Consider the following 57,671-nt stretch of genomic DNA (forward strand, 5'->3'; position numbering starts at 1 on the left):
CCGAGCTTGGAGCCTCTGAAGAATCAGCGCTGTCCCCGGCATTGCCCGAAGCGTTGGAACCTGAAGTCTGGGTGGAATTCCCGGCGTTGCTTGCTTCCGGTTTGTTCCCGCAGGCGGTCAAGGCAAAAACGAATACCAGCATGAGAGCAAGTAAAGCTGGAGTAAACAAATTGCGGCGTTTCATGAAATGACATCCTCCTTGATTGACTTCATTTAAAATTTTGATAATACTATCATAACCGAGTTTGCTTCCAGAATAAACTTCGACAAATTTCGCGCTTTTTATGCTATGGTATAGCTATATTATTTGTAAAAGCAGGAATAGGAAGGAAGCTATGATTGAGAAACTGATTAACAACTTTACGCTGCTGACAAGTTTTCTGTTTTTCGGCAATATGATCCGCTCCAGATATGTTAAGGATGCCCGGACAAACTTGATAGGGATTCGTATGATCGAAGGTGGGATCCTGGGGATCTTTGGGGTAGTCCTTATTCATTTTTCTTTTCCTGTCACGGAATATGTAAGGGCGGATGCCCGTCAGCTGGCATTGCTGGTGTCTGTGTATCTGGGAGGCTGGCTGTCTGGAGTTTGTACACTGGTGGTCATGTCCGTTTACCGCCTGTTTTTTGTACATGGATTTAACGGAACTTCGGTGATTGCCGCCGTCAACATATTTATTACATTTGGAATCGCAATCAGTTTAATCAGCAAAGGGAAATTGAAATTCAAGCGGTGGGCGGCCGCTCTGCTGTCAACGGACGTTCTGACGCTTGTTTCTTTATTTGTGCCGCTTAAAGGCAAAGCGCCTGTAGAGCTTGTTTATTTCGTCATTTTTTATTTGATCAGCGGGTTGCTGCTTTATTTCATGATCCGTTATTTGAAGCTGACACATGTGATGATGCAGCGAATGAAAGAAGCCGCAGCGAGGGACCATCTCACTGGACTTTATAACACCCGGTCATTGGAAGCCTATTTTGAGCACCGGTTGGAAAGCAGTGAAAATGTAAATCTTCCTTACTCCATGCTGGTTATCGACATTGACCATTTCAAGGAAGTGAACGATACTTACGGTCATGCTGCGGGGGATGCTGTCCTTGTTCAGTTAGCGGAGGTGCTGAATGATTCGTTCCGTACGGGTGATTATATCGCAAGGAAGGGCGGAGAAGAGTTTGTAGTTATCGTAGAGCGGTGCGGGAAGGATAAAATCGGTCATGTCGCGGAAAATATGAGAAAAAATGTGCAAAACACGCCTTTTATTCTCCCTGATGGGACGAGGCTTGCCCTGACGGTCTCCGTCGGGGCTGCTTCTTATCCTCAGACGGCATGCGGAGAGCTGTTTGAGCAAGCAGACCGGATGTTATATAAAGCCAAGAACCAGGGCCGCAATCAGGTCTGCATCAGTTAAACCGGATTGCCGTTAGATGGGAGGAGGATCGCCTGGCTGTGCTGCTGCTGCCCAGTCTGTACATTGGTCTCAGCACGTATCGCTCGACAGGCAGCGAGCTGCAGAGCCAGCTTATGGACAGCGCAAATGAAAGCGTAAACACAGTTAATGATATCGTAACGGGCACCTTGACGGCCAAATACAGTGATTTGGCTTATTATGCCAATTCTATCAGCGGAGCAGACGCGGAACGTGGAACCTTGGGTTCCGGGCAGAACCTGCAGGATAGCTTAACTCAATACGTGAATACCCATTATGATGTGCTTGATATTTATATCGTCGGCGACAACGGAGTCAGCCGGCATGGAGCCCCGGAGGGGAAAACAGCCGATAACTTCCGCAAGGAGACGATTTATACGGATGCCATCAAGAATCCCGGCAAAACGATTGTATCGTCCGTATTCCAAACGGCCGCCGGCCAGAACTCGGTTTCCATCTCCCGCGGTTTGTCCGACGGTAAAGGAATTGTAGCGATGGATCTGAATCTGGAATCTCTGGCCGCGCTTACCGATTTGAAGGTGGGCAAAGAAGGATATGTCATTATGCTGGACGGCTCAAATCATTACATTGTCCATCCAGGTTATGATGACATAGGCCAAGAAGAAACCGCCGATTTTGTTCAGCTGATGAATACAGGAGACAGCGGACAATTTTCTTATCAGCTGGAGGGCTCGGACAGAAAGATGATCTTTGCGACCAACCAGCTGACAGGCTGGAAGATCGGCGGCGTAATCTTTGACAAAGAAATTACGGGAGTCAGCCGGAGCATCGGTTTAACTACGCTGTGGGTGATCGTTTCTGCGGTTGTTCTTGGCGGTCTGCTGATCTTCTGGGTGATTCGCTCGATCCTGAAGCCGCTGGTGCAGTTAAAGGAGTCGACTGCCCGCATCGGACAAGGTTATTTGAATGAACGGCTGGAGCTGGCCAGAAGAGATGAGATTGGCGAGTTGGCCGAGAATTTTCAGCGGATGGTCGATAATCTCAAAGACACAATTGTAATGGTTCGGGATACTTCCAGAAGTTTATCAGGGTCTGCATCGCAGCTGGCCGCTGGCGCCGATCAATCCCAATCGTCCATCACACAGGTTACAGAGGCTATTCAGCAGGTTGCAAGCGGCGGGGAGAAGCAGCTGGCCAGCATGGAAGCCGGAGCGGCCAACGTCAATAATCTGGTGAACGAAGTGGCGGAAGTCGCCAACGAAATTGGAGAAGTTCATCTTATGATGAACGTAACCTCCCAGCTGGCCCAGGAAGGCAATGAAGCTGTGGCGACTACAAACAGCAAAATGGATTCCATACATCTTCATGTAGAAGAACTGGATCGAGTGGTAAAAGGGTTAAGCAGCCGCACAGAAGAAATCGGCAGCATTGTAACGGTTATTGCCGGCATCGCTCAGCAGACTAATCTGCTGGCTCTAAACGCCTCAATTGAGGCGGCCAGAGCCGGGGAACAGGGGCGCGGGTTTGCTGTAGTTGCTACGGAGGTCCGGAAGCTCGCGGAGAACTCGGCGGGATTTGCCGATAAAATTCGTGAGCTGATTGAGAAGGTGACCGAAGAGATGACAGGCGCGCAGGCCTCGATGGAGCACGTGGCGGCTTCGGTGAGCCAAGGCATCGAGGCGGCCCAAACGTCCGAAACCGCGTTCAGCCATATTTTGATCACCGTTCAGGGGCTGGCGCAAAGTATCGAAGCTTCAGCCGACAAGCTGCAGCGAATGAAAGAAGAGGCGGGAAACGTCAATCAGGCGATCAGTCAGGTTCAGCAGCTTTCCAGAGAGAATGCCAGAAATACCGAAACGATTTCGGCTTCTGCGGAAGAACAGCTTGCCGTAGCCCAGGAAGTGGCGGGATCAACAGAAGAATTGAAGAAGAAAGCGGAGGAACTGAACGAATTAATCAGCCGATTTACCATTAATTAATGGTTGCAAGAGGAAATGGTTACAAGAGGACAAGCAAGCAAGCACCTCCGGCCCAGCCGGGGGTGCTTGTCTGGTCTAGATCACCGCTGCGGGCTTCCCTGCGGAGGAGCATCTTCTTCGTCTGCACCGGCGCCATTGATCAAATCAGTTCCATGCATGACATCAACGGGCTGAGCGGCTGCATCCACCGGACTTTCAGGCTGGATATCGTCCGCATCCGGAACATCGGGCAGTTCGCCTTGTTCAAGAAGTTCGCTATTCCGCTCGGTGTGTTCATCATAGGCACTGAGGCTTTGCGTGATTCGGGTATCATGGGGTAGAAGATCATCGCTTGGAATATCGTTCTCGGGATTATAATCCGCAAGCAGCTCGTATTGCTCATACATCCGGTCACCGTAAGTTTTGTCTACCGGGTCCTCCAGATTGCTTCTTGAAGGGTGTCCGTTGAATTCACTCATTTCATCGAACTTATCGTCGTAATTGTCCATTGGATAGTCCTCCCATCCGAAAATCATTTCCTTAATTGGAGTTTACCCAAACTACGCTCAAAACAACCGAACCTTCCCTTTAGAATCTAGGGAATACATATCTGACCAGGAAGTATAAAAATCCAAAAAACAGGATGATATAGGCAGCGTATTTAATAAAGGTTGAAGCAACTCTGCTGGAATCCGAACTTTTATGGATTTCCCTGTGTTCCACGTCTACGTCGCTGGTTTCACGGCGATCCCTTGGTTCGTACATGGGTTTCTCCTCCTTCAAATATAGTCCAAAATGAAACGGTTATTCCTTGAACATTTAATAAACGTCTGCCCCATTCCTGAACCAGGGAGGATTATCTATTTACCCCTCTGGTAAAATTTGATAATGTTAGTTTGTGTTTTATGAAGGAAAATAAGGAGAGACGGTGGACAACGCCTGATGAATATAACCAAGCTCAGGGGTGGCGAATGAAGTATTTGTTAAAAGCAGTGGTGTTTATTTTAGTTGCACTGATTATGGGTGCGGTTATTGTGCCGGCCGCAGATTGGAGCGACCAAGCCGGGGACAGCACCAAAATCAGCACCTGGCAAGTTTGGCAGGTCAACTCTTTAATACCGGATATGTCGGAACAGCAGCTTGAACAGGTCGGACAGTGGCTTCAGGCCGACGCTGCCCACCCGCTGCCTGCAGGAAGGCAAAGCAGCGGCCGTACGGAGTCGATGTGGATTCGGGTGACTTTGCCTGCGGCAACTGGGAATGCGGCCATCATTATCCGTAAACTTTATGGAGAACGGGTCAGAGTCCTGTATGATGACAAGGTGATTTACAGTGTGGATCACCCGAGCGGCCGTGATGCCAACAATCTGTTGCTGCCCGTTAAACCGGCTGATGCTCCCGGGCTTCAGACCATTTACATAGGTGTCTCTTCCAACAGCGGCAGAATCGGTCTGCATGAAGATGTGCGGACCGGAGCTTTTATACCTCTGCTTATTGATTTTGTTAAAAAGGATTTGTCCGATTTCGTGCTGGGAAGCGCCTTTATCTTTATTTCGGTCATTATGCTGCTATGCACATTGTTTCTGAATGAAGCTAATATCCGGGGCTGGCTGGCCTTGGCTGTGATCATTTTATGTATAGGCGTCCTCGTCATTACGTATTCGCCCTTTCTGTACACCTACTACGGACAATACGAAGCTTTCTATTATAACCTGTTTGATACAGCCCTCTTTGTGTTCCTGCCCGTGTTTATCTTTTATGTAGAGCAGATTTTTGATAAGGAAAAATATGTGGTAATTATCCGGATCAGCCGGATTTTCCAGACGGTATATTCCCTGATTTGTTTTGCGCTGCTCCTGCTCAACCGTTTGACGGTATTCGGCATTCAGTCTACATATGATGAAGTAACAGGTACCCTTCTTGGATATGTGATGATTGCCGAACTTGCTTTACTGGTGCTTTTTGCTGGCTGGAATGCTTTGAGAGGCAGCAAGGAGGGCATTATTTTCACCATCGGGTTTGCGATCCTTGCGTTAACGGGTATAGGCGAGCTGATTTTCTATTATGCCAGCGGCCAGCAGTACCGGCTGGTGCTGTGGAAATGGGGGGTGCTTTGTTTCGTCATTTCTCTCATCATTATTCTGGGCCGGAGATTCGCTCGAAATCATGAGCAGGTCGTGGAGTATTCCCGCAAACTGGAAATGTTCAATAATGAACTGCAGCGTTCGGAGAAAATGGAAATTATAAGCGTGCTCGCCGCTTCCGTTGCTCACGAGGTCCGCAATCCGCTTCAGGTCACGCGGGGCTTCATCCAGCTGCTAAGCGAGAAACAGCAGAAGGGGCAGGACCGGGTTTATTTGGATCTGGCTCTTGAAGAACTGGATCGCGCTTCGGGAATTATTACGGACTTTCTGACCTTCGCCAAGCCGGAAGGAAGCAAAATCCGCAAGCTGAATGTTAGCGAAGAGTTCAGGCATATCGAAGGGATTTTGCAGCCGATGGTCCATTTAACAGGCGGGAAAATTGCCGTAGATATTCCGTCTGATCTTAGCGTCATGGGGAGCTCCTCCAAATTTAAACAGGCCTGCATCAACATTATCAAGAACAGCATTGAATCCTTCCAGGGAGAAGGGGAGATTCTCGTTTGGGCTTACGAGGTTAACGCGCATGTATACATTCATATTAAGGATAATGGAGAGGGGATGACAGAAGAGGAAATGGGCCGACTGGGAGAGCCGTATTTCTCCAATAAAACAAAAGGAACCGGATTAGGACTGATGGTCACTTTCCGGATTATTGAGGCCATGGGGGGAACACTGAATTTCTCAAGCGAAAAAGGCAAAGGAACCGAAGCTGTGCTCCGGTTCCCGTCAGGCGGACCCTGAACGGGACCGGATAGACAGCTTATTTTCTGATAGTCAATTAAGGGTTCCACATGGCTTGCGGCTGGACATTAGCTTCAAGCACAGAAGAAGGGTTTGGAGGAAGCACCAGATAAAACTCGTCGGCGTTCTCCTCAACGGTGCGGACTTTAATGTGATCCGGAAGGGAAATACCTAAAAATTCCTGAATAGTTCCTTTCGGATCGGACAATAACTTGCTTTTGAAAGTAGGATCTTGCCAGGCCTTCTGAATAAGCTGAGATTGAAGAAGAGCACCAGTTGACATACGAATTCACCCTTTCAAAATTGGTTATATTTTCCTATTTAGTGTACCATTAATAGAGAAAGATAGCTAGAGAGAATTTATCATTTGACCTCGTTTTTTTTCTCCCATTTAGACAGAAAATAAGACAATCCTCCAGCTTCCAGCAGCTTTTTCTCCGCTTCGATTTGAGAGGCTCCCTGCTGCAGATTGTCCAGCAGAAAATAGTAGAAAGCATAGAGCTCCGGAACTAATGACCGGATCTGACTTACCGTGGGTTCCCATAAAGCTGCACGCTCTGCAAAACCGGACAAAACCCCATAGGTATACAGCGCTTCGCGGATGTTCTCCTTTGACAGCGTTTGAGAAGCAGGCAATCCCAGCTTGCTGCGGGATAAAGCAATCAGACTGTTATAAGAGCTTTCCTCCAGATCCTTCTCCCAATCCTCCCAGTCATCCAGCATTTGCAGCACTACCAGCGTTTGGTCGACCGCCTGTTCGGTTGCGGGGATGTGTTCCTTGCTGCCCGTGTTCAGAAGCAGGCCAGTTGCGGCCAGCTTGACCAGAGAAGCTTTGTGGCCCATTCTGACCGGATTCTGGTGGAACCAATCCTGCTCGTTCTCCCCGCTTACAGCTTCGGCCCATTGGAACAAATAACGTTTATAAAACCTCCAGAAATCCGTGGCTGCCGGGAAAATTTCCGCATAAAGCCCATGAAACTCCTCATGCAGCAGAGCAGACAGCGGTAGAACCGTATGGAGTTCGGTTCCAGGCTTGTCCATCGCCTCATCCTGCAGATGAAAGGCCATCATGCCGAAAATATTAGCCAGGCATAGATGCCTGCTGAGACGGCGGTCCTGCCCTGCGGCGGGTTCCATCCAGAAGGGCAGCAGAAAGCAGATATAGTTGGTAGGTACCTCCCGCCTGGTTATATCAAAGCCTTCCAAATACCGCAGAGCTTGTCCCTCAAAAGGGCTGTTCCACGAGCGGATCCGCCTGCCGGCCTCTCCGAACACCACTTTCAAATCCTGTTCATAACGTTTGTACCATTCCATCGATCAGAGCACCTCCCGATATGTTAATATATTATAAAATATGGGACTATCTGTTTACATCTATTTCTTTGGTCATCGTGCGCCAGCACTACTTACAGTCGCCCGCTGCAGGTTTCCGGGCCATTGCGGGCGGCTGTTTGTTGAACCTTACCGTTCCTGTCAGGGACTGATGCCGGGTTTACCACATTTGAGCGAGACCGATGAGAATAAGCAGCACGCCGGAGATAATCGTTGCCCGGCTTCCCAGCTTTTCGGCTGCATATTTTTTGCCGAACCAGGCGCTTAATGCAAACAATAAATAACTGAATATGCCTACAGAGAGGGAGGTCAGCCAGATGTTCAAATCCGTTACTCCGGCATTAAATCCTCCGGCCAAGGCATTCATTGCCAAAGCGATGCCTAATATCAGGGATTCGCTGAGGCTGATCGACTTTGAGCTGTCCTTATCCGCTTCTTCCGGATTGCGGAGGAGGCGCGAGAAATGACCTGTGCTTTGGGCTGCTACCGTTTCGGATTCGGGAATTTGTTGTTCTTTGGACGATTGCAGAAGTACCCAGATTCCGACCATAATAATTACGGCAGAGCCGATGATATGGGCAACCCAGGGGTGAATCCACAGCGCGAGCAGGCTGCCGAAAACGCCGGACACCAGCGTACCCAGAAAGGAAATGAAGGCAACAGCCAGATTGGAGTACCAGGGGATCCGGATCTTCCGGACGCCATAGGCGATGCCGACTCCGGCGTTGTCGAGATTTGAGGCCAGGCCAATGGCGAGAATAGCCAGCAAATGGTATGAAGACATGTTGTTCGCTCCTTTTGCCTTACTTTCACCACAGCATATGCCTAGAGCCCAGAATATGTTTCTTTTAATTCCGGCCCGCAGTGAAAAACGTTATCATTTACAGGCATTAGCGTGTATAATCGAGACAGAAATGATTGGAGGAGGGGTATCTGTGCTTGAAAATCTGCTTCGCCCATCCCACCTGCTTCTGCTGGCTATAGCGGCCCTGCTGCTGTTCGGGCCAAGTAAACTTCCTGAGCTTGGACGCGGCTTTGGCACGATGCTCCGGGAATTCAGACGGAGTATCCGCGGGGATGCAGCAGGAAATAAGCAGCCGGAAACAGGTGCGGTTATTGAGGATACGGTGCAAGAGAAGAAATGATCATGTGGTTTGGAACGGCGCATCAGCAATGTGCCTGCGGCTCACCGCTTACCCGCTTAGAAGATGGGGGAGGCGGTGTTTTTTTTGTCGATTGAAGCCAAGCTGGGACCGGGGAAAGTTAAAAACTTCTTTGGAATATGGTACATTGTTAACAGAACAATGATTGACGGAGGGACAAAACATGTCGGACAATTACAACCGCAAGCTGGAGGATCAGCAAAGTTTATTTAAGCAGCTTGGCATCAAGCTGGATGCGCTCACTATACATGAGAAGGATTTTGACGCTAAAATGCGGGGGTATGACAAGGAGCAGGTAGACAGCTTTCTCGATGATATTATCGTTGATTATGAGCGGTTTTACGACATCATTACTGATTTGCTCGACAAATATAAAGAAATTCAGCGCCGCCAGTCGAATTGGGAAGAGGAGCGGCGGGCATTTGCCGCGCAAAGAACCCGATTGGAGAATACCAATACGGTGGACCGCAGAGTTGTCGAGGACGGGATTCGGAGCCTGGAGCGGGCTCTCGAGCATTTGAAGCTGAATGTCAAAAACGACTTTTAAGGGCTTGGCGCGAATTTAAACCGGGAAGCTGGACGGACCCGACAAGAAGGTTTTGGCATAAAATTCGATGATTTGTACAGGATAAAAACGTTCTTGCCTAATGTGGAATTTACGCATTGTTTTTTTGAGACAAAGGTGTTATGATAATAACAAGATTTAGAATAAGTCTAAATTTAAAAAAACGTGAGTGAACGACAGTTCTTTTGTCGTATCCCTAATAAACCCTTAAACATGGAGGAATGAATCGTGAGTACATTACATTCGACTACCAACCCGGCTGTTGAACAAGAGCTGAACCGTCAAGTTGCCAACTGGACCCTGCTGTATACCAAGCTTCATAACTTCCATTGGTATGTGAAAGGCAACCATTTCTTCACCCTGCATGCCAAATTTGAAGAATTGTACGACGCGGCTGCCGGTTATTTGGACGAGATCGCTGAGCGTCTGCTCGCTATTGGCGGCAAACCGGTCGCAACGATGAAGGAAATGCTGGAGACGGCCACGCTCAAAGAAGCGGCGGGTTCGGAAACCGCTGATCAGATGGTCGCTGCAGTAATTGGCGATTTCGAGACGCTGACGTCTGAATTGAAACAAGCCATGGAGAAAGCCGAAGAAGCCGGGGATCAAGCTACCTCCGACCTGTTGCTCGGCATCCGCAGAGAACTGGATAAGCAAATCTGGATGCTGAACGCTTATTTGGGGAAATAACTGCCTAAATTAAGCAAGAGAAGCAGGGTTTGGCCGAGGGTGGCCAACCTGCCGCTGCTGCGAAACTCCTTTACCGGTGAAATCGGTAGGGGAGTTTTCTTTTTTCTATATGAGCGTTTTGCAGTAATCTGAGGCCTTGAGCCGTAAGGATTTTCGGACATAAAAAAGGGACTTCACCCCAACTTGGAGAAGTTTTCAAGTGACCAAACCCAAAAACCTCAAGGATGGAGGAAGTCACTTTGTATATTCTCCAAGAATGTCTGTTTTCCTTCGAAGAACTTTTAAAAATTCAACCCAAGGAGAGATTGCCGATCTTCTTCAGCTCTCTCGATCTGAGACCGTATGCCAAGGAACTGAGAAGCCGTTCACCCCGAGGCGCTGAGGGATACTGCAGACAAGGTATTCTACGAGCACTCTTGGCTGCGCCGCTTGAAGGAATAAGTACCTTTTCAGGGTTGCATAAGCGTTTGGATACGGATCTCCGGTTTCGTTATCAGTGTGGTCTTCCGCTGGATCGAGAAGCTCCTTCCATATCCACATTAAGCCGAGTTTTCTCAGAACTGACGAGAAAGGACTTGGCAAAACGGCTTTTTGAGGATTTGGTCACACGCTGTCAGCAGGAAGGTATCATAGAAGGCAGTAACGTCGCCATAGACAGCGCCGCTCTCCGCGCTTACGAGAAAAAGCAGCCCAAACGCAAAAGCGAGCAAACGGGTAATGCGAACTGGGGCGCAAAAATTGATTCCTTCGGCAATAAAATCACATGGTTTGGTTACAAAATTCATCTGGCGGTCGATACGAAAAGTGAATTGCCGATCGCCTTGGAAGTAACGCCGGCGCATGTCAATGATGGAGAAATGGCGCCGGGCCTGATCGAGAAAACAGCGTCCAGGACGAGCACACGATTTTTCATACTCGATGCGGGCTACGACCAAATGAAAGTTTATGAGGCCGCCCGCAACGTCAAGGCACAAGCCATCATTCCCCTTAATCTTCGGGGGGAGAAGGAACCGCCTGCTGGCATGACCTCGAACGGAACACCGTGCTGTTCCATGGGTTATGCGATGACATACTGGGGAGTTGACGGCGATATGCATAAATTTCGCTGCCCGCATGCCACGGGTAAAGTCGACTGTCCGCTTGGCATGGCTGCCTGCTCGTCTTCAAACTATGGAATGGTCGTCAAAGTAAATGCGAAGGATGATCTCCGGCGATACAGCATCCCTCATCGGGATACAAAGCGTTGGAAGGAACTTTACAATGAACGAACCAGCGTAGAACGCTGCAACTCCCGATTGAAAACCTATTTGACGGCAGACGCCGCACATGTCCGGGGCATTCAGAAAGTCACAACTCACCAGTATTTGAATGCCATTGTTCTGCTTGCATCTGCGCTCGCCGTTTCTCATCATTCAAAACGGGCTGCCGCTTAAAAAACGAGCTGTTCTAAAATTCTGCAAGTCTGCCCTTTTCTTCATCCATATAATACCATTTTCGAAAATTACCCCTTAACGACAGTGAATATGCTATCGCTTCTTCTCTGAAACGGAATTATGCAAAACACTCATATAAGAAAGATCAGCCTAAACAGCTGGCACTTGTTTCGTTTAATGCTTACTGGGTAAATCTATAACAAGCAAGCTCGCAGATTGCCGCATTGGGCGGTTTGGATATAGGACAGCTAACTAGATGGAGAAGGAGAGAAAGGGAAATGAATCAGCAGATGAACGGTTTTACGAAAATTACGGTAACGGTAAATGGCAAACGTGTCGGAAGCGGGTTTCTGATCGATAAGGAAACGTATCTGCCCGTAGCCCCGGAATATGTGCCTGGTGCTGTGCAGGAGTCCTCAGCTTTGCGCAGGGAAACGCAGGCCGTATAAACCCGATTTTACTCAACCCGGAGATTCCGGGTTTTTTCTTTTTTCTAAGAATCCTGCTAAAGGGCGTTTAATTGCCTGGGGGAAGTTTAATATACTACCGTACCCGTTGGTACAACAAACTTCAACTAGGAGTGATTCTAATGGCACAAAGAGATAATAATCGTCCAATGAGCCGTGAAGAAGCAGGCCGAATGGGAGGAGAAGCAACAGCCAAAAGCCATGATAAAGAGTTCTATCAGGAAATTGGCCGCAAAGGCGGGGAAGCCACTTCGGATTCCCATGACCGCGAATTCTATCAGGATATCGGGCGTAAAGGAGGCGAAGCCACATCCGATTCCCATGACAAGGAATTTTACCAGGAGATTGGCTCTAAAGGCGGAAAAGCTCCGCATGACGGAGGCGACGGCAAAATGAGCCGGGAAGAAGCGGGCCGCAAGGGCGGCGAAGCCAGAGCAAGGCAACGAAATGACTAATGGGTTCAAAATAGGACAAAAGTATGATATAATGACTAAATAACTAGCGGAAGGCTGATGCCGGGTTGGGTGGCATCAGTCTTCTTTCTTGTTGATTTTGTCGAAAGGTGTCATTTTTTATCGGGGGAGATTGTCTTTTTCAGCTCATGTTATTCAAACCTGCCGGTTTGGGTTACATAAAGGAGAGTGGGCTCAATTTAGACACCCAGCAAAGCGCTCTGAATCCTGTGTTAACGGGAGGTTTCGGGCGGAGCGCTAAAGTAGAGATGCCGAAACAAGGAGGAAATTATGGAAGTTTTGAAACAGAACCGCATTTTAATTTTATTAATCAGCACGATCTTTATTTGTATAGGAGCATTTATTTTATTATGGAGTCTTCAGCAGGGAGGGAAGATGGGAGCAAGGGCAGAGCTGTCAGAGCTTTCGTATACGTCATCCCGCTGGAATATGCCGCCTGGTTCGGCGGTTCAGAAGCTAAAACCGGCGGAGCAGAAATGGGCTAATTCCTTTCCGCAGAACCCTGATATCGTTAAATTTACGGCCTCCTATGGCACCAATGATCCCGGCAAACCCGCCGCAGCGGGCCAGACGGTTCTTTCCCGTGCCAACAAACAGCAGGCAGCAGCGTTAGTCTCTGCCTCCCAAGCTGCCTCATCCTCTAAAGCGTCGCCCGAACAGACGCTGCAAACCTCTCAACTACAACCTCCGGTTACCCTCTTCTTTACACGGACAGCACTGCTATCCAAGGATCAGAAAGATAAGGCGACACGCACGTATACCGTAACCAAAGAAGATATGCTTCTCCTGGAGAAAATTGTCATGGCAGAAGCGGAAGGCGAACCGTACGAGGGCAAGGTGGCCGTAGCCAACGTTGTCCTGAACCGGCTGCGCTCAGCCAATTATCCCGATACCATTCATGATGTCATTTATGAAAAACACCAATTCAGTCCGGTAGCCAACGGCCGCCTCAAACGTGTTAAGCCAAACGAAGATACGAAGCAGGCGGTAGCCGATGCTATGAAAGGACGTAAGGAAGTCAGCGATGATACGTATTATTTTCTGTCCTTGAAGCTCGCTACGGATTTAAGTGTTCATTATCATAAAACCAAAACCAAAACGATCGGCAATCATACCTTCTATAAATAAGAGATATATAAATATTTTTATAAAAAATGCTCCGCATCCTATTGAACTGTTCCCTAAAGAGTGGTAAAGTGTTGGATGTTGGTTGACCAACTGACCGAATTTGAAATTCGGTCAGTTTAGTTTATTTCAGAAAGAAGGGGGAGAGCGATGCCTGCCATAGACCGCCGCAAACAGGTGCTGGATGCGGCCGCCAAATCTTTTTCACTATTCGGATACAAGGCGACGACAATGGATCAGGTGGCCAAAATAGCGAACGTCGGAAAAGGGACGATTTACACCTTTTTTGCCAACAAGGAAGAGCTGTTTGATGAAATTCTGCGCTCGGTCCTGGCGGAGATGAAGGCCGTGGTGCTCCGAGAAATTCATGAGGATCAGACCTTCTTCGACAAGCTGTACAAAGGGCTCGATGTGCTGCTGGATTTCCGCAGTGAACACGGTTTGCTGGTCAAGCTGGCCCAAGAGGTCCGCGATTTCGGGACGGTCCAGGCACAGGAAGCAATGCAGCGTGTGGAGAATGTGATTCTCGATTATATCGAACGTCAGGTTGTCTATGCGGTTCAGCAGGGGGAAATGAGGGAGACTGATCCGAAGGTTGTTTCCTTTATTATGCTGAAGCTGTACATTGCGCTCAGTCTTGACTGGAGCAAGCAGCACGAACCTCTGGATAAAGAGGAGATCAAGCAGTATTTCCGCATTATTTTGGGCGAAGGTTTTGCCCTCCGGGCCTGAGGACCGGGAAAAAGACCGTACAAAGTATAAAAAATTGGAGCAAAGGAGAGGAGCCTGTCATGAAGGCGTTATCTGTCTTTCTGAAAGACTTGAAATTCGGCGCGAAGAAGCCGCTGAATATCATTTCGTTTATTGCCGTGATTTTTGTGCCTATTCTGTACAGCGGCATGTTGATTGCAGCCTTCTGGGATCCCTACGGCCATCTTGATAAACTGCCTGTAGCAGTAGTCAATATGGACAAAGGGGCCGAATATGAAGGCAACTCCTTGCATATCGGTTCCGACCTGGTCGATGAACTGAAGAAGAACAAGGAATTTGACTGGAAGTTTGTCAACGAGCAGGAAGCCGAACAAGGGATTGCCGACAACAAATATTATATGAAGATTACCATTCCGGAGAATTTCTCTTCCCAGGCGACAACCTTAATGGACGATAATCCTCAGCCGGCCGAGCTGATCTACGAGCCGAACGGGGATTACAACTTCATTGCCGGCCAGATCGGCAACAGTGCTGTTAAGGACATCAAATCCCAGGTCTCCGCGAAAGTGACGGAAGCCTACACGGAAAGCCTGCTGGGTAAAGTGACCGATCTTTCCAGCGGCCTGGCCGATGCCGGCAGCGGAGCAGGCGATATCCATGATGGAGCCAGCAAGCTGGAGGACGGTACAGCCAAGCTGAAAGAGAATTTAAATAAACTGGTGCAAGGAACAAACGAGCTCAGCAGCGGTTTAAGTCCGCTGGCGAAGGGCGTCAGCAAGCTTAACAGCGGAGCCAAAGACCTGGCCAGCGGCACTTCAACTTTGGCAGGCGGTCTGGATCAGCTGAGCGCAGCGCATAAGCAGCTTGAAAGCGGAACAGCCCAAGCGGTTGACGGTGTAAATCAGCTTTCAGACGGGCTGAAGCAAACCCAGGCCGCGGATGGTCAAATTAATCAGGGCATCCATTCTGCGCTGGAAGGCAGCCAGAAGCTGCAGCAGGGTCTGCAGAGCTCGGTAGACAGCACCGGTCAGCTGGTGCAGGGGGCTAGCGGTGTGGCAGCGGGGCTGGAGCAGCTGCTTAAAGCAAACCCTGAGCTGGCTCAGAATGCCGATGTGCAGAAGCTGCTGGCAACCAGCCAGGCTGTTGCCCAGGGGACTCAGAAGCTGCAGGAAGGGCAGAAGCAGCTGCTTGAAGGCAGCAACCAGCTGGTGTCCGGCAATCAGCAGCTTGCGACTGGCAGCGATCAGGTTGTAAGCGGACAGGAGCGGCTGGTGCAAGGCGCGGCTAAGCTGCAGGCCGCAGGTCCGCAGCTGGCGCAGGGCATGAGCGAGTTCGGCAAGAAGCTTGCCGAAGCAGCTTCCGGCGGCCATCAGGTGGCAGCCGGGGCCGGGCAGCTGGCAGCGGGGACAAATACGCTGCAGCAAGGCGTAGCGAAGCTCGGCGGCGGCGTCAATCAGCTCGCCAGCGGCTCCAAGCAGCTGGATGAAGGCGCCGGCACCTTGAAGAGCGGCATGGAGGATCTGGTCAGCGGCTCAGGCGAATTGGCCAGCAAGCTGAACGATGCCGCAGATCAGACCGCTCAAGTGAAAAGCGGCGATGATGTGGTCTCGATGTATGCCAAGCCTGTAGACGTGAACGAGAACGACAGCCGGAAGATCAGTAAATACGGTACCGGCATCGCGCCCTACTTCCTGTCTCTTGGTTTGTTCGTAGGGGCGCTGCTTTCTACAATTATCTTGTCGCTGAGAGGGACCTCTGTGGAGGGAGCCACGGCTTGGCAGCGTTTCGTCAGCCGGTTCCTGACCTTTGGAGCGATGAGCCTGTTCCAGTCGCTGGTTGCGGCGTTTATCGTACACAGCATTGTGGGACTCGAGGTAGCCAGCGTACCGCGCTTTTACCTGTTTACCTTCATCAGCAGCTTCACATTTATGATGATCATTCAAGCTATTGTGACATGGCTGGATCAGCCAGGACGGTTTGTAGCCATTCTGCTTCTGATCTTCCAATTGACTACAAGCGGCGGCACCTTCCCGGTAGAGCTGCTTCCGGACTGGATGCAGCCGATTCATCCATGGCTGCCCATGAGCCATTCGGTAGCAGGCTTCAAAGGGGTTATTGCCAGCGGCGATTTCAGCCTGATGTGGAGCCAGCTAGATCTGCTTCTGATCTATGCGGTTATTTTCGTAGCTCTGACTTTGCTTTATTTCGTTACACATACGCCTCGTGAGACGTCTGTATCGACCCAGAAAGAGCAGACCGCGGCGTCCGTTTAACCCAGCTGAAAAGCTGAGGCAACCACAAGCTGTTTCAAGTCCGATTCCGGATTTGGAGCAGCTTGTTTGCGTTTAGGAAGTTCTTCGGAAGGGCTGATAGCGCCTATTTTAGGAAGCGGAGCGAATTGTACATTGGCTGAATATATATAAAAAATACTTTTATATAGGCACTTCCCCACAAATAAAGCGCTGTCAATTTGTTAGGTTTGAGTCATGTAATATAACATAAACTTGTCTTTGATGGCTGGTCAATTGGATCTAAGAGCTATTTTACGTTAAATAAATGTTAGGTATTAAAGGTTTGAATGAATAAACGGTTGAAATAGCATAAATATACAGAAAAATTGTATAAATTATTCATTCAAAAATAAAATCACGTTATTATATATGACGTGGATGATGACCGGAAGAAATAACTTCCATCGCCGGTCATAAAAAAACTTTTTTAGATCATAAAAAGTTTGTATTATCCTCTTAAGCTTTGCAGTGCTAAAATATTAAAACTAATAGGATTCCACGCTGAATATTTATGCATGAACGTTTGGTTCCTGAATATCGTTAACCCTCTTTGATTCTAATAGATTTTGTCTCCTGATTTGGAAGAAATAACGTACAGAAAGGTTGCATGAGTATGAAACATACTGACATTCCCGCTAGACAGGGTCTGTACGATCCGACGTTTGAAAAAGACGCCTGCGGCATGGGTTTTGTGGCCCATATTAAAGGCCGCGCTTCCCATGACATTGTTACCCAGGCTTTAACGATGCTGGTCGCCATGGAGCACCGCGGCGGACAGGGCAGCGAACCAAACTCCGGAGACGGAGCGGGGGTTCTTCTGCAGATTCCGCATCGTTTTTTTTGCCGAAGAATGCGAAGCGCTGGGCTTCCATCTTCCTGAGCCGGGCCAATACGGTGTCGGCATGATTTTTCTGCCGCATGATGAGGAAGTCCGCGCGAGACAGGAAAATCGCCTTGCCGAAATTGCCCGGGAAGAAGGGCAGGAGGTGCTTGGCTTCCGTACGGTGCCGACTTACGATGAAATGCTCGGCCAAACCGCGAAGGCGGCCAAACCTTACGTCCGGCAAATTTTTATCAAACGCAGCAAAGGGCTCAAGGCGGATATCGACTTTGAACGCAAGCTGTATGTAATCCGGCGCAGAGCCGAGCTGGACATTCGTTATGGAGGAGCAGAACTCGGCGATCAGTTCTACATGCCAAGTTTGTCCTGCCGCAAGATCGTTTATAAAGGCATGCTGACAACGGAGCAGGTTGGCCAGTTCTATCTGGACCTGCAGGATTCCAGGCTGGAATCGGCGATTGCGCTTATTCACTCCCGCTTCAGCACGAACACCTTCCCAAGCTGGGAAAGAGCGCATCCGTACCGCTTCATGATCCACAACGGCGAAATCAATACACTGCGCGGAAACGTAAACTGGATGCGTGCCCGCCAATCCCTGTTCGAAAGCGACGTGTTCGGGGATGATCTGGAGAAGGTCAAACCGGTCATCAATCCGGATGGTTCGGATACGGGCATGTTTGACAATACGTTTGAATTTTTGTACTTGGCCGGGCGCTCTTTGCCGCATGTCGCGATGATGATGGTGCCGGAGCCATGGAACAACCACAGCAGTATGCCTGAAGAGAGAAAAGCTTTCTACGAATACCACAGCACCCTGATGGAGCCATGGGACGGCCCTGCGGCAATGGGCTTCACCGACGGCATTCAGATCGGCGCGATTCTGGACCGGAACGGTCTGCGTCCATCCCGTTATTACGTAACGAAAGATGATCTGATCGTGTTGTCCTCGGAAGCAGGAGTGCTTGACATTCCGCCGGAAAATATCCGCCTGAAGGACCGCCTGCGTCCCGGCCGGATGCTGCTGGTGGATACCAAAGAAGGCCGGATCATCTCCGACGAGGAAGTGAAGCAGCAAATTGCCGCGGAGCATCCGTACCGCGACTGGCTGGATGAGCACCTCATTACGCTGGAAGAGCTGCCTGAAGCGCCTGCAATGCCGGAGCCGGATCATCATAACGTGACCCAGCAGCAGCTTGCTTTCGGCTACACGTTCGAAGAGCTGCGCAAGGTGCTTGAACCGATGGCCCTTACAGGCCAGGAGGCTATTGCCTCCATGGGCTATGACGCTCCAATCGCGGTATTATCCGACCGCCCGCAGCGGTTGTTCAATTATTTTAAACAAATGTTTGCCCAGGTTACCAACCCGCCGATTGATGCCATACGCGAGGAGCTGGTGACCTCGACCTGGACGACGGTAGGTCCGGAACGCAACCTGCTGAATCCGGAGCCGGAAAGCTGCAGACAGATCCGGCTGGAGACGCCGATTCTTTCCAACGAGGAATTCGCGAAGCTGCGCCACGTGCATCGTCCGGGCTTCCGTTCGATGACGATCCCGATCCTGTTCCCGGCGTCCGAAGGCGCGGAAGGTCTTCGTCAAGCGGTTGCTACGCTGTGCGAAGCGGCTGACCGGGTCATCGACAAAGGTCATAATGTGCTGATTCTGTCCGACCGCGGCGTGGATGGGGAGAACGCGGCTATTCCTTCGCTGCTGGCTGTGTCCAGCCTGCACCATCACCTGATCAAACGGGAGACCCGCACGAAGGTTACGATTCTGCTGGAGTCCGGCGAACCGCGCGAAGTGCACCATTTTGCGCTGCTGCTCGGCTACGGCGTCAGTGCGGTCAATCCGTATCTGGCGTTTGAGACGATCCGCGATATGATCGCGCAGGGAATGATCACCGGGCTTTCGGTGGAGAAAGCGATTCGGAACTACATTAAGGCGGCGACCAAAGGGGTCGTCAAGACGCTTTCCAAAATGGGGATTTCGACCATTCAATCCTACCGCGGCGCGCAGATTTTTGAAGCTGTCGGCCTGAAAGAGGAATTTGTGGACAGCTACTTCACCTGGACGCCGTCACGGATCGGCGGCATCGGCATCGAAGAGGTGGCGATGGAGAATCTGGCCATGCACTACCGGGCTTTTACCGACCAAAGCGGACGCGACGATGTGCTGGATACCGGAGGCGAATACCAGTGGAGAGCGGATGGCGAAGAACACCTGTTCAACCCGCAGACCGTTCATTTGCTGCAGCAGGCCGTGCGGACCGGAGATTATAACCTGTACAAGAGATTCGCGAAGCTGGTGGAAGGGGAGAACGAACGTCATTTGACGCTGCGTTCCCTGCTCAAGCTGAAGCCGGTCGGACCTAAGGTGCCGATCGAAGAAGTGGAGTCCGCCGCTTCCATTATGAAACGCTTCAAGACAGGGGCAATGTCCTTCGGCTCGATCAGCAAGGAAGCGCACGAAACCATTGCCATCGGCATGAACCGGATCGGCGGCAAGAGCAACACCGGCGAAGGCGGCGAGGACCCTGCCCGCTATATTCCGGATGCGAACGGCGATTCCCGGCGCAGCGCAATCAAACAGATTGCATCCGGCCGTTTCGGTGTAACGTCGCATTATCTGGTCAATGCGGATGAAATTCAGATTAAGATGGCTCAGGGCGCTAAACCGGGCGAAGGCGGTCAGCTGCCTGGACGCAAGGTTTACCCTTGGGTAGCCGAGGTACGCGGCTCTACGCCGGGCGTAGGCCTCATCTCTCCGCCGCCTCACCACGATATTTATTCGATTGAGGATTTGGCGCAGCTCATTTACGATATGAAAAATGCCAACCCGCGAGCACGCATCAACGTGAAACTAGTATCCGAAGCGGGTGTAGGCACGATTGCGGCCGGCGTGGCCAAAGGCCGTGCGGACGTGATCCTGGTCAGCGGTTATGACGGCGGCACAGGCGCTTCCCCGCAAAGCTCGATCCGCCATGCGGGTCTGCCTTGGGAGCTGGGCCTTGCTGAAACGCATCAGACACTGATGCTCAATAAGCTCCGCGACCGCGTCGTACTGGAGACGGACGGCAAAATGCTGAACGGACGCGATTTGGCGGTTGCTGCGCTGCTCGGCGCCGAAGAATACGGCTTCTCCACAGCGCCGCTGGTTGCGGTTGGCTGTATTATGATGCGGGTGTGCCAGCTGGATACCTGTCCGGTCGGCGTAGCCACCCAAAATCCGGAGCTGCGCAAGAACTTTACGGGCGATCCGCAGCACATTGTGAACTTTATGACCTTCGTTGCCGAAGATCTTCGTGAATGGATGGCGGAGCTTGGCTTCCGCAGCCTGAATGAAATGATCGGACGCACCGACTGCCTGGATACCAATGAAGCGATTGATCATTGGAAGAAAAAAGGCGTCGACCTGTCCGGCTTGCTGCATATGCCGGAGGTTCCGGAAGGCTCCGCGCGCTACTGCACGCGCCAGCAGAATCATGGCATCGAAGAGACGCTGGATTACAAGCAGCTGATTAAAGCTGCTGCGCCTGCCCTGGAGCGGGGCGAAGCGGTAAGCGCCAGCTTCCCGATTACCAACGTTGACCGGGCAACCGGCACGCTGCTCGGCAGTGAAGTGACGCGCAGATACGGCGCCAAAGGGCTGCCTGAGGATACGATCAGCTTCCACTTTGAAGGTTCGGCAGGACAGAGCTTCGGAGCGTTTGTGCCCCGCGGTATGACGTTGTCCGTTGAAGGCGATGCGAATGACTATACCGGTAAAGGATTGTCCGGCGGCAAGCTGATCGTGAAGCCGTCGCCGAAAGCAACCTTTGCTCCGGAAGAGAACATCATCGCCGGCAACACCTCTTTCTACGGGGCAACTGGCGGCGAAGGCTATATCAACGGCATCGCCGGAGAACGGTTTGCGGTCCGCAATTCCGGAGCCAACATCGTAGTAGAAGGTGTGGGCGACCACGGCTGCGAATATATGACAGGAGGCCGTGTAGTCGTGCTGGGCGGCACCGGCCGCAACTTCGCGGCGGGCATGTCTGGCGGCATCGCTTATGTATACGATCCGGAAGGAACGTTCCTTGACCGCTGCAACCTGGAAATGGTGCTGCTGGAGCGGGTAGAGGAAGCAGCGGAGCAGGAGGAGCTGCGCAAGCTGATCAGCCGTCACGTTCTGTATACGGACAGCAAGATCGGCCGCAAAGTGCTGGACAGCTGGTCCGAGTCGCTGCCGCAATTTGTACGTGTCATTCCGAAAGACTACAAACGGATGCTCGAGCAGATTCGCAAAGTCCATGACGACGGACTGCAGGGCGAAGAAGCGCTGCTGGCTGCCTTTGAAGCGAATATGCGCGAGATGGCCAGAGCGGGCAACTGATGATCTGATATTGAGCTGATGATCGCACTAACCGAATTGAATGGAGTACAGATGAAAGGCCGGGCAAAAGGATGGTTTCCTTGAACCCGGCCTTTATTTTTTACAATTCCAGGGGAAGATTGGACAACGTTCGACTGTTCGGCAGCCAAATGGAAAGTGTAAATTTGCTGGATGTGATACAATTAAGGAAAATACTGCCTGAATGAGGGTTGTATAAGTAAAAGATGAGGAGTGAGCCCCACAATGAGCCAACAACCGGTAGTCCGGATTAAAGGCGTCAGCAAGAAGATTGGCAGCAAAACGCTGATCGACAATTTGAACCTGGAAATCCCCGCTGGTCAGGTTTATGGATTCCTGGGTCCAAACGGAGCCGGGAAAACGACAACCATCCGAATGATGGTCGGGCTGATGTCAATCAGCCAAGGCGATATCTATGTCGGAGATTCAAGTGTCAAAGAGGATTTTGAAGGAGCTATGAAACAAATCGGGGCTATTGTCGAGAACCCCGAGATGTACAAATTTCTGACCGGCTATCAGAATCTGCTGCATTATGCCCGCATGAGTCCCGGCGTGACCAAAGCCCGGATCGATGAAGCTGTTGCCCGCGTCGGATTAACCAATCGGATTCACGAGAAGGTCAAAACTTATTCCCTTGGCATGCGGCAGCGGCTTGGCGTGGCCCAAGCGATTCTGCACCGGCCCAAGCTGCTTGTGCTGGACGAGCCGACCAACGGCCTGGATCCCCAGGGCATTCGGGAGCTGCGCGACTATCTGCGCGAGCTGGCTCACCAAGAGGGAACAACAGTGTTTGTCTCCAGCCATTTGCTTGCTGAAATGGAATTGATGTGTGATACGGTTGCCGTTATTAAGCAGGGCAAGCTGGTGGATGTGAAATCGCTGAGGGAAAATGCCGAAACCAGCAAACAGGAAACCGCGTTTGAAGTGGACAAGCCGGAGGCAGCAGCGGCTATAGCCGGTGCGGGCCGCTTGGAAGGTTCGCTGCTGATCGTAACAGCGGACAAGGAAGAGGTAGCGGAGCTTAACGCCCGGCTGGCAACCGCAGGCATCCGTATTTATGGCATTCGTACGCTGACTCGCTCGCTGGAGGATCAATTTTTGGAAATGACGGGAGGCGGTCAAATTGGGTAACTTTCTCCAATTGATAAACAACGAAAATATGAAGATTTACAGGCGCCTTCGGACCTGGGTGATGATGGGCCTGGTGATATTGATTCCGGCACTGATTGCCGTATTGATGAAGGTCAGCATGAACAATGAACCGGGTCCTTGGGACATGTTCTCGGAGCTGACGGTTATGTACGTGCTGGTCTCCATTTTTTCAGCGGTTATCTTTGCAGACATTGTGGCTTCGGAATTTGGCTGGGGTACGATCAAACTGCTGCTGATCCGTCCATGGAAGCGGGGGAAAATCCTGCTGTCCAAGCTCCTTGCCGGCATTTTATTTTCCCTGCTGCTGACGGTTCTGTTTATGGCGGTCGATTTTATTCTTTCCTTTGCGCTCTTTCACGGCACTTCAAGCAGCAGTTATCCTGGAGGGCATTCCGCGTTCTCTTACAGCATGGAGATGCTGCTGTACCGGTACGTCGATTTAATGGTGATCTGCATCTTTGCTTTTATGCTGTCAACCCTGTTTAGAAGCAGCGGGATTGCAATCGGTTTGGCGATGTTTATCTTGTTTGCCCGCAACATCTTTCAGCTGCTGCTGGACCCGGAACGTTACAGCTGGGCCAAATATGTATTGTTCACCAATATGGATTTGAGCCGGTATATGCTTGGCAGCGGGACGGCCGGCATGACTTTGGGATTTTCGGCTGTGGTGCTGGCCGTTTATGTGATTGTTTTTCTGGCCGTTTCCTGGATTGTATTCATCAAAAGAGATGTCGCGGCTTAATGCGCTTAACGCGGCTTAACGCAGCTTAATTTGAAGCTAAAGCAATCGGCGTCTAAAGCGCCGTAACAACTAAACCCGCAAGCTCTCCAATTATCAAGGAGCTTGCGGGTTTTATTATCTATCCCTTGCAGATCATTTGCAGATCACTTCGAGCTGCTAATCTGTTTCTGCCTGAACTCGGTTGGAGTCAGACCAAATTTCTTCCGGAACACCTGGGTGAAATGCCGCATGTCCTGATAGCCGATCCGTTCCGCGATTTCCGCAAGCTTGAAGCCCGGGTTAAGCAGCAGCTGTTTGGCATGCTCCAGCCGGAGCGAAATGACGTATTCCTTGTAGCCCTGACCGGTCTTCTGCTTAAACAGCTGACTGAAATAAACCGGATTCAGGAATACAACCGAAGCAATACGTTCCAGGGACAAGTCTTCATTGTAATGCTCATTAATGTACTGAAGGGCCACATCAATTGCGGTTTCTCCGCTGCCCTTCACCGGTTCGGGCAATTTGATCGGAGACGTTTTGCGCATCTTCATAATTATTTGCGGAACCGAACGGATATCGCGATTCTCATCCGAATACATGATTTGGAACGGAACCTTCAGGTAGTGGTTCATATGCTCCTTCAGCTGTGTCTGCAGCTTCTCCAGTCTGCTTGAGTCGGCGGGCGTGAACAGCCCCAGCACGCTTTGCCGGTCATAACTGACCACGAATCCGCCGCCGCAGCGGTCGATCAGCTCGGAGAGCACATTTTCAATAATGAAATGCTCCAGATTCACGTTGCGGTCACCGGCATCAAGCTGGACAAGAATCAAATAGAAGCTTGGGTAATCTTCAATAAAGGGTTCAAGGTTCAGATTGCCGGTATCGAGCCCGGAAGCGAGCCGCTGGAAGACGCCTTCGCGCAGATATTTCAGGTTGGACTTCAGCAGTTCTTCCTCCCGGTAAGTTTCCAGCTCCAGCCGAACCTCATCCTCAAGCTCTTCAATCAGCTCAGCCAGTCTCTTTTTGCCGATCGGCTTAAGCAGATAATCGCGGGCGCCCAGACGGACGGCTTCCTGAGCGTAAGCAAATTCATTATGGGCGGAGATGACCACCCATTTCACATAAGGGTAACGGTGTTTGGACATTCTCATGAACTCAAGACCATTGATGCCCGGCATTAAAATATCGGTTAATACGATGTCGATCCGTTTGCTGCCCAGCAGCTCTGCAGCTTCGGCTGTGGATTCGGCCACGTCCACCTCATGTTCCGGGAATGTCTGAAGAATTGTCCGTTTGATGCCTTCCCGGATTGCGCGTTCATCGTCTGCAATCAGAATATTCACAAGCCTGTTCCTCCTTCCTCCAGCTGTGGCAGCTTAATGATGACCGTTGTTCCTTGTCCGGGCGAGCTTTCAATTTCCAAGCCGGCTTCAGGGCCGTACATATACTGCAATCTTCGGTGCAGGTTGATCAGGCCTATGCCTCCGCTTTTTGCGCCTGTCTCCAGCTCCTGGCCGCCATTCAGAGATTGCTTGAGGCGCCCCAGCACGGGCTGTTCCATGCCGTTGCCGTTGTCCTGAATAATAATTTCCAGGGTGTCGCCTTGCTCTCTGGAATGGACCAGCAGTCTGCCAGGCCGGTCCAAAGCTTCCAGCCCGTGTTTGACCGCATTTTCGATTACGGGCTGCAGAGTCATCTTCGGAAGACGGATATCCATAAGGTTGTCTTCAATTTGAACCTCGACCTGAAGACGGCCCTCCAGTCTCATTTTGATAATGGTCAGATAATGCTGGATCTGCTCCAGTTCCTCCCTAAGCGTCACCTTGGCCCCGGCTTGCCACTGGCTGCTGTAACGGAACATGTGAGACAGGGAAAGCACCACTTCGCCCAAGTTGTCTTGTCCTTTCTCATCCAGCATCCAATAAATCATATCCAGGGTGTTGTACAGAAAATGCGGGTTCACTTGGGATTGGAGAGCATGCAGTTCGGCGTTCTTCTCACTGACCGAAGAAATCTTCACACGTTCGATCAGCTCTTCAATCCGATGGACCATCCGGTTGAAGGAGGCAACAAGGCTGTTGATTTCCATGTAGGAGGTCACATTCACTTCACCGCGAAAATTGCCGATCTCCACCTGTTTCATCTCCCGGATCAGCCGGATGAGAGGCTGGGAGATCGTTCTCGATACCATGGAGGCAATTAAAGCCGACACAATGATCAGAATCGTAATGACGATCAGCAGATAACGCTGCATCTGAACCATTTCGACGTTAAGGTCCTGATTGGGGGTTACACTGGCTACCGCCCAGTCCGAGAAGGGCAGGCTGGAGGCCACGGTAAGCTTTTGTTTGTCCTGCTGCACGACCACATCCTGAGAATCCGTCATAGCAGGCAATTTGGGGGCGTCTTCCCCGGACGTATCGGTTGAGAAAATAACACGGTCATCCTTCGACATCAGATAAACCTGACTATGGGCGCTTAACTTCAGGTTATCGAGCGCGGACAGAATCGGTTTGGAATCCGTCTCATAAAGCACAATGCCGATCGGCTTATGTTCATCCAGATTGTAAATCTGCCGCCCGAAAGCAAAGACGGGACGGCTTTCGTTCTGATCAATCAGCGAATGGGGGAAGACCCCGAGCAGCACCAGCCGGCCGGATGATTCCGTCAGCTCTTTATACCAGTCCTCGAAACGGTAATTCGGGTCAACGATGTTAAAGTAGTTGCCGTAATTATAGATTTTGCCTTTGTTCGTGATGACATGGATGCCGATCAGGTCTTCCCGCGAATAAAAGACTGCGCCAATCATATTGGTGATGGATTGTTCATTGATATATTGAAGTGCCGGTTCATCGGTCGTTTCGCTCAGCACTCGGACCATATCAAAGTTATTGCTCAAGGTTTTGGACAAGCTGTCATAACCTTTGTAAAGCAGATCAAACAACGCTACGGTCTGAGAGACGTTTTTGGTAGATAAGTCGCTGATCTTCTGATGGAACTCAGAGGTTGTTCTGTTGTAGTAGAGCAGACTGACAATCAATAGAATGCCGGACATGCAAAACAAAAACAGCAGAAACAACCTGTGGTGTATGGAATGAATGCCTTTCCTCAAGGAATTACTCCCCCCGTTGTGGTGTTCTGCTGTTTCATTATAATGCGGTTTTGTTGAAAAACAAACCCACTCTGTTAAATTCTGTTAGCCTTTAACCGCACCGGCAACCATACCTTTGGTAATGCGCTCGGACAGGACAAAGTAGATAATGATAACCGGCAGAGCGCCCATAATCAGGAAGGCCCCAATATCGCCGTAGTTAACCGAATATTGACTGACGAATGAGTAGATGCCGAAAGGCAGGGTTTTCCATCTCTCGGAAGAGATAAACGTAGCAGCCATGATATATTCGTTCCAGATATTGATGAAGGTCAGGATACAGACGGTCATCATCGGCGGAGCCGAAATCGGAAGAATGATGCTGCGGAAGATCCGGTAAATGCTGGCGCCATCCACAAACGCGGATTCTTCGATTTCGCCCGGGATGCTTCTCATAAAGCCGGACAGGATGAAGATCGCGATCGGAAGCTGGAAGGCGATGTAAGGCAGAATCAAGGACAATGGCGTATCCAGCACGTGGAAAGCGCCGAATTTCAAGTTCTTGAAGATCAGCATCAGAGGCAGCAGTGTTGCCTGCATCGGAATCATCATACCCATCAGGAAGACGAGCATAACGGCATTGCCGTATTTCCAGCGGAAGCGGGAGATCGCGTAAGCAACCATGGAAGCAAGCAGAATAACAAATACCATGGTGGACACGGTTACCAGCACGCTGTTGCCTAAGTACTGAAGGTAGTTGCCGTTCTCGTAGGCTTCCTTGTAGTTGCCCCACAGGAATTGTTTAGGCAGGGAGAAGAAGCTTCCGCCCAAAATCTCTTCGTTTGATTTCAAGGAATACAGGAACAGCCAAAGCAGCGGGTACAATTGGGTAACGACAGGAATCGCGAACAGAAGATACACGAGTCCTTTTTTTACGTATTTCATAATCGTGATCTCCTTTCCTTATCCTACTTTTTTCTCGATGCGACCAAAAACAAAGTTGATGATGAATGTACAAATCAGACAAACGAGAACGAGGAAGGTCGCGATCGCACTGCCGTATCCATATTTCAGAGACATGAAGGAGTTATTGTACATCAGGGTCGAAATAACGTCCGTTGCGTGCGCAGGACCGCCGCCGGTTACAACCATAACCATATCGAAGGCCTGGAGGGAACCGATAAACGCAAGCACGATCGAAATTTTAAAGATCGGCACTATCAGCGGCAGCGTGATGTAACGGTCTGCTTTAAAGCCCTCGGCGCCGTCAATCTTAGCCGCTTCATAAACTTCCTCCGGCAAGTTCTGAACCCCAGTAAACTGGATCAGCAGGTGATAACCAAAGAATTGCCAGAGCGAAATGATATAGACGAAATAAATGGCGATTTTTGGTTCTGTCAGCCAGCCGTGTTGCCAGCTGTCCAGTCCCAGGGAGACGAGAATGCCGTTCAGCATGCCGCCCATGGACGCCGGATTGTAAATCGTTTTCCAAAGTTGGCCGATGATAACGACCGAAAGAATAACCGGAACAAAATAGATGGAAACCAGGGTGTTTGCTCTTTTTTTAATGAAACGATTCAGCATGATGGCCATAAACAAACACACAGGAATTTCAAGCATGGAAGCTACCGCGTACAGCAAGGTCCGCCGTACGGAAGGCCAGAACACAGGATCATGAAAAAACATCGTTTTGAAGTTATCGAAACCTACAAACTTCGCGGTTGTAATCCCATCCCAGCTAAGAAGGCCGGTATAGAAGGATACGAGAATAGGTACAAACACAAGCACAACGTACAACAGCAGACACGGAAGCACAAACACGGCGATTGTACGGGCCGGAACTTTCAGGACATTCATGGTTTCTCCGCCTCCCTTTATATATATCTTTTCGTAAAAGCAGGATGCGAAGGAGCTTTATCGGCTTCTTCGCATCCGGGGTCAAAAGCCGTTATTATTTGTTGGCTTCAAATGCGGCTTGATGCTCTTTAGCTACAGTTTTGGAATCCACTTTTTGTACAAACAGGTTTTGGATACTGTTCAAGTGAACTTGGGCTACAGCAGGATTCATCGTGTTATCGAAGGCAAGGTCGCCGCCTTTGATGTCATTGAACATAGCCGCGATATCCATGGACAGATTAGAGTAACCAGCTGCTTTCAGGTCCCCGTCCACTTTTTGGCCCAGGCCTACAGCGTTTTTGTATTCAAATTGTTTCTTAGGATAGTTCACGCCGAAGTAGTTCAGGAAATCTTTAGTTTCTTGCAGGTGTTCGCTGTTAGCGGATACGGCAAACGCACTGCCAGGAGCCAGCATGAAATCGTTCAGATCGCCTTTGCCGTCAACTGTAGGGAAGCGGAATGCACCTACTTGGCTGCCTACAGACGAACCGTCGATGGCGCCGGTTTCCCAAGTACCGATGATGAACATCGCAGCTTTGCCGGTTTTGAACAAGTTGCCGCCTGCATTAGCGTCGATGGAAGTTGCGCCATCAGGGAATGCGCCGGCTTGAACGAGATCCTGGAAGCGGTCAACAGCTTCGATGAAGGCTGGATCTTCAAAGGTTTTCTTGCCGTCAACCACGTCTTGCAGGAAGCCAGGGCCGCCGTTTGTACGGAGCAGAATATTCATGAACAGGAAGGAACCGGTCCAGGTATCTTTTTCACCGATAGCAATTGGCGTGATGCCTTTCGCTTTGAGCGCTTTCACGTCGGACAGGAACTCATCAAAAGTGGTAGGCACTTGAGAGATACCTGCTTGCTGGAACAAATCTTTGTTGTAATAAACAACTTCGATGTTGTTGCCGTCCGGAATCGCGTATACATTGCCGTCAAAAGTGTAGTTATCAAGCAGGCCGGCTTGATAAGTGTCTTTCAGACCATTTTGGTCCAGCATATCGTTCAGCGGAGCCAAAAGGCCTGCGTCTACGAAAGGTTTCATTTGAGCAGCAGGGTTAACAATCGTGATGTCAGGTACTTCTTTGGAAGCGGCCTGTGTTTTGAGTTTAACCTTTTGCTGGTCTGTATTCAGGGTGTCGAGTTCGATCTTAACGTTTGGATGCTCTTTCTGATAGCTGTCTACCAGATCATGCAGCGTCTTGTAAGACGGTGTAGTTTGGTCTGGATAAATGTTTTGGAAGGTAATGGTTACCTTCTTGTCGCTGCCGGAGCTGCTGGATCCGCCGTTTGAAGAAGCGGCTCCGGAATTGCTGTTGTTGTTAGCGTTTCCACATGCAGCCAGGCCCAAAGTGAGTGCGCCAGCCAGAACTATAGCTAATGTTTTGAGTGGTTTGTTCGCCATTTTTCAATGCCCCCTAGATTTGTTATATGTCTATTGTTACTTTCTGAAGCGCTTCCATCAAGACGTGAATTTAAGGGATGAGGTTTGTTTTTTTTTAGGTTGTAAAAAGCGCTTTCTATGCAATAAGTCACAGAACTAAAGTGCAAATGAGCAAGTCACGACTAAACATGCGGAACCGTTCCTTGCCAATAAGGTTCCCAGGAATGCGGCATAAGAACCAAGGCAATATAAGGAAAAGGTGGAGGGTTTGCAGCGGGAGATAAGCCCTGAATAAGTCCTAAATAAGTCCTAAATAAGTCCTGAAAAACAAAAACAGATCACCTGCTTAACAGCGGGGTGATCTTTAGAAATGAGAACCTATAAATACAAATTAAACGGTTTCGGCCCCCGTTTGGATGGCGCTTTTGCCCAATGCGGCACGGCCTTCAGCAGCGGGGTGATCCATCCGGGTTTCCCCGTTCAAGCGTCCGCCTTCGGAAATAACGAGGGAGCGGGCGTCAATGTTCCCGACGATATGCCCGTTCTCGAGCAGCGTCAGCCGTCCTTCGGCAACGACATCGCCGAATACTTTGCCTGCGACGATAATGGTTGAACCTTTGATGTTGGAATGGGCTTCACCGCTCGCCCCGATGACCACCTCGCCTGAGCTTTCGATTTCGCCGCGAAAGATGCCCTCAATTCTTATGCCGGACTCGCTGCGGAGAGTTCCTTCCATATCGCTTCCCTGGCCGATAAGGGTATAAGTGTTTTTGTTTGTCTTGGACATTTTCATGAAGCTGCCTCCTTGCTATAGATTTTATGAAAATGGCTTAATGGCTTAATGGCCGGCTTTATTGAATGTAAGGAAGAGGGTTGACCGGTTCTTGTTTCTTCATGACCTGAAAATGCAGATGAGGGCCTGTGCTCCGGCCCGTACTGCCGAGCTTGCCGATCGTTTGGCCTTTTAAAATGCTGTCGCCTTGCTTAACCAGGGAAGAGCTTAGATGCATATACCAGGTTTCGAGGCCGTTGGAATGCCTGATGACAACAAAGTTCCCTCTGGAGCCGTCCCGTTGGACGGAGGTTACAGTGCCTGCAGCGGCTGCATAAACGGGATCACCGGTATTCCCGGCAATGTCGATGCCGGCATGAAAAGCGGATTTTCCGGTGAAGGGATCGCCTCGGTAACCAAAACTGGACGTAATTGTCCGCGAAGGAGTAGGCCATAAAGACGGAGTGGAGGATAACGCCTCCAGTCTGGCTTGGGCTTTGTCCAGCTGGACAGGGACTTGCTTTTGCATCTGATCGATCAGCGAATGGATCGCCTTAAAGTCGTCTTCGGTGTCTTCGATCAGCTTCTCGGTGCCAAGCTGATGGACCGCGATAAACTCGCCGCCTACGGCGTTCTCTCCGGTCCATTGAAGCGTTGAAGGCTTGAGGTCATCGGCGGAGGGGCTGATGGCTCCGGCTGCAGAAGAAGTGCGTACACTCCGTTCGCCGCCGAGAAATTGCTCAAGCTGTTTCTGAAGGGCAGAGACCGTCTGGAGCCGTTTCTGGACGTCCTGGGACTGCCGGGACAAGCTGACGACCTGGCCGCGCAGCCTCCGGAGCGCTTCTTCTTTATCGGAGACAACGGCCTCCATGGCGAGCTGTTTGGAGCTCCATTCCAGCTGCTTTGCTGCCAGCTCCTGCTCCAAACCGGCAATCCGGTCGGCGGACCTGAGCTGAAGGCTGATAATCAAACCGGAGATGGACAAGATCGCGGCAAAAGGGACGAACACCAATATAGGCTTCGGCACATGCAGCTGCCTGACAGGCGACCGGCTTTCCCTGAGCACCAGCAGAGTCAAGCCCTGCGAAGTTCTTGCAGCTCTCATAATGACTCCTTTCCGATCCGTAATAGAATCAAAGCTTGCTTATCCATTATGTATTCTCGCTCAGGCATAAACATGCTATGTTTTCAGATTAATATGCGGGAGTTTAAGTAGAAGCTTAATATGTTGAAGCAAACGAATAAGAAGGCAGCAGGATGGTTAATCCTGATTAGGAGGAGTGATGCTCTTGCTGTGGCTCTTATTTGTACTGATCGCTTTTATTTTTCAAATCGCCACGATTCTGATTCTGGAGTTTCGCAGCGCTCCCAAAACGGTGGCCTGGTTATTTATTTTGTTCTGCGTGCCGTTTATCGGATTTGTTATTTATTATTTTGCAGCCAGGGATTACAAGAACCGGCGCAGGCTCCGGCAGAAAGGGTCGAGACTGTTCAGGGATATGAAGGCGCTTCTTTGGACGCAGTCTCGCATTGTTAAAGACGCCTCAGAAATGCTTCATCCGGATTTTGTCCACCGGGAACGGCTGTTCAAGCTGCTGACGCATTTGTCTGAAAGCCCGATTACCGGCTGCAATGCCACCCGGGCGCTTAAAGATGGGGAGGAGACCTTTCCTTCCATGCTAGAAGCGATGGAACAGGCCCAAGACCATATACATATTGAGTTTTATATCTTCCGCAGCGACATGATCGGCAGCCGGTTCAAGGACGTGATGATTCGTAAAGCGCGGGAGGGCGTGAAGGTGCGTCTGCTGTGCGACGGGCTGGGCAGCGTGAAGCTGAAGAAGCGGTTTATCGGCGAGCTGAAAGAGGCCGGAGTGGAATTTCATTATTTTCTGCCGCCTTGGATCGCTCTGCTGGATAAACGGGTGAACTATCGCAATCATCGCAAGATCGTTGTCATCGACGGCCGAATAGGTTTTATGGGCGGCATCAATATCGGTGATGATTATTTGGGTCTGCATCCCAAAATGGGATATTGGCGGGATACTCATCTGCGGCTAGAGGGGGATGCGGTTTATTTTCTGCAGAATACGTTTCTTGGCGACTGGAAGCTGGCCTCCGGCGAGCAGATCGAAGAGGCCCGCTACTTTCCGGTTCATAACTGCGGAGGCCGCGAGCAGAATCAGATTCTGACCAGCGGACCGGACCAGCACTGGAATGCCATTCAGGAAATGTGGTTTGGAGCCGCCTCCATAGCCTCCGAACGGATCTGGATAACGACCCCCTATTTCATTCCGGACGACGGGATCTTTCAGGCCTTGAAGACCGCAGCGGTCAGCGGCGTTGATGTCCGAATCATCATTCCTTATCATTCCGACAACCGGCTTGTGCATTGGGCTTCCCTGTCTTACGTGGAAGAATTGCTTCAATCCGGCATTAAATTCTATCAATATGCCAAAGGATTTGTGCATGCCAAGGTGATGATTATTGACGATCTGCTGGCAACGGTAGGGTCGGCCAACCTGGATATGCGGAGCTTCTTCAGCAACTTTGAAATGACGGCAATTTTGTTTGATGCTGCTCGGATCAGGGAGCTGGCTGAGCAATTTGAAGAGGACCTGCAGGAGTGCAGGCCCGTGCTGCTGGAAACCTTCCTGAAACGGCCGCGCCGGCAAAAAGCGATGGAGCTGCTGGCCAGACTGCTCTCCCCGCTCCTTTAAAAGCGAACCTCTAACTCCTCATTTATTCAATAAATGTTTTAAGATCAACTCGAGTGATTGAGGAGGGACCTGTTCCAACAGGTCGCCTGTTTGCTTCAGCCTTGCTCCGATGTTCAGCAGATGATAGTCGGAAGGTTTCGGGTTGCGGCGGACCTCGTCCCAGGTTAGCGGCGTGGAGACGCTGGCCGCTTTCTTGGCGCGGGGCGTATAAGCGGAAGCGATCGTTTTGCCGGAATAATGCTGGAGATAATCAAAATAAATCCGGTTCCCCCGGTCCTTCTTCAGCCTCTCGATCGTAAACAGATCGGGATGTTTCTCCGTGACATAACGGGCGACAAAATGCCCGATGGCACGCAGCTCGTCAAAGGTGATTCCATAATGGATGGGTACGATAATCTGTACGCCGGTTGCCCCGGAAGTCTTCGGCACCGACTCCAATCCAAGTGAGGATAGACAATCGCCTACGTAACTCGCCGCCTCCATAATTCTCGGCTCCTCCTCTACGGAAGGATCCAGGTCGATAATCCACTCGCAGGGAAGCGTTTGACCGATATAATGCAGCGAAGGATGGAATTCAATCGAGGCCAGATTGCCCATCCATAACAAAGTAGGCAGGCTGTCGAGCACAACGTAGCGGATGCCTTCATGCTCGGCCGTGGTCACAAAGTCCGGCAGCGGCTGCGGAGCATTTTTCTGATAGAAAAAAGAACCATGGATGCCGCCCGGATAACGAATCGTCGTCAGCAGCCGGTTGCGGCATCTTCGCAGCAGGAACGGGGCCAGCTCGGCCAGCTTCTGCAGATAAATCAGCTTGGTCACTCCGGCTTCTGGCCAAAGCAGCTTGTCCAGATTGGAAATGATGATTTCTTGGCCTTCAATTTGAATGGACCCTTTTACAGCGGCAGGCATAACCGGATAACCCCCCTTGCTCGGATAGGCGGCGGGTTTCGCCGCGGCTTAAGCCTAGAATTCCCCGGTGGAGAAACGTTTATGAGGTCGAACCTGCAAGAATGGAGGGAAGCCCGAAGGGAAATGCTGTAAGAGAGTTTTTTGTAGAAAGCGAGGGAACTCAGGTGGAAATCAAAGCGGTTCAGCCCTTTGAACCTTTAACTACGGAGACGCTGCCAGCCGGCGAGCGCTGGGCCGCCCAGGTCAAGTGGGACGGCGTTCGCATGCTGACCTATCATGACGGAGGGACCAGCAGCAGACTGATTAACCGGAAGGGCAACGAGCGGACCCTTCAATATCCGGAATTTACAGACAGCAGGCCATACTGCAGGGCCCAGTCGTTTATTCTGGACGGCGAGATGATGTCCATCGAAAATAACAAACCTTCTTTCCATGCCATTATGAAACGCGACAGCCTGCGCAAGGCGGACGAAATCCGTTTTGCCGCCGATCGGATCGCCGTGAGTTATATGATTTTTGATCTTTTATACTGCAATGGCGAATGGGTGACCAACCGTCCGCTGGAGGAACGCCAGCGGCTGCTGGAGCAAATCATCGTTCCCGGTGAGCGGGTGCAGCTCTGCCAGAACTATCCGGATGCGGAGCAGCTGTTCGAGGTGATGCGCCAAAATCATTGGGAAGGCGTGGTTTGCAAGGATCTGGACAGTACTTATGCGGTAGGCGGGAAAGATAAACGCTGGCAGAAGAAGAAATTTTTCCGTGATTTATATGCAGCTGTTGGAGGGGTCACTTACCGCGACGGCATCGTAAATGCCCTGCTGCTTGGTCTCTACGACGAGGCGGGAAAATTCCTTTATATCGGACATGCCGGAGCAGGCAAGTTCACGGTGCAGGATTGGCGTTTCCTGACCGCGGAGGCGGAACGCTTGAAGATCCCGAATCGCCCGTTTCACAATGTGCCGGCACGGCTAAAAGGGGCGGCCTGGATGCTGCCGTCCCTCACGGTGAAGGTTGAATATCTGGAATGGACCAGCGGCTGGACGCTCCGCCATCCCGTGCTTCAGAGCCTGGCGGGCGTCAGCCCGGAGCAGTGTACGGTGGAACAGATCTAAGCCGGGTAAGTCTTAAAGCCTGTCAGGAGGACTGCTTTGGTTTTGCGGTTCTGCGCTTGGGTTTGGGCGGTTCGGTCAACGCTGATAAAGCGGCTGGCCTCACAGCGCCCTTGCCCGTGTCTTTCCCGGTTTCAGCCGGAGCTTTCGTTTTGGCTTTGGTTTGGGCCGCCGCGGTCTTGCTTCCAGCTTTGCTGCGGCCGGATGTAGTGCGGGTTGTTCCGGCGGCCCCCGCTTGGGTTCCGGCTTCGGCGCCTGTCGCCCCGGCCGTTTTATCAGCGGATTTGTTTTTTTTGCTTGTCCGGGATGTTCGGGCAGCAGCGGGAGAGGCTGCTGTTCCCGGATCGGTACCGATCGGACGAACGGCTTCAATGCTGGCCTGCAGGGCAGCCATCAGATCAATGACATTCGTCTTCGGTTTGGCAGGCGCAAGGGAAACTTCCTCCCCGGCGACCTTATGCTGGATCAGATCGAGCAGGGCTGCCCGGTAATCATCCGTATATTTCTCAGGTTCAAAGGGAGTGGAGAGCTGCTCGATCAGCAGCTTGGCCATCGTCAGCTCCTTGTCGTTCACCTCTACCTGTTCTGGCAGACCCGGAACCTGGGAGACCGGGCGGATTTCATCCGGATAGAAGATGGTTTCGACAGCAAGGCAGTCGTCCTCCAGCACGCGGATCGCGGCAAGACTGCTTTTGGAGCGGATGGCAATTTTGGCGATGCCGATCTTGCCGGTATCTCTCATCGCCTGAAGCAGCAGGCGGTAAGCGTTGGAGCCCGCCTGATCGGGAGATAAATAATAGGTTTTCTGGAAATAGATCGGATCGATCTCATGCAAATCCACAAAATCGAGAATCGTTATCGTTTTGTTGTTGCGTTCGGCGAGCTGCTCCAGCTCTTCTTTATCAAACAGCACATATTTCCCTTTTTCATATTCATATCCGCGGGTAATTTCATCCCACTCCACATCTTTGTCACAGGAGGGACAACGCCGAACATATGAAATCGGGCTGCCGCAGGTTTTGTGAATATATTTCATGGAAATGTCTTTATCTTCCGTGGCGGAGAACATCTTCACCGGGACATGAACAAGACCGAAGCTGATCGCTCCTTTCCAGACGGTATGCATGGCTGCAACTCCTTTCCGTATAGGCAATCGGCTCCTGCATGAGGAGCTTGCTGCCTTTAGTATGCTTGCCCTATGCTTTATTATTTCAGGGAGTTATCGGTGAAATTCCCTTTCGGCCTGCTGTCCGTCCTTGCGGGACATACGCATGAAATATATAATGGGATAGAAAAATCAGGGCTTTAAACCGTTAAGGTGCAAGCCGGAAATTAGACCCTACTCACTGAAACGCGTCATGGTTTGCGGCTATGCCGCAATCGGCGCCCGTTTCTGCTTGAGCGGAAAGGCGGTAAGCGCGTTGATCAATAAAACATCTGCGCAGCTTGTCTACCGGGCGGGCAGGCTGGAGGATACACAGCGGCTGGCAGCCAGGCTGGCCGGGCTTGCGGCACCGGGGACGGTGATCGTGCTGGACGGCGATCTAGGAGCCGGGAAGACGGCTTTCTCCCAGGCTTTTGCCAAAGCGCTGGCCGTCAAGGAGCAGGTGAACAGTCCTACTTTTACCATTATCAAGGAATACGCAGGCAGGCTGCCTTTTTATCATATGGACGTATATCGCTTGTCCTTGGAAGAAGCTGACGAGCTTGGACTGGATGACTATTTCTTCGGAGACGGCGTAACGCTTGTGGAATGGGGCAGCCTGATCGAGGAGCTGCTTCCGGATTCCAGAATTCATTTATATATGGAAGTTGCGGAGTCCGGGGAACGGCAGATTTATATTTACGGGCAGGGAGAGCCGTATAGGGCCTGGTCGGCGGATCTGAAAGAAAATGGGGTATAACAATGGAACAGCATAATCAAAAAGCCCGTCGTTATCTGGTGATGGACACCTCGACGGCTACGCTTTGCACGGCGGTTATGGACGGCGCGCGGGTGCTTGCCGAAAACAATCTGCTGGCCCAGCGCGGCCATGCCGAACTGCTGATGCCTGCGGTACAGCAGGTCCTGCAGGCGTCGGGCACCTCGCAGCGCGAGCTTGCCGGCATTATCGCCGGTGTCGGACCCGGCTCATATACCGGGATCCGGATTGCCGTAGCAGCCGGCAAAAGCCTGGCCTGGGCGCTTGGCATCCCGGTCGTCGGCATCTCCAGCCTGGAGATGCTGGCGCTCGGAGCCTGGGCGCAGGGCGCAGGCCTGACTGCCGGGGATTTGATCCCGGCAGCGGAAGGGCGCGGCGGCGCGGCGGGGTCTGCGCAAGCCGCCGAATGGGTCGTGCCGCTAATGGATGCGCGGCGCGGCCAGGTTTATACGGCGCTGTTTGAAGCAGCGCCGGGCAGTCTCACCCGCCGGCTCGAGCCGGACGGCATCCGCCTGATGGCGGATTGGACGGGCAGCCTGGCGGCCCTTTGGGCCGCGCTGCCGCCGGAAGCGCGGCCGTCCGTGGTGACGTTTGCCGGCGACACGGACAAACATGCCGCAGCTGCGGAAGCGCTGCGGCCCCTGCTCGGCGATGCGCTGCGCATCGCCGGATACGCGCCGGAGGGCGCGTGGGGCGGGCTGCTGGGCGCGGCCCGGCTGCTTCGCGGCGAACGGGACGAGGCTCATCAGCTTCAGCCGAATTATACCCAACTGACGGAAGCCGAAGTGAACAAACTTCAGGGATTGTAGGAGGGATTGAAATGGAGAGCGAAAATAGCCGGACGAATCAGGCATGCAAGGACGAAATTGTTTTTCGCCCCATGTTGATGGAAGATATTCCCGACATCATGATTATTGAACACGAATCCTTTACCTTGCCCTGGTCGAGCGATGCCTTCCGCAACGAGCTGACGCACAATCAGTTCGCCCGTTACCTGGTGATGGAGCGGAACGGAGCCCCCATCGGGTACGCTGGCATGTGGACGGTGCTGGATGAAGCGCATATTACGAATATTGCCGTGAGGACGGCCCATCGCGGCCAGCATCTGGGCGAGCTGCTGCTCCGCCAGCTGATGACTTACGCCTGGGAGCTGGGGATGATCCGGATGACGCTGGAGGTCCGGGTGTCCAACAATGTGGCGCAATCTTTGTATGAGAAGCTGGGTTTCCGGGGCATTGGCATGCGTAAAGGGTATTATTCGGATAACGGGGAAGATGCACTTATTATGTGGTGTGATTTATCGGACAAGATGAAAGCTGAAGGCGGCAGGGAAGGAAGCGAAACCAAGTGGTAGACCCGGAACTGGATATAAATCCTGTACAATCTGAATCTAAATCTGAATCTGCAAATAGATCTGGGGCGGACCTTCGGGGGCAGCCGGCCGCGGCGTCCGGCGATTGTTATATTCTGGCGGTGGAGACAAGCTGCGACGAAACTTCGGCCTCCGTGGTCAAGAACGGCCGCGAGGTGTTAAGCAACATCATCTCCAGCCAGATCGACACGCACCGTGCATTCGGCGGCGTTGTCCCTGAAGTTGCTTCCCGCAAGCATGTGGAAGTGATTACGCTCATTATGGAGGAAGCGCTTGAGAAAGCCGGAATCAAGCCGGACGCCTTGTCGGCTGTAGCCGTTACTCAAGGACCTGGTTTGGTCGGCGCTTTGCTTGTCGGCGTAGTGGCAGCCAAAAGTTTTGCATTTGCGCTGGACAAGCCGCTGATTGCCACGCACCATATCGCGGGGCACATTTACGCCAACCGGCTCGTCCGCGAGCTGCGTTATCCTTGTGTGGCGCTGGTGGTGTCGGGCGGACATACGGAACTGGTGCTCATGGAACGGGAAGGCCATTTCCGGTTGATTGGCCGGACCCGGGATGATGCCGTGGGCGAAGCTTATGACAAGGTTGCCCGGGCGATCGGCTTCCCATATCCGGGAGGCCCCTTCGTGGACAAGGCGGCTTTGGAATCGCCGGCGGCGGCGGACCTGCCCCGCGTCTGGCTGGAGCCGGACTCTTATGATTTCAGCTTCAGCGGCCTGAAGTCGGCGGTGCTGAATCTGGTCAACCGCAGTAAAATGAAAGGCGAAACGCCGGATTATGGCGCGATCGCCCGCGGTTTTCAGGAATCGGTGATCGAGGTGCTTGTGGAAAAAGCGATCCGCGCCGTGCGTTCCACTTCGGCGCAGCAGCTGCTGCTGTGCGGCGGTGTTGCCGCCAACAAAGGGCTGCGCGCCGCGTTGACGGGGCGCTGCGAGCGGGAAGGCGTGGAGCTGATTATTCCGCCCCTCGCCTACTGCACGGATAACGCCGCCATGATCGGCGCGGCGGCTTATCTGAAATGGCAAAGCGGCGAATATGCCGATTTGAGCCTGAAAGCCGAACCCGGCCTGTCGCTGGAAGCGTGGTCGGTGGAATAATTTCTACACTCGCCCGGGCAGCTTGCGGGCGGGTGTTTTCTTTTTTTGCAAATTGACATCCGCCGGTCGGGACAAGCAAAATAAACAACATATAACAACTGCAGCCATACTGCTGCGTAATTCAAAATCAGAAACAGGAGGAGGGGCAGACGATGAAGATCAGGCTGGCGGTTGCAGGGGATGAACCCGGTATAGCGGCTGTGCATGTAGACTCCTGGAGAACAACATACAAGGGTCTTGTGCCTGATTCTTATCTGGATGGTCTTAGTTACGGGCAGCGGACAGAGCTGTGGAAACGGAATTTGGCTTATCCCGGCGTCCGGGTGCTGGTGGCCGAAGACTCTGAAGGACGCATCATCGGCTTTATTTCGGGAGGTCCGGCCCAACCTGATCCTGCAGACAATCAAACCGCAGCGCAAGCTTCCGGGCTTTCTTATGATGCGGAGCTGACGGCTTTTTACCTCCTGGAAGATGCGCAAGGCCAGGGCACAGGCCGGAAGCTGGTCAGCGCGTTGTTCAGGCATTTGGCTCGGGACGGCTTGAAGGCTGCTCATGTTTGGGTGCTTGAAGAGAACAAAGCCAGAACCTTTTACGAGCATCTCGGAGCCGTCGTGACGGAGCGGGAAACCATCGAAATCGGCGGGAAAGCTTTGATGGAGCTGGGACTTGTCTGGAGCGAGCAGGATTTTGCAGTTATTCGGGATACAGGCGGGGCCGCAGAATGAAACAACTTCCACCCCAATCGGAGGAGATAAACCCGCTCAACGGAACAAATCCGGCAGCCAGCTCTTGGCTCTACACTTATGCGTGTCATGAGGATGAGCGGGAGTTGTGCGCACTAGAGCTGCGTTTGCTGCTTGGAGAACACCCGGGCCGGCGTCATGTGGAAAGCCGCTTGCAGGTTGCTCCGGAGCGCAGTCCTTTTCTTCATGAAAGACTGGCAGTCCAGCTCGAGGCCGAAACGCTGGAGGAACTGGAAGAAAAGGTTGGCGTGTTTCCGTTTGATCTGGATGGAGCAACCTTCAAGATTCGTTATCTGGACGCCGATCAGACTGAAACCTATGAGGGCAAAAGAGCGCTTGAACGGCGCATCGGAGCGCGGATTGAAGGCAAAGCCGACATGAAACGTCCGGACCGGCTGTATGGCCTGGCTTACTCTAAAGGGCGCTGGGTGTTCGGTGCCTGTGCGGCCGGGGAGTCTGTCTGGCTGAAACACAGCAGCAAACCCCGGCAGTATTCAACGGCGCTCAGTACAAGGGTAGCGCGGGCCGTCGTCAATATTGCAGCGCCCCGCATAGAGGGGCTGAAGCTTGTTGATCCATGCTGCGGTATCGGCACCGTCTTGATTGAAGCTTTGTCGATGGGGATCGAAGCGGAAGGATTTGACCTCAACCCGCTCGCCGTGAGCGGGGCCCGGGAGAACCTGAAGCACTTCGGCTTTCCGGAGGAGGCCGTTCATCCGGCGGATATGCGGCAGCTGGAAGGGCGATATGACGTATTGATTCTTGATCTGCCTTATAATTTATGTTCGGTTCTGCCGGAGGAGGAGCTGCTGGATATGCTGCGCAGCGCCCGCAGACTGGCGCCGAAAGCGATCATTTTAACTATTGAGGATATTTTGCCGGCATTTGGGAAATCAGGATGGACCCTAAAGGAAGCCTGCAGCATTTATAAGGGCCGCTTCTCAAGACAGCTGCTGATCGCAGAGTAGTTCGAAAAGTGAATCGAATTCTAGACCGGGGAACCCAGCAGGATAGGCGGGTGGGCAGCCGGCCTCTGGGTCATGATAAAGCAAGTGGAGCGACCTGATAAAAGGAGGTATCTCGCATGGAGAAAATGGCGGTTATTTCGGACATCCATGGCAATATGCCTGCTTTGAAGGCAGTGCTAAAGGATATAGAGGAGCGGGGGATTCAGCGGATTTTCTGCCTCGGCGATCTGGTCGGGAAAGGACCGCACGGTGATCTCGCCGTTGATCTGATCAAGGAGAAATGCGAGATCGTCGTATCCGGTAACTGGGATGAATTCATTCGCGAACCGAGTGATATCGACATCGTGACCTGGAATCAGGACAAGCTGGGAACCAGTCGGCTGGCGTATTTGAAGTCTTTGCCCTTTTGCATCGAGTTTATGATGAGCGGCCGGCTTGTCCGGCTGTTTCACGCATCGCCGAGAAGTTTATATGAACGGATTTACCCCTGGGATGAGCAGGGGAAAAGAGAGTCCTTATTTGAGCCGTCCGCAAACTGCCGGGTTCAGAAGCCTGCTGATGTGGCCGGCTACGGCGATATTCATACCGCCTTCCTGCAGCATCTGGAGAATGGCAGAACTTTGTTTAACACCGGCAGTGTGGGCAATTCACTTGATATGGTCCAGGCCTCCTATGTGATCATGGAAGGCGAATACGGCGCGCACGAAGCAGCGCCGTTTGGCCTGCAGTTCGTCCGTGTGCCTTATGATGTGGAGGAAGCGATCCGCGAGGCGGAAGAAAGAGGCATGCCGCAATTGGAGCCTTATGCGATCGAGCTCCGCACCGGACAATATAGGGGGAAATTTAAGGCTTAAAGACCGGCCTGTGAAACAACAAACGGCCAAAAAGAAGAGATGCAGGTCCGGATTTCCGGCCGCATCTCTTTTTGGGTTCTGAATGATTAATTTTTAAGAGTTGAACCTTGGTCAAGGAACCCGTCCATTCGGATTACATCTCCACTGCGCTGCGTGCATCTGCCGGTGAAGTTTTACGGAACATAAAGAAATACAGGAGGGACGCGACGACATACAGGCAGCCGGTAATGCTGAACGTAATCGCATATCCCCAATAGCTGCCGTAGCCGGTTACCAGCCAGGATTGAACCGGTCCCATAGTAGCCCAGCCCAGCATAAAGGCCGTCTGAGTGAGGGAGTTGGCTATGCCCCGCCGGTTGTCGGCGATCCGGTCGATCATGATCGAGGACTGAATCGGGTTCGCTGCATTCATAAGCGCCTGCCGGAACAGGAAGCTTACCGCCGCCACGGCGAACCAATGCGTGAAGCCGGTCAGCAGCAGGAAAGGCAGCGACAGCATTTGAAAGATCACCACCGCTTTGACTTGGCCGACCTTCCTCGCCAGCGTAGGACCGATCAGCATGGACACAATGGTCATCACTTGGCCGAGTGAAATCAGAATGCCCATCAGCGACAGCGAAGCCGAGAAGCGGTTCGTAAAATAAAGGTTCAGGTAAGGAACAACCAGACCGGAACCGAAGCCGATCAGCAGCTGGGCCGCCACAAACTTGCCGATCGTTTTGAATTCGCCTGTTGTTTGGCTTTCTTCAGCCCTCTTAGCGCTGCTGGAGCCTGAGCCGTTCTCCGCAGCAACGGTCGAACTGGGATCCTTTGCGTCCTGGTCTGCAAGAGCTTGTCCTTTAGAAGAGCGCTCGCGTACAAACAGCATGGGGATAAAAGCGGCGAAGGTTGCGCTGCCGCCCAAAGCAAGCACGGTCTGCAGACTCGCCAGCGTGCTGAAGCCTGCGGCCTGAAGGCCGTCCGCCAGCAGTCCGCCGCCCATGCTGCCGATTACTTGGGAGGCAAGGACCAGCGAAGAGAAATAACTGAACATGCGCAGGCGGTCCTTTGGTTTTACGTTCTCAGCCAGAAACGGAATGGACAACACCTGGAAAAAAGAAGCGAACAAGCCGGTGAACACGGCCAGACCGATCAAGCCGGCTTCGCCGGAGATGAAGGAGCGGAGCAGGAAAGCGGCGCCGCTGAACATTGCGCCGATAATCAGGATCTTCTTGCGGCTGGCCCGGTCGCCCCAAAGGCCGATCGGAACGAACAGGAAGGCGGTGGCCAGCGATTGAATGCTGACAACCCTGCCGTTCATCGCATCGTTGTAGCCAAGCTCTTGTATGTATAAATTATAGAGGACACCAAACATGCCGGTGCCGATTTGATATAAAATATTGGCAAGGAAAAACAATTTGATATTGCCGGACCATCTATTCAGTTCCCATCTGGCTGTTTGAATAAAACCCATTCAGGTACGCACCTCCGGTTGTTAGCAGCTTTATTATTCTAACATGGTAAAGCCTGCGGAAGGAACGATATTTTAATATAGAGGGGGATCCATCCATTCATGGAAGACAAGAAGCTTGAAACCGCGACCTTCGCGGGAGGCTGTTTCTGGTGTATGGTCAAGCCGTTTGATCAGCTGCCGGGCATTATTTCGATTGTATCGGGATATACGGGCGGACATACGGACAACCCGACCTATGAAGAGGTGGGGATGGAGACAACCGGTCATGCAGAAGCTGTGCAAATCGTCTTTAATCCCGAGATCTTCCCGTATGAGCGGCTGCTGGACATCTATTGGCAGCTCATTGATCCTACGGATAGCGGCGGTCAATTCATGGACCGGGGCGCCTCTTATCGGACGGCGATTTTTACGCATAACGAAGACCAGCGCTTGAAAGCCGAGGCGTCCAAGCAGGCGTTGGAGGCCAGTGGACGTTTTAAAGGGAAGATTGTTACCGAAATCGTGCCGGCGGGTCCTTTTTACCGGGCTGAGGAGGTCCATCAGAATTACCACAATACGCACCGGAACGATTACAATCTGTATTACGAGGCTTCCGGGCGGGAGGCCTTTACCGAGAAACACTGGCGCAGTGCCAAGGATCTGGAGCGGCTGCGCAGGCAGCTGACTCCCCTTCAATTTGAAGTGACCCAGCATGGGGCCAGCGAACCAGCTTATGACAATGCCTTCTGGAACAACACTCGGGAAGGTTTATATGTCGATGTCATCAACGGGGATCCGTTATTTAGTTCCATGGATCAATTTGATGCGGGGACGGGGCGGCCAAACTTCAGCCAGCCGCTGAACGAAGGGCTGATCCGCAAAGAAGCCGATTACAGCGGCGGCCAGGTGAAGGTTGTGCTGAAGAGCCGGTTATCCGGTGCCCGCCTGGGTTATTGGGGACGCAGCGAGGTTTCGCCAACCGGCTTTCAGTTTGAGGTAAACTCAGCTGCGCTGCGGTTTATTCCGAAAGAAGATCTGGAAGAAGCCGGTTACGGGGCGTATGCCTCGCTTTTTCCCAAAGGCTGATCTTGTTCACCTGAACCAGATTGATATAAAGCGATACCGATGTAAGAAGTAAGGGCTGCCGGTTAACGCGCCTGCTCAAAATGTATGGAAATAAGCTCGTCATTGGAGGGATCAAACCGGACATATACGTAAACACCAAATTCGCCCTTTTTTCTTCAGCCACAGCTTGAATCTTTCTTCACTGACCGTAGGTGAAACGGAGTACCTTCCGATGTGGAGATAGTCGATTACAGAAGCCTCGTATTTGGTTTGTGCCTGTTTGACAGCCAGCTGCCCCCATTTGGCATAAGCCGGATCATCGAAGTGAAGGGTAGAGGCGGCAATCGCAGCGGGTGTGAACAGATGAACGAACAAGGTCAGGACCGAATGCCAGATCATGACGGGCAAAGACATCATTTTCAGTAATTCCCCTTTACCAATTGTCTTTTATTCCAACTATTAATGGTTCTGCTCCTAGGATGCCGTTACAGCGGAAGGGTTATACCGATACTTTCATGCACGGCAAAAAAACCCGGCGTCATGTGACACCGGGTATTCTCCCAATAGCTTCTGTTGCTCCTATTGCTTCTGTTGCTTAACCGGCTGGCCAGCAGGACCTGGTTTTACGTTTATTAGCTGCGTTCAAGCTGCTCCATGCCGGTGAAATCCTCGATGATCTTCTCGGGGCCTTGGACGATTTCCTTATCCCAGCCAAGCATTCCGCCTTCATAATTGTGAATATGAGCGAAGCCGAGCTCCTGGAAATAACGGGCCACATTCAGGCTGCGCTGTCCGCTCCGGCAGATGAAGACGTATTCCCGTTCTTTATCCATATCGTCCGCATATTCGGCAATTTCGCCCATTGGAATCAGCGGCACGGTTGGGATATGTCCAGCTTCATATTCAAAGGGCTCCCTGACGTCTATAACGATTGTTCCGCGTTCTTTATCCTCCAAAATCTGCTGCAGCTCATCCGCATCAATATGGGAAACTCCGTACATCATTTTGCTCATCTTAAACTCTCTCCTTATTCGTCGTATCGTATAGGTAGTTGAATCTGCGTTTTCGACTCTTGTCAAGGTGTGGACAAAATTATCCACATTCCAACACGCTTCTGTGTGTAAACAAAATGAAAGCATACCCCGCAAGGGTTTGTTTGAAACAGGGAAAAGGGCCTTTTTCCCTACACTTTTATTGTGAAAACTGTGGATAATGTGCATAACTTGGTGGATAAAATCCCCTCTTTATTAAAAAAGCCTGGTACAAGCGGTTTTTTTAGCCTAACTCGCTTGGATTTTTGTTCAATTAATCACCGTTTCTGGGGATAACCATGTGCATAAGTTAAATGTCATATTTTTGAATGATTTCGTACTTTTTTGCCCCATTCCTCCGCAGGTTGTCACGCTTCGGCAAGCTGCTCCCATTCGGCATAAGCTTCGGCCAGTTCGGCTTTATGTTTGTCGATTGTGGCCTGTCTCTCCTGAACGGCCATATAGTCCTGATAGACCTCAGGCAACGTCAGTTCATTTTCAAGCGTTTCGATCTCTTCCTCCAGCTTGGCAATGGAGGTTTCAAGCTGCTCCATGCGTCGCTGGCGGCTGCGTTCTTCCCGTTTGGCCTGTTTGTCGGCTTCAAAGGAAGCAGCACCTGCTTTGGGTTCGCTTGTCTCGGCAGCGTCTTTCTTGGCTCCGGCGGTTTGTTTGGCTGCCGCATTCGCCGCCTGCTCGGCGGCAATTTCGGCAAGCTCCTGCTTCTTCTCGACATAGTCATCATAATTTCCTAGGAAATGTCGGGCCCCTTCCGGATGCAGTTCAATCACCCTTTCGGCCATTTTATTCAGGAAATAACGGTCATGGGAAATAAACAGCAGCGTTCCGTCATAGTCAAGCAGGGCAGATTCGAGCACTTCCTTGCTGTACAAGTCCAGGTGGTTGGTCGGTTCGTCCAAAATCAGCACATTGGCTTTCTGCAGCATCAGCTTAGCCAGCGCCACACGGGCTTTCTCGCCGCCGCTCAGGCTGGAGACCCGCTTCTGCACGTCATCCCCGCTAAACAGGAAGTTGCCGAGGATCGTCCGAATCCGCGCTTCCTCTACATGGGGGTAAGCGCTCCACAGCTCCTCCAATACGGTATTTGAGCCGGTCAGGTGCGTCTGCTCCTGATCATAATAACCGATCCTGATTTTGGTGCCCCAATTGATCTTGCCGGCTGTCGGCTTCAAATCGCCGGTCAAAATTTTGAGTAGCGTGGATTTGCCGATGCCGTTTGGGCCGATCAAGGCGGCGGTTTCGCCGCGGCGCAGCTCAAAGGAGACATTTTTGAAAAGCGGATGATCTTGATCAAAGGCGTAGGACAGCTGGTCAACCTGCAGCACTTCACGTCCGGACATGATTTCCGCTTCAAAGGAGAAGTTGGCCCGCTTCAAATCGCCAAGCGGTTTGTCCATGACCTCCATTTTGTCGAGCATCTTCCGGCGGCTTTGCGCCCGTTTGGTAGTGGAGGCTCTGACGATGTTCTTCTGGATAAAATCCTCCATCCGGGCGATTTCATCCTGCTGTTTCTCGTATTGCTTCATGGCGCTTTCGTATTCGGCGTCCTTCAGCTCGGCGTAACGGCTGTAATTGCCCGTATAACGTTTGGATTGATGGCGTTCGATTTCGACGATTGACGTCACCAGCCGGTCCAGGAAATAGCGGTCGTGAGACACGACAAGCAGGGAGCCGGAATAAGCGCGCAGATAGTCCTCAAGCCAGGTGAGCGTCTCGATGTCCAGATGGTTGGTCGGTTCGTCCAGCATCAGCACATCGGGAGCCTGCAGCAGGATGCGGGCCAGCGCCAGCCGGGTCTTCTGCCCGCCGCTCAGCGTGGCGATCGGCGTATCCGGCGGGAACGCTCCGAAGCCCATGCCGTGCAGGACGCTGCGGATCCGGGTCTCGATTTCATAACCGCCAAGATCTTTGAAGCGGTCCGAATTCTGGGCATAACGCTCGAGCAGATCCTGGTAGCTTTTATCTTCATGGTTGGCGGACGGATCGGCGATTTGATGCTCCATCCGCCGCAGCTCGGCTTCCATCTCCAGCAGGGGGGCGAAGACCAGCAGCATTTCCTCCCACAGCGTTTTATCGGAAGCGAGTCCGCTGTTCTGGGCCAGATAACCCAGCGTTGTTTCTTTGGCCTTAAAAATCTGCCCGCCGTCATAGGACATCTCGCCGGCGAGAATTTTGAGCAGCGTGGATTTGCCTGCGCCGTTGACGCCGACAAGGCCGATCCGCTCGCGCTCTTGTATTTGAAGGCTGATGCCTTCCAGAATAGGTGTTACTCCATAGAGCTTCGTAATATTTGAGGCTTGAAGCAGCATAATAACTAACATCCTCCATCTTTATAATGAACCGCTCGCATGGGCGGCAGTCAGGTCACAGATTCTTTTTCAGTTTAACCGAAACCGGCTCCGATTGCACCGGAAAGAGAGGTTTGAATTGTTTTTGACCAGGCTTGCGGAAAGCGGCGGGGCTTGTTTTCATTTTCATGGAACAATGATAAACTAACTAATAGAACTGATATTTCGTATATGTCAATAGGATAAGTTCATTTCGGGCTGAAAGGTAGCGGACATGGAACTGAAAGAAATAAAAAGTTTGCTGAGACAAGAAGCGGCGGCCAAACGGGCTTCTCTGGAAGAACCGGTTCGCCAGACGTTATCCGCTGCCGCCTGCAGGCTTGCCGAAGATGAGGTGCTTGCACCGCTGCGCCGAAGCCGGCCGGGTCAACGACTTACCTTGTTTACCTACCTATCCTTCAAAGACGAGCTTTCAACCAAGCCTCTTGTGGAGAGCTGCCTGCAGCAGGGCGACAAAGTGCTTGTGCCCCGTGTTACAAAGGGCGGGAAGCTGTCGGTGCATGGCTTTGAAGGCTGGGCTGCACTCAAGCCAGGAGTGTGGGGGATTCCCGAGCCGGATGCGGACAGTCCGGTTTGGCCGGAAGAACGGTATGGTGACATCGACGTGGTCATCGTCCCGGGACTGGTTTATGATTTGCAGGGGGGGCGGATCGGCTACGGCGGCGGTTATTATGACCGCTTTGCGCAGCAGCTGAAACAGGCGGCTGATGGGAGAACGGGACGCACGTTATTCGTTTCTTTAATGTTCGAAGAACAGCTTGTCCGGCAGGTTCCGGCCGAAGCGCATGACTTGAGCCTGGATGTGCTGATTACGCCAGCGAACGTATTTTACATAAATTAAGGATGATGTTTAAGATGGAACAACCAGGAAGCGGAATGACCCACTTTAATGAGCAGGGCCGGGCGAAGATGGTGGATGTCTCCGGCAAGGAGGTAACCTTCAGGACGGCTGTCGCCGTTACAACGGTTACGATGCTGCCTTCCACGCTGGCGGCTATCCGGCAGGGGAACGTTCATAAAGGCGATGTGCTGGCCGTGGCCCAGATCGCCGGCATCCAGGGCGCGAAGCGGACCTCGGACTGGATTCCGATGTGCCATCCGCTGCCGCTGACCGGAGTGAATATTACTTTCTCGGATAACGGCCAGGATCAGCTTTATATTGAAGCTTCCGTCAAGACGGAAGGACGCACCGGCGTGGAGATGGAGGCGCTGACAGCTGTTTCGGCCGCGGCGCTGACGGTCTACGATATGTGCAAGGCGCTCCAGAAGGATATGGTCATCGGGCCAACCGAATTGAAGTCCAAGCAGGGCGGCAAAAGCGGTGACTATTACAAGGGGCAAGAAACAGCAGAATCAAAGTGAAAATCAGCGTTACGGCTATTATAGGATGACATAAGTGTTCCAATTGAGTTCCTAATGCGGATGGAGGAAACCTTTATGATGAAGTGGAAAACAGCCATCCTCACGGCCAGCGACAAAGGCTCCCGGGGAGAGCGGGAGGATACGAGCGCCCAGGTGATACGGGAACTGGTCGAAGAGGAATTGAACGGTGAAATTATCGAATACCGGATCGTTCCGGACGAGGAAGATGAAATTATCGCCGCACTTATCGAAATGACCGATTATTTTCAGGCCAATCTGGTGTTGACGACCGGAGGAACGGAGCTGGCTGCGCGAGATGTAACGCCCGAGGCTACCCGGCGGGTGATTGAGCGCGAGGTTCCCGGCATGGCGGAAGCGATGCGGGCCGGCGCCATGAAAAAAAATCCGGCCGCCATGCTGTTCCGGGGAGTTGTCGGCATTCGCGGCAGAACCCTGATCGTCAACCTGCCTGGCACTCCTAAGGGAGTCCATGAGAATTTGGCCGCGATTATGGATCAATTGCCGGAAGCCCTGCTGATGGTAACGGGGCAGTTCAGGTTATAATCGCAGGGATAAGCTGCAGAAGGAGGAGCGCATGAGCGAATCATCAGCTGCAACGATGAGCATGACCCGTCACCTCATGGAACTCCGCAAACGTCTGCTGGCCGTGGTGCTCGTGTTTGGTCTTGTGCTGGTCGGCGGTTTCTTTGCGGCTGAGCCGATCTACCACTATCTTACGACGAGAGGCAGCGGCGGAGTTTACGTACGTCTGAACGCTTTTTCCTTTTGGGACGGGGTCGGCATTTATATGAAAATTGCGCTCACCGTTGCTTTTGGCATTACGCTGCCGTTTACCTTCTATCAGCTGTGGGCGTTTGTCAGCCCCGGCCTGAAGGCGGAGGAGCGGAGGGCAACGCTGAAGTATATTCCGTTCGCTTTTTTAAGTTTTGTTGGCGGAGCTGCTTTTGGTTATTATGCGGTTTTTCCGCTGGCCATTCATTTTACCTCTAACCTGAACAAGGAATTGGGACTGGTGGAAACCTACGGGGCTGCCGATTATTTCCGGTTTCTCACAAACATTGTGGTACCGGTCTCGCTGGTGTTTGAGCTGCCGCTTATCGTGCTGTTTCTGACGCACCTGCGGCTGGTGAATCCGGCCAGGCTCCGCAAGATGCGGAAAACGGCTTATTTTGCCCTTGTTGTCGCTTCCGCCGCCATTACGCCGCCCGATTTCATTTCGGCTTTTATTGTATTGATTCCGCTTCTGCTGCTGTATGAGTTCAGTATCGTATTGTCTGCGCGCGTATACCGGAAGCAGCATCAGGAAGAGCCTAAGGAAGAACCTAAGGAATAAGAATATACAGCCCGTTTGCGTATAACCCGGAATATCTTCTTTCTCGCAAGGATAGAATGAGTAGGGAATGTCCAAACGGTTTTTTTTTGTGAAAAAGTTATGCCGAAAAAGTTGTACAAAGGACTTGAAAAATGAAGTTACTTTGAGTATCATAAACAGTGTTGTTAGCACTAAGTGATGTTGAGTGCTAATACATAAGAACAATCACATTAAAACTTAAATCTAACATAATTTCGAAGGAGGCTATTTTTTCATGATCAGACCTTTAGGTGAACGCGTATTGGTGGAAGCTATCGAGCAAAGCGAAACTACGGCATCCGGAATCGTGCTTCCGGACACCTCCAAAGAGAAACCGCAAGAAGGCAAAATTGTTGCCGTAGGCAGCGGTACGCTGAAAGACGGCGTTCGTGTTCCTTTGGAAGTTCAAGTTGGCGATGTGGTGATCTTCTCCAAATATGCCGGCACAGAAGTGAAATACGAAGGCAAAGAATATTTGATTATGAAAGAAAGCGACATTCAAGCTATCGTTGAATAATAGACCCGCACCAAATCGAAAGACAGATTGTCTAGTAGCATGACTATAACGAATCGATAATTGGGAGGTTTTTTACAATGGCAAAAGACATTAAATTCAGTGAAGACGCTCGCCGCGCAATGCTTCGTGGTGTAGACGCTTTGGCTAACGCTGTAAAAGTTACTTTGGGTCCTAAAGGCCGCAACGTAGTTCTGGAGAAGAAATTCGGCAGCCCGCTCATCACCAATGACGGCGTAACGATCGCGAAAGAAATCGAGCTGGAAGACGCATTCGAGAACATGGGCGCTCAGCTGGTTAAAGAAGTTGCAACTAAAACTAACGACGTTGCCGGCGACGGTACTACAACTGCAACCGTGTTGGCACAAGCCTTGATCCGTGAAGGTTTGAAAAACGTTACTGCAGGCGCAAGCCCAATCGGCCTTCGCAAAGGGATCGACAAAGCGGTTCGCGCTGCTGTAGAAGAACTGAAATCCATCTCCAAAACCATCGAAGGCAAACAATCCATCGCTCAAGTAGCTGCAATCTCTGCTGCTGACGAAGAAGTGGGCCAACTGATCGCGGAAGCGATGGAGAAAGTCGGCAAAGACGGCGTAATCACTGTAGAAGAATCCCGCGGATTCGCTACGGAGCTGGAAGTTGTAGAAGGTATGCAATTTGACCGCGGCTACATCTCTCCTTACATGATTACCGACACCGACAAAATGGAAGCTAACCTGGAGAATCCTTACATCCTGATCACCGATAAAAAGATCAGCAGCACACAGGAAATCCTGCCGCTGCTTGAGAAAATCGTTCAACAAAGCCGTCCGCTTGTCATCATCGCGGAAGACATTGAAGGCGAAGCTCAAGCCATGCTGATCGTCAACAAACTGCGCGGCACATTCAATGCGGTAGCGGTTAAAGCTCCTGGCTTCGGCGACCGTCGTGAAGCTATGCTGCAGGATATCGCTGCTTTGACTGGCGGCCAAGTGATTACAGAGAAACTGGGTCTCGACCTGAAATCCACAACGATCGATCAATTGGGTAACGCTCGTCAAGTGATCGTAACGAAAGAGAACACAACGATCGTTGACGGCGCTGGCGACAAAGCCGATATCGATGCTCGTGTGAACCAAATCCGCGCTCAACTGGAAGAAACCACTTCCGAGTTCGACAAAGAGAAGCTGCAAGAACGTCTGGCTAAACTGGCTGGCGGCGTAGCGGTTGTTAAAGTCGGCGCGGCTACTGAAACCGAACTGAAAGAGCGCAAGCTGCGCATCGAAGACGCCCTGAACGCAACCCGCGCTGCGGTTGAAGAAGGTATCGTAGCCGGTGGCGGTACAGCACTCGTGAACGTATACGGCGCTGTTGCAGCCGTTCAAGCGACTGGCGACGAAAAAACAGGCGTAGAGATCGTGCTCCGCGCTCTGGAAGAACCAATCCGCACAATCGCAGCCAACGCTGGCGAAGAAGGTTCCGTCATCGTGGACCGTCTGAAGAAAGAAAAAACAGGCATCGGCTTCAACGCCGCTACTGGCGAATGGGTAAACATGATCGAAGCCGGCATCGTTGACCCTGCTAAAGTAACTCGTTCCGCACTGCAGCACGCTGCCTCCGTTGCAGGCCTGTTCCTGACAACTGAAGCTGTGATCGCTGACAAACCAGAACCAGAAAAAGCTGGCGCTCCAGACATGGGCGGCATGGGCGGTATGGGCGGCATGATGTAAAAAAAGGCTGATAAAGCCTTAATCTCTACTTAAAGGTTTTAACCCACTTCTTAATTGTTAAATTAAGAAGTGGGTTTTTTATTTTTAGGCTTCAGCCTGTTGAGCGCGTGAAACGCGCGAAATATAAAACCACCCGCTATGCGGGTGGAGGGATCTAGGGTTACACCAATAAGACCATCCCGATAAAATTGAGATGTTCAGGCTCAATTCGAAAGGATGGTCTTAAATGGCAAATAAAAACTTTAGTTTAGCGCACACAAAGTGGATGTGTAAGTATCACATTGTGTTCACCCCGAAGTATAGACGTAAAGAGATCTACAATCAAGTGAGACGAGATCTAATTGAAATCATGAAGCGTCTATGTAAATACAAGGGAGTCGAGATATTAGAAGGACATATGATGCCGGATCATGTGCACATGCTGGTGGCGATTCCACCGAAAATATCTGTGTCTTCCTTTATGGGCTATTTAAAAGGGAAAAGCGCACTCATGATCTTTGAGAAGCATGCCAATTTGAAGTATAAGTATGGGAATCGTAAATTCTGGGCGGAAGGCTACTACGTAAGTACAGTGGGGCTAAATGAAGCCACCGTCGCCAAATACATTCGAGAGCAAGAGGCACATGACCAGGCAGTGGATAAGCTGAGTGTAAAAGAGTATGAAGATCCATTCAGCAGCAACAAGAGCAAGAAAAAGTAAAACCAGTTTAACTGGTAAGTGAAAGAGACAAATAACACTGAGCCTGAACGCTTTGTGGTCAGGCTAGCGTCTTTAGGCGCAGTTTGGCAACAAGGGGTTATACCCCTAGTGCAAACCACCCGTTGGACGGGTGGTTCTGATTTGATTAAATTTAAAACAATTTTTTGAAACCAATTGATTGCCGCTCTTGTCATGATAAAAGTAATTGGTAACATAATTGTGGAGATGAAAAGAGAGTATTTTATTCGGGAAAAATCAATGTCCAACCATAGGCCAGTCTCTCTATATGCATTAATAGAAGGCCCGATTAAGTTTACTAACAACGCGCAGATCCAAGCTGCAATTACGCTTATAATCCAGGAAGCCTTATTACGAATTGGCTTGTTTATTATATACAAACCTAGTACTGCAAAGAAGATAGATGAAGGAATAATTGCCGAAAACAATTTTAAACTCGTGTATCCCATAACCGCGCCTAATAAATTTACTACTAATGAAACAATAATAGATGAAATAGCTCCATAAACAATTCCAAAAGCTATTATGATTCCCTTTCGCATAATTTTATCTCCTCCAGCTCGGAATTCAAGGTACTACTGTTCAAGATTTCTGGTGCATTATCAGAGAAGGATATACTCTTAAATTAATAAAGATATCAGGCCTCTTGGCGGCTTTCAAATTTTTACTACATTCAGGTGAAATTTTGTAATCATTAATTCAGGAGTAAATATCTACGAACGATAATCTGTAATGGGCCGCTTGATGCAAGAAAAGGCTGATAAAGCCGGCTGGCACCACATCCCCAAACGTTTTACAATATAGGGATACATTTATCCATAAGAAAACAAAACAAAAGTGGTGATACCAATGGGGGTAACCGTTAAGGATATTTTACAATTGCCTTCCTTTCAGGGGGCCAAAGTATTAACAGGAAAGAGCAATTTGAGCCGTACGGTCTCCTCCTTGTCTGTTCTAGAGGTGTCCAATGCGGATTTTTCTTCTCAGATCGTTAATTCGGTACAGGAAGAGTGGTACGCGGAAGAACTTGTGATCAGCTCTCTTTTTTCGATAAAGGACAGTGTTGAGAAGCAATGCGAGACCATCCGTTATTTGCACGGACTTGGAGAAGTGGGGCTGATCTTATATTATGTAGGCATTGTCATTCGGGAGCTCACGGAAGAGGTGCTGGAATTTGCAGAATCCCTGAATTTCATGATTATCTGCATGCCGGAGAACGATTATACGCTGCGTTACAACGAGGTCATCTATGAGGTCATGGAAGCCATCGTGCTGAACAATCAGACGATCAACGACAATTTCGTCAATGAATCTCTGGAAAAGGTGACGCTCCTCCCTGAGCATTCGCAAAGTGTGGAGATGACGCTGAAGCTGTTATCCGACCGGCTGAAGGCCAGCCTCATTCTGACAAACAAAAACCTGCAAATCGTAAATCAGGTGATGTGGCCGCGCAACTCGCCTTTGGAGGTCTCCCAAATGATCCGGGATTACGCGCCACAGCTGGTAAACAGCGGCAGCCGGACTGAAGACCGGGCGCCTGCCTGCTTTATAGAGCACCGCGGCATCTATCAGAAGAACGGGGAAGTGCTGTATTTATTTCTGATTAAGGAACAATCCAAGCTGCCCGCCAAAACGATGGATAAAATCAGTGAAGTGGTGCAGGTGGCTATCAACCTATGGGGCGACAAACATAATGAGGTCAGCGAATATGCCTTGGTGAAAGCTATCATCAACGATGAAAGCGAGAAAATGCGCAGGCTTGCGCAGCTCCTTCATATTGATGTCTCCGCCATTCAAATGATGTGGCTGGTGTACCTTCAGGACTTGTCCATGGAGAAACACGTTCGAGAAGAGTTAGAGGAGTACCTGTCCAAATACTATAAGACGGCGGTCATTCAAACGATTGATCATTGTATTATCGTCCTGCTCGGGAACTGCTCCTACAAATACAATGAATATGAAATTGCGGCTGAATATGCCGAGACGACAAGCTTTCTGGCCTCTATATCCGAAATGGTCTACGCGCCGCGTATGAGAAATACGCTGGATGTAAGGCGGATGTACCAGCTTGTGAATCAAGTAGGGAAGAAGGTTCACCTGATCTACAATCACCGCAAATTATTTACGGCAGCGGAGATTCGCTCTATGAAGCGGGCCATTGATTTGAGTATACAGGGCGAAGAGGTTATCGAGGAATGGATGTCCGCTATAGCGCCTGTACTAAATGATGCGGAGTCGGTCCGGACGCTGGCCACCTTCCTGCTGGATGCCAAGGGAAATCTGGATGAATGCGCACGGCTGCTTTTCATTCATAAAAATACGGTGAAATATCGGATCAAGAAGATTAGTGAGCTGGTCGGATACGACATTACCGTCAACTCCGAGTTTTACGAGGTTTACCTGGCTTGCATGATTTACCGGCTAATTAATAGCTGACCTTCCAAAACTATCCGGGTTTTTGTCTTTTAGGACAAAAATTCGGATTTTTCTTTTTATTTCTGAAAAAGACGATCTTCTATCCTTTCATTTACAATAAGAAAAATCAATTTGAACGAGATAGGAGGAAGGCAGATATGAAAACAGATAAAGCCAATCAATCCTGGTTTACGTTAGCCTTTGTATGGGCCGGAGCCATGATCAGCATACCTGGTCTTCTCGTCGGAAATACCCTGATCGCAGGGATGAGCATGGCCCAGACCTTAGTTGTCACAGTAGTGGGGTATGCCATTATCGTAGTCCTTATGATTCTCCAGGGCATGCAGAGCACAGACTTGGGCAAATCGACCGTTCAGGTCGCAAGCCAGGTGTTTGGTAAACAAGGCTCACGTACCATTCTTTCGATTCTTCTGACGATTGCCTGTCTGGGCTGGTTTGGGATTCAGGCGAATGTGTGCGGAGCGGCGGTGGCTAACTTGATGGCGGAGTTTGATATTAAAATGTCCGTACCTGTTGCTTCGCTGATCAGCGGTCTGGTGATGGTTGTTTCGGCCATGTATGGGATCAAAGTGCTTCGAGTACTAAGCTATATCGCTGTACCTTTACTGGTTGTCCTTTGTGTTTATGGCCTCATTCATGCCCTGACCGGTGACAATGTGCAGCTGATTTCGAATTATAGACCCGAATCGAAGATGAACTTTACGGACGGGCTGGCTGTCACGATCGGCTCCTTTGCCCTCGGTGCAGTCATTGCGGGAGATTACTCCCAGTTCTCCAGAAAACGTTCCGATGTGTGGAAAGCGGCCCTCTTCGGCATTATTCCCGCAGGGGTCCTGATGATCGGCGTCGGTGCCGTACTTACGCTTGCTTATCAGACCAATGACGTAACAGCCGTGTTCTTGAGTATTGCCACTCCGCTGATCGGCGGGATCGCTTTGGTTCTGGCCACTTGGAAAACCAATATGGTCAACGCCATTTCCGGCGGATTTGCTTTAATCAACGTCTTTAACGTTTCCAAGCAGAAAGAGAAATGGGCGGTCGGGGCTGCCGGACTTATCGGAACAGTGCTCGCCGTAATCGGTATTCTGGGTTATTTTACACCGGTGATGTCGATCCTGTCGGCTATGGTTCCCCCAGTAGCAGGTGTAATGATCGCCTCTTATTGGATGATCAACAAGGGAGACAAGAACAGCTGGAGAGAGACGGAAGGGGTTAACAAGCTGGGCATCTACTCCTGGCTTATCGGTTCGGTG

At 51.2% G+C, this 57,671-nt stretch carries 53 protein-coding genes and 1 pseudogene (2 of these 54 cut by a window edge); 35 read left to right on the forward strand and 19 right to left on the reverse strand.

Annotation, left to right across the window (positions count from 1 at the left end):
• Window positions 1-184, reverse strand: the 5' end (the start) of a protein-coding gene (locus AWM70_RS01260; RefSeq protein ID WP_068693660.1) for a peptidylprolyl isomerase. Its footprint begins 608 nt before the window's first position; only the first 184 of its 792 coding nucleotides appear in the window; it begins with the start codon at window positions 182-184; its stop codon lies beyond the left edge, outside the window.
• A gap of 151 nt (window positions 185-335) precedes the next feature.
• Between AWM70_RS01260 and AWM70_RS01265 the strand changes: the two genes are divergently transcribed.
• Complete coding sequence (locus tag AWM70_RS01265) at window positions 336-1,406, forward strand: GGDEF domain-containing protein (protein WP_068693662.1); 1,071 nt, start codon at window positions 336-338, stop codon at window positions 1,404-1,406.
• Between the two features lie 38 nt (window positions 1,407-1,444).
• Window positions 1,445-3,364, forward strand: a complete 1,920-nt coding sequence (locus AWM70_RS01270; RefSeq protein ID WP_068693663.1) for a methyl-accepting chemotaxis protein — start codon at window positions 1,445-1,447, stop codon at window positions 3,362-3,364.
• An 80-nt stretch (window positions 3,365-3,444) separates the two neighbouring features.
• Here AWM70_RS01270 and AWM70_RS23055 read toward each other — a convergent pair whose 3' ends face one another.
• On the reverse strand, window positions 3,445-3,852 hold the full coding sequence (locus AWM70_RS23055) for a hypothetical protein (RefSeq protein ID WP_099093053.1): 408 nt from the start codon (window positions 3,850-3,852) through the stop codon (window positions 3,445-3,447).
• 79 nt (window positions 3,853-3,931) lie between these two features.
• The gene (locus AWM70_RS23360; protein WP_169823384.1) at window positions 3,932-4,108 is read right to left on the reverse strand and encodes a hypothetical protein; all 177 of its coding nucleotides are present in this window, start codon (window positions 4,106-4,108) and stop codon (window positions 3,932-3,934) included.
• 206 nt (window positions 4,109-4,314) lie between these two features.
• On the opposite strand from AWM70_RS23360, the gene AWM70_RS01280 reads away from it, so the two are divergent.
• The gene (locus AWM70_RS01280; protein WP_068693665.1) at window positions 4,315-6,228 is read left to right on the forward strand and encodes a sensor histidine kinase; all 1,914 of its coding nucleotides are present in this window, start codon (window positions 4,315-4,317) and stop codon (window positions 6,226-6,228) included.
• A 37-nt stretch (window positions 6,229-6,265) separates the two neighbouring features.
• On the opposite strand, the gene AWM70_RS01285 is transcribed toward AWM70_RS01280, so the two are convergent.
• The 3 genes from AWM70_RS01285 to ytaF form a co-directional block, all read right to left on the reverse strand.
• Window positions 6,266-6,511, reverse strand: a complete 246-nt coding sequence (locus tag AWM70_RS01285) for an NHLP leader peptide family RiPP precursor (RefSeq protein WP_068693667.1) — start codon at window positions 6,509-6,511, stop codon at window positions 6,266-6,268.
• 80 nt (window positions 6,512-6,591) lie between these two features.
• On the reverse strand, window positions 6,592-7,542 hold the full coding sequence (locus AWM70_RS01290) for a hypothetical protein (RefSeq protein ID WP_068693670.1): 951 nt from the start codon (window positions 7,540-7,542) through the stop codon (window positions 6,592-6,594).
• Between the two features lie 178 nt (window positions 7,543-7,720).
• On the reverse strand, window positions 7,721-8,344 hold the full coding sequence (ytaF, locus tag AWM70_RS01295) for a sporulation membrane protein YtaF (RefSeq protein ID WP_068693672.1): 624 nt from the start codon (window positions 8,342-8,344) through the stop codon (window positions 7,721-7,723).
• Between the two features lie 151 nt (window positions 8,345-8,495).
• Between ytaF and AWM70_RS01300 the strand changes: the two genes are divergently transcribed.
• From AWM70_RS01300 to AWM70_RS01350, 12 genes and pseudogenes are all read left to right on the forward strand, one after another.
• Window positions 8,496-8,705 (forward strand): twin-arginine translocase TatA/TatE family subunit, encoded by a 210-nt coding sequence (locus AWM70_RS01300; RefSeq protein ID WP_418303194.1) that lies wholly within the window; start codon window positions 8,496-8,498, stop codon window positions 8,703-8,705.
• 181 nt (window positions 8,706-8,886) lie between these two features.
• Window positions 8,887-9,270 carry a DivIVA domain-containing protein gene (locus AWM70_RS01305; protein WP_068693675.1) on the forward strand — a complete coding sequence of 128 codons (384 nt, stop codon included), beginning with the start codon at window positions 8,887-8,889 and terminating at the stop codon, window positions 9,268-9,270.
• Window positions 9,271-9,513: 243 nt separating this feature from the next.
• The gene (locus tag AWM70_RS01310; RefSeq protein WP_083180082.1) at window positions 9,514-9,978 is read left to right on the forward strand and encodes a Dps family protein; all 465 of its coding nucleotides are present in this window, start codon (window positions 9,514-9,516) and stop codon (window positions 9,976-9,978) included.
• A 239-nt stretch (window positions 9,979-10,217) separates the two neighbouring features.
• Entirely contained in the window at window positions 10,218-11,411 is a 1,194-nt protein-coding gene (locus AWM70_RS01315; RefSeq protein ID WP_016311143.1) for a transposase, read from the forward strand.
• 278 nt (window positions 11,412-11,689) lie between these two features.
• The gene (locus AWM70_RS23365) at window positions 11,690-11,860 is read left to right on the forward strand and encodes a hypothetical protein (protein WP_169823385.1); all 171 of its coding nucleotides are present in this window, start codon (window positions 11,690-11,692) and stop codon (window positions 11,858-11,860) included.
• A gap of 140 nt (window positions 11,861-12,000) precedes the next feature.
• Complete coding sequence (locus AWM70_RS01320; protein ID WP_068693679.1) at window positions 12,001-12,333, forward strand: KGG domain-containing protein; 333 nt, start codon at window positions 12,001-12,003, stop codon at window positions 12,331-12,333.
• Between the two features lie 288 nt (window positions 12,334-12,621).
• Window positions 12,622-13,479: a cell wall hydrolase gene (locus tag AWM70_RS01325; protein WP_068693682.1), complete on the forward strand. Its 858-nt coding sequence runs from the start codon at window positions 12,622-12,624 to the stop codon at window positions 13,477-13,479.
• Window positions 13,480-13,626: 147 nt separating this feature from the next.
• The gene (locus tag AWM70_RS01330; RefSeq protein WP_068693684.1) at window positions 13,627-14,208 is read left to right on the forward strand and encodes a TetR/AcrR family transcriptional regulator; all 582 of its coding nucleotides are present in this window, start codon (window positions 13,627-13,629) and stop codon (window positions 14,206-14,208) included.
• Between the two features lie 59 nt (window positions 14,209-14,267).
• Window positions 14,268-16,460 carry a YhgE/Pip domain-containing protein gene (locus AWM70_RS01335; RefSeq protein ID WP_068693686.1) on the forward strand — a complete coding sequence of 731 codons (2,193 nt, stop codon included), beginning with the start codon at window positions 14,268-14,270 and terminating at the stop codon, window positions 16,458-16,460.
• 631 nt (window positions 16,461-17,091) lie between these two features.
• Window positions 17,092-21,688: pseudogene (gene gltB, locus AWM70_RS01340) on the forward strand (glutamate synthase large subunit).
• A gap of 243 nt (window positions 21,689-21,931) precedes the next feature.
• On the forward strand, window positions 21,932-22,837 hold the full coding sequence (locus AWM70_RS01345) for an ABC transporter ATP-binding protein (RefSeq protein ID WP_068693688.1): 906 nt from the start codon (window positions 21,932-21,934) through the stop codon (window positions 22,835-22,837).
• Window positions 22,830-23,600, forward strand: coding sequence for an ABC transporter permease (locus tag AWM70_RS01350; protein ID WP_068693690.1), 771 nt, complete (start codon window positions 22,830-22,832; stop codon window positions 23,598-23,600). The genes AWM70_RS01345 and AWM70_RS01350 overlap by 8 nt, the downstream gene beginning before the upstream one ends.
• Window positions 23,601-23,743: 143 nt before the next feature.
• Here AWM70_RS01350 and AWM70_RS01355 read toward each other — a convergent pair whose 3' ends face one another.
• The 7 genes from AWM70_RS01355 to AWM70_RS01385 all read right to left on the reverse strand — a co-directional run bounded on the left by AWM70_RS01355 (window position 23,744) and on the right by AWM70_RS01385 (window position 31,821).
• Window positions 23,744-24,922 (reverse strand): response regulator transcription factor, encoded by a 1,179-nt coding sequence (locus AWM70_RS01355; RefSeq protein WP_068693692.1) that lies wholly within the window; start codon window positions 24,920-24,922, stop codon window positions 23,744-23,746.
• Window positions 24,919-26,691, reverse strand: coding sequence for a sensor histidine kinase (locus tag AWM70_RS01360; protein ID WP_068693694.1), 1,773 nt, complete (start codon window positions 26,689-26,691; stop codon window positions 24,919-24,921). Before AWM70_RS01360 ends, AWM70_RS01355 begins: the two co-directional genes overlap by 4 nt.
• A gap of 84 nt (window positions 26,692-26,775) precedes the next feature.
• Window positions 26,776-27,615: a carbohydrate ABC transporter permease gene (locus AWM70_RS01365; RefSeq protein ID WP_068693696.1), complete on the reverse strand. Its 840-nt coding sequence runs from the start codon at window positions 27,613-27,615 to the stop codon at window positions 26,776-26,778.
• Between the two features lie 18 nt (window positions 27,616-27,633).
• Window positions 27,634-28,527, reverse strand: a complete 894-nt coding sequence (locus tag AWM70_RS01370; protein ID WP_068693698.1) for a carbohydrate ABC transporter permease — start codon at window positions 28,525-28,527, stop codon at window positions 27,634-27,636.
• A 94-nt stretch (window positions 28,528-28,621) separates the two neighbouring features.
• Window positions 28,622-29,965 carry a sugar ABC transporter substrate-binding protein gene (locus tag AWM70_RS01375; protein WP_068693700.1) on the reverse strand — a complete coding sequence of 448 codons (1,344 nt, stop codon included), beginning with the start codon at window positions 29,963-29,965 and terminating at the stop codon, window positions 28,622-28,624.
• 370 nt (window positions 29,966-30,335) lie between these two features.
• Entirely contained in the window at window positions 30,336-30,737 is a 402-nt protein-coding gene (locus tag AWM70_RS01380) for a bactofilin family protein (protein ID WP_068693702.1), read from the reverse strand.
• A 58-nt stretch (window positions 30,738-30,795) separates the two neighbouring features.
• The gene (locus AWM70_RS01385) at window positions 30,796-31,821 is read right to left on the reverse strand and encodes a M23 family metallopeptidase (RefSeq protein ID WP_068693705.1); all 1,026 of its coding nucleotides are present in this window, start codon (window positions 31,819-31,821) and stop codon (window positions 30,796-30,798) included.
• Window positions 31,822-32,005: 184 nt separating this feature from the next.
• On the opposite strand from AWM70_RS01385, the gene cls reads away from it, so the two are divergent.
• Window positions 32,006-33,436, forward strand: a complete 1,431-nt coding sequence (cls, locus tag AWM70_RS01390; RefSeq protein ID WP_068700248.1) for a cardiolipin synthase — start codon at window positions 32,006-32,008, stop codon at window positions 33,434-33,436.
• 18 nt (window positions 33,437-33,454) lie between these two features.
• On the opposite strand, the gene ligD is transcribed toward cls, so the two are convergent.
• Complete coding sequence (ligD, locus tag AWM70_RS01395; protein ID WP_068693707.1) at window positions 33,455-34,345, reverse strand: non-homologous end-joining DNA ligase; 891 nt, start codon at window positions 34,343-34,345, stop codon at window positions 33,455-33,457.
• A gap of 164 nt (window positions 34,346-34,509) precedes the next feature.
• On the opposite strand from ligD, the gene AWM70_RS01400 reads away from it, so the two are divergent.
• Window positions 34,510-35,457 carry an ATP-dependent DNA ligase gene (locus AWM70_RS01400; protein WP_068700250.1) on the forward strand — a complete coding sequence of 316 codons (948 nt, stop codon included), beginning with the start codon at window positions 34,510-34,512 and terminating at the stop codon, window positions 35,455-35,457.
• Window positions 35,458-35,479: 22 nt separating this feature from the next.
• Here AWM70_RS01400 and ku read toward each other — a convergent pair whose 3' ends face one another.
• A complete protein-coding gene (ku, locus tag AWM70_RS01405) occupies window positions 35,480-36,580 on the reverse strand; it encodes a non-homologous end joining protein Ku (RefSeq protein WP_083180083.1) in 1,101 nt (366 codons plus the stop codon).
• A gap of 298 nt (window positions 36,581-36,878) precedes the next feature.
• On the opposite strand from ku, the gene tsaE reads away from it, so the two are divergent.
• The 7 genes from tsaE to AWM70_RS01440 all read left to right on the forward strand — a co-directional run bounded on the left by tsaE (window position 36,879) and on the right by AWM70_RS01440 (window position 42,413).
• The gene (tsaE, locus tag AWM70_RS01410) at window positions 36,879-37,358 is read left to right on the forward strand and encodes a tRNA (adenosine(37)-N6)-threonylcarbamoyltransferase complex ATPase subunit type 1 TsaE (RefSeq protein ID WP_068700252.1); all 480 of its coding nucleotides are present in this window, start codon (window positions 36,879-36,881) and stop codon (window positions 37,356-37,358) included.
• Between the two features lie 2 nt (window positions 37,359-37,360).
• Window positions 37,361-38,185, forward strand: a complete 825-nt coding sequence (gene tsaB, locus AWM70_RS01415) for a tRNA (adenosine(37)-N6)-threonylcarbamoyltransferase complex dimerization subunit type 1 TsaB (RefSeq protein WP_068693709.1) — start codon at window positions 37,361-37,363, stop codon at window positions 38,183-38,185.
• An 11-nt stretch (window positions 38,186-38,196) separates the two neighbouring features.
• Complete coding sequence (gene rimI / locus AWM70_RS01420; protein ID WP_068693711.1) at window positions 38,197-38,730, forward strand: ribosomal protein S18-alanine N-acetyltransferase; 534 nt, start codon at window positions 38,197-38,199, stop codon at window positions 38,728-38,730.
• A 110-nt stretch (window positions 38,731-38,840) separates the two neighbouring features.
• Window positions 38,841-39,848, forward strand: a complete 1,008-nt coding sequence (tsaD, locus tag AWM70_RS01425; RefSeq protein WP_068700254.1) for a tRNA (adenosine(37)-N6)-threonylcarbamoyltransferase complex transferase subunit TsaD — start codon at window positions 38,841-38,843, stop codon at window positions 39,846-39,848.
• Between the two features lie 152 nt (window positions 39,849-40,000).
• Window positions 40,001-40,573, forward strand: coding sequence for a GNAT family N-acetyltransferase (locus AWM70_RS01430; protein WP_068693713.1), 573 nt, complete (start codon window positions 40,001-40,003; stop codon window positions 40,571-40,573).
• Window positions 40,570-41,559 carry a TRM11 family SAM-dependent methyltransferase gene (locus AWM70_RS01435; RefSeq protein WP_083180085.1) on the forward strand — a complete coding sequence of 330 codons (990 nt, stop codon included), beginning with the start codon at window positions 40,570-40,572 and terminating at the stop codon, window positions 41,557-41,559. The genes AWM70_RS01430 and AWM70_RS01435 overlap by 4 nt, the downstream gene beginning before the upstream one ends.
• Before the next feature lie 116 nt (window positions 41,560-41,675).
• Complete coding sequence (locus AWM70_RS01440; protein WP_068693715.1) at window positions 41,676-42,413, forward strand: metallophosphoesterase family protein; 738 nt, start codon at window positions 41,676-41,678, stop codon at window positions 42,411-42,413.
• Between the two features lie 133 nt (window positions 42,414-42,546).
• On the opposite strand, the gene AWM70_RS01445 is transcribed toward AWM70_RS01440, so the two are convergent.
• Window positions 42,547-43,866: an MFS transporter gene (locus tag AWM70_RS01445; RefSeq protein ID WP_068693717.1), complete on the reverse strand. Its 1,320-nt coding sequence runs from the start codon at window positions 43,864-43,866 to the stop codon at window positions 42,547-42,549.
• Between the two features lie 99 nt (window positions 43,867-43,965).
• Between AWM70_RS01445 and msrA the strand changes: the two genes are divergently transcribed.
• Window positions 43,966-44,931 carry a peptide-methionine (S)-S-oxide reductase MsrA gene (gene msrA, locus AWM70_RS01450; protein ID WP_068693719.1) on the forward strand — a complete coding sequence of 322 codons (966 nt, stop codon included), beginning with the start codon at window positions 43,966-43,968 and terminating at the stop codon, window positions 44,929-44,931.
• Between the two features lie 111 nt (window positions 44,932-45,042).
• Here the strand turns inward: msrA and AWM70_RS01455 are convergent, their stop codons facing one another.
• The 3 genes from AWM70_RS01455 to AWM70_RS01465 form a co-directional block, all read right to left on the reverse strand.
• Complete coding sequence (locus AWM70_RS01455) at window positions 45,043-45,327, reverse strand: DUF3889 domain-containing protein (RefSeq protein ID WP_068693721.1); 285 nt, start codon at window positions 45,325-45,327, stop codon at window positions 45,043-45,045.
• A gap of 215 nt (window positions 45,328-45,542) precedes the next feature.
• The gene (locus AWM70_RS01460) at window positions 45,543-45,923 is read right to left on the reverse strand and encodes a rhodanese-like domain-containing protein (protein ID WP_068693723.1); all 381 of its coding nucleotides are present in this window, start codon (window positions 45,921-45,923) and stop codon (window positions 45,543-45,545) included.
• A gap of 386 nt (window positions 45,924-46,309) precedes the next feature.
• Window positions 46,310-48,268 carry an ABC-F family ATP-binding cassette domain-containing protein gene (locus AWM70_RS01465; RefSeq protein WP_068693725.1) on the reverse strand — a complete coding sequence of 653 codons (1,959 nt, stop codon included), beginning with the start codon at window positions 48,266-48,268 and terminating at the stop codon, window positions 46,310-46,312.
• 253 nt (window positions 48,269-48,521) lie between these two features.
• Between AWM70_RS01465 and AWM70_RS01470 the strand changes: the two genes are divergently transcribed.
• From AWM70_RS01470 to AWM70_RS01515, 10 genes are all read left to right on the forward strand, one after another.
• Window positions 48,522-49,148: a 5-formyltetrahydrofolate cyclo-ligase gene (locus tag AWM70_RS01470; RefSeq protein WP_068693728.1), complete on the forward strand. Its 627-nt coding sequence runs from the start codon at window positions 48,522-48,524 to the stop codon at window positions 49,146-49,148.
• A 14-nt stretch (window positions 49,149-49,162) separates the two neighbouring features.
• Window positions 49,163-49,669, forward strand: a complete 507-nt coding sequence (moaC, locus tag AWM70_RS01475; protein ID WP_237167805.1) for a cyclic pyranopterin monophosphate synthase MoaC — start codon at window positions 49,163-49,165, stop codon at window positions 49,667-49,669.
• Window positions 49,670-49,747: 78 nt separating this feature from the next.
• Window positions 49,748-50,233 carry a MogA/MoaB family molybdenum cofactor biosynthesis protein gene (locus AWM70_RS01480; RefSeq protein WP_068700259.1) on the forward strand — a complete coding sequence of 162 codons (486 nt, stop codon included), beginning with the start codon at window positions 49,748-49,750 and terminating at the stop codon, window positions 50,231-50,233.
• Between the two features lie 31 nt (window positions 50,234-50,264).
• The gene (gene tatC / locus AWM70_RS01485) at window positions 50,265-51,023 is read left to right on the forward strand and encodes a twin-arginine translocase subunit TatC (protein ID WP_068693730.1); all 759 of its coding nucleotides are present in this window, start codon (window positions 50,265-50,267) and stop codon (window positions 51,021-51,023) included.
• A gap of 253 nt (window positions 51,024-51,276) precedes the next feature.
• Window positions 51,277-51,558, forward strand: coding sequence for a co-chaperone GroES (groES, locus tag AWM70_RS01490; protein WP_068693732.1), 282 nt, complete (start codon window positions 51,277-51,279; stop codon window positions 51,556-51,558).
• A gap of 77 nt (window positions 51,559-51,635) precedes the next feature.
• Window positions 51,636-53,264, forward strand: coding sequence for a chaperonin GroEL (gene groL, locus AWM70_RS01495; RefSeq protein WP_068693734.1), 1,629 nt, complete (start codon window positions 51,636-51,638; stop codon window positions 53,262-53,264).
• Between the two features lie 226 nt (window positions 53,265-53,490).
• Entirely contained in the window at window positions 53,491-53,964 is a 474-nt protein-coding gene (gene tnpA / locus AWM70_RS01500) for an IS200/IS605 family transposase (RefSeq protein WP_068693347.1), read from the forward strand.
• A 192-nt stretch (window positions 53,965-54,156) separates the two neighbouring features.
• On the forward strand, window positions 54,157-54,489 hold the full coding sequence (locus tag AWM70_RS23370; protein WP_169823386.1) for a hypothetical protein: 333 nt from the start codon (window positions 54,157-54,159) through the stop codon (window positions 54,487-54,489).
• Window positions 54,490-54,831: 342 nt separating this feature from the next.
• The gene (locus AWM70_RS01510) at window positions 54,832-56,418 is read left to right on the forward strand and encodes a PucR family transcriptional regulator (RefSeq protein ID WP_068693737.1); all 1,587 of its coding nucleotides are present in this window, start codon (window positions 54,832-54,834) and stop codon (window positions 56,416-56,418) included.
• Window positions 56,419-56,555: 137 nt separating this feature from the next.
• Window positions 56,556-57,671, forward strand: the 5' portion of a protein-coding gene (locus tag AWM70_RS01515; RefSeq protein ID WP_068693739.1) for a cytosine permease. 153 nt of this gene lie beyond the right edge of the window; 1,116 of the gene's 1,269 nt are visible here — the first part of the coding sequence; its start codon is at window positions 56,556-56,558; its stop codon lies beyond the right edge, outside the window.

The organism is Paenibacillus yonginensis (assembly GCF_001685395.1).
GTDB lineage: Bacteria > Bacillota > Bacilli > Paenibacillales > Paenibacillaceae > Fontibacillus > Fontibacillus yonginensis.

Bases quoted from the DNA above. Each gene is read 5' to 3' on its own strand.
- AWM70_RS01265 (WP_068693662.1), top strand. From the start codon at position 336: ATGATTGAGAAACTGATTAACAACTTTACGCTGCTGACAAGTTTTCTG.
- AWM70_RS23055 (WP_099093053.1), bottom strand. From the start codon at position 3,852: ATGGACAATTACGACGATAAGTTCGATGAAATGAGTGAATTCAACGGA.
- AWM70_RS23360 (WP_169823384.1), bottom strand. From the start codon at position 4,108: ATGTACGAACCAAGGGATCGCCGTGAAACCAGCGACGTAGACGTGGAA.
- AWM70_RS01280 (WP_068693665.1), top strand. From the start codon at position 4,315: ATGAAGTATTTGTTAAAAGCAGTGGTGTTTATTTTAGTTGCACTGATT.
- AWM70_RS01285 (WP_068693667.1), bottom strand. From the start codon at position 6,511: ATGTCAACTGGTGCTCTTCTTCAATCTCAGCTTATTCAGAAGGCCTGG.
- AWM70_RS01290 (WP_068693670.1), bottom strand. From the start codon at position 7,542: ATGGAATGGTACAAACGTTATGAACAGGATTTGAAAGTGGTGTTCGGA.
- ytaF (WP_068693672.1), bottom strand. From the start codon at position 8,344: ATGTCTTCATACCATTTGCTGGCTATTCTCGCCATTGGCCTGGCCTCA.
- AWM70_RS01305 (WP_068693675.1), top strand. From the start codon at position 8,887: ATGTCGGACAATTACAACCGCAAGCTGGAGGATCAGCAAAGTTTATTT.
- AWM70_RS23365 (WP_169823385.1), top strand. From the start codon at position 11,690: ATGAATCAGCAGATGAACGGTTTTACGAAAATTACGGTAACGGTAAAT.
- AWM70_RS01320 (WP_068693679.1), top strand. From the start codon at position 12,001: ATGGCACAAAGAGATAATAATCGTCCAATGAGCCGTGAAGAAGCAGGC.
- AWM70_RS01325 (WP_068693682.1), top strand. From the start codon at position 12,622: ATGGAAGTTTTGAAACAGAACCGCATTTTAATTTTATTAATCAGCACG.
- AWM70_RS01330 (WP_068693684.1), top strand. From the start codon at position 13,627: ATGCCTGCCATAGACCGCCGCAAACAGGTGCTGGATGCGGCCGCCAAA.
- AWM70_RS01335 (WP_068693686.1), top strand. From the start codon at position 14,268: ATGAAGGCGTTATCTGTCTTTCTGAAAGACTTGAAATTCGGCGCGAAG.
- AWM70_RS01345 (WP_068693688.1), top strand. From the start codon at position 21,932: ATGAGCCAACAACCGGTAGTCCGGATTAAAGGCGTCAGCAAGAAGATT.
- AWM70_RS01365 (WP_068693696.1), bottom strand. From the start codon at position 27,615: ATGAAATACGTAAAAAAAGGACTCGTGTATCTTCTGTTCGCGATTCCT.
- AWM70_RS01370 (WP_068693698.1), bottom strand. From the start codon at position 28,527: ATGAATGTCCTGAAAGTTCCGGCCCGTACAATCGCCGTGTTTGTGCTT.
- AWM70_RS01375 (WP_068693700.1), bottom strand. From the start codon at position 29,965: ATGGCGAACAAACCACTCAAAACATTAGCTATAGTTCTGGCTGGCGCA.
- AWM70_RS01380 (WP_068693702.1), bottom strand. From the start codon at position 30,737: ATGAAAATGTCCAAGACAAACAAAAACACTTATACCCTTATCGGCCAG.
- AWM70_RS01385 (WP_068693705.1), bottom strand. From the start codon at position 31,821: ATGAGAGCTGCAAGAACTTCGCAGGGCTTGACTCTGCTGGTGCTCAGG.
- ligD (WP_068693707.1), bottom strand. From the start codon at position 34,345: ATGCCTGCCGCTGTAAAAGGGTCCATTCAAATTGAAGGCCAAGAAATC.
- ku (WP_083180083.1), bottom strand. From the start codon at position 36,580: ATGCATACCGTCTGGAAAGGAGCGATCAGCTTCGGTCTTGTTCATGTC.
- tsaB (WP_068693709.1), top strand. From the start codon at position 37,361: ATGGAACAGCATAATCAAAAAGCCCGTCGTTATCTGGTGATGGACACC.
- rimI (WP_068693711.1), top strand. From the start codon at position 38,197: ATGGAGAGCGAAAATAGCCGGACGAATCAGGCATGCAAGGACGAAATT.
- AWM70_RS01430 (WP_068693713.1), top strand. From the start codon at position 40,001: ATGAAGATCAGGCTGGCGGTTGCAGGGGATGAACCCGGTATAGCGGCT.
- AWM70_RS01435 (WP_083180085.1), top strand. From the start codon at position 40,570: ATGAAACAACTTCCACCCCAATCGGAGGAGATAAACCCGCTCAACGGA.
- AWM70_RS01440 (WP_068693715.1), top strand. From the start codon at position 41,676: ATGGAGAAAATGGCGGTTATTTCGGACATCCATGGCAATATGCCTGCT.
- AWM70_RS01445 (WP_068693717.1), bottom strand. From the start codon at position 43,866: ATGGGTTTTATTCAAACAGCCAGATGGGAACTGAATAGATGGTCCGGC.
- msrA (WP_068693719.1), top strand. From the start codon at position 43,966: ATGGAAGACAAGAAGCTTGAAACCGCGACCTTCGCGGGAGGCTGTTTC.
- AWM70_RS01455 (WP_068693721.1), bottom strand. From the start codon at position 45,327: ATGATGTCTTTGCCCGTCATGATCTGGCATTCGGTCCTGACCTTGTTC.
- AWM70_RS01460 (WP_068693723.1), bottom strand. From the start codon at position 45,923: ATGAGCAAAATGATGTACGGAGTTTCCCATATTGATGCGGATGAGCTG.
- AWM70_RS01465 (WP_068693725.1), bottom strand. From the start codon at position 48,268: ATGCTGCTTCAAGCCTCAAATATTACGAAGCTCTATGGAGTAACACCT.
- AWM70_RS01470 (WP_068693728.1), top strand. From the start codon at position 48,522: ATGGAACTGAAAGAAATAAAAAGTTTGCTGAGACAAGAAGCGGCGGCC.
- moaC (WP_237167805.1), top strand. From the start codon at position 49,163: ATGGAACAACCAGGAAGCGGAATGACCCACTTTAATGAGCAGGGCCGG.
- AWM70_RS01480 (WP_068700259.1), top strand. From the start codon at position 49,748: ATGAAGTGGAAAACAGCCATCCTCACGGCCAGCGACAAAGGCTCCCGG.
- tatC (WP_068693730.1), top strand. From the start codon at position 50,265: ATGAGCGAATCATCAGCTGCAACGATGAGCATGACCCGTCACCTCATG.
- groES (WP_068693732.1), top strand. From the start codon at position 51,277: ATGATCAGACCTTTAGGTGAACGCGTATTGGTGGAAGCTATCGAGCAA.
- groL (WP_068693734.1), top strand. From the start codon at position 51,636: ATGGCAAAAGACATTAAATTCAGTGAAGACGCTCGCCGCGCAATGCTT.
- tnpA (WP_068693347.1), top strand. From the start codon at position 53,491: ATGGCAAATAAAAACTTTAGTTTAGCGCACACAAAGTGGATGTGTAAG.
- AWM70_RS23370 (WP_169823386.1), top strand. From the start codon at position 54,157: ATGATAAAAGTAATTGGTAACATAATTGTGGAGATGAAAAGAGAGTAT.
- AWM70_RS01510 (WP_068693737.1), top strand. From the start codon at position 54,832: ATGGGGGTAACCGTTAAGGATATTTTACAATTGCCTTCCTTTCAGGGG.